The 57,671-nt window shown below is 71.5% G+C and carries 40 protein-coding genes, 1 rRNA gene and 1 pseudogene (1 of these 42 running past the window's edge); 17 read left to right on the forward strand and 25 right to left on the reverse strand.

Going from position 1 to position 57,671, the window contains the following annotated elements:
* Window positions 1-88, forward strand: a 5S ribosomal RNA gene (rrf, locus tag ACZ5NH_RS28880); the annotation flags it as partial.
* A gap of 91 nt (window positions 89-179) precedes the next feature.
* On the opposite strand, the gene ACZ5NH_RS28885 is transcribed toward rrf, so the two are convergent.
* Genes ACZ5NH_RS28885 through ACZ5NH_RS28905 form a run of 5 tightly spaced genes read right to left on the reverse strand, consistent with a single transcriptional unit; the run spans window position 180 to window position 5,847 of the window.
* The gene (locus ACZ5NH_RS28885; protein ID WP_468779289.1) at window positions 180-1,490 is read right to left on the reverse strand and encodes a DUF58 domain-containing protein; all 1,311 of its coding nucleotides are present in this window, start codon (window positions 1,488-1,490) and stop codon (window positions 180-182) included.
* Window positions 1,490-2,479 carry an AAA family ATPase gene (locus ACZ5NH_RS28890; RefSeq protein ID WP_468779484.1) on the reverse strand — a complete coding sequence of 330 codons (990 nt, stop codon included), beginning with the start codon at window positions 2,477-2,479 and terminating at the stop codon, window positions 1,490-1,492. The genes ACZ5NH_RS28885 and ACZ5NH_RS28890 overlap by 1 nt, the downstream gene beginning before the upstream one ends.
* Window positions 2,479-3,675 carry a DUF4350 domain-containing protein gene (locus tag ACZ5NH_RS28895; protein ID WP_468779291.1) on the reverse strand — a complete coding sequence of 399 codons (1,197 nt, stop codon included), beginning with the start codon at window positions 3,673-3,675 and terminating at the stop codon, window positions 2,479-2,481. The genes ACZ5NH_RS28890 and ACZ5NH_RS28895 overlap by 1 nt, the downstream gene beginning before the upstream one ends.
* A complete protein-coding gene (locus ACZ5NH_RS28900; protein ID WP_468779293.1) occupies window positions 3,672-4,457 on the reverse strand; it encodes a DUF4129 domain-containing protein in 786 nt (261 codons plus the stop codon). Before ACZ5NH_RS28900 ends, ACZ5NH_RS28895 begins: the two co-directional genes overlap by 4 nt.
* Before the next feature lie 4 nt (window positions 4,458-4,461).
* Window positions 4,462-5,847 (reverse strand): DUF7847 domain-containing protein, encoded by a 1,386-nt coding sequence (locus ACZ5NH_RS28905; RefSeq protein WP_468779295.1) that lies wholly within the window; start codon window positions 5,845-5,847, stop codon window positions 4,462-4,464.
* Window positions 5,848-5,987: 140 nt separating this feature from the next.
* Between ACZ5NH_RS28905 and mtnA the strand changes: the two genes are divergently transcribed.
* The 7 genes from mtnA to ACZ5NH_RS28940 all read left to right on the forward strand — a co-directional run bounded on the left by mtnA (window position 5,988) and on the right by ACZ5NH_RS28940 (window position 14,777).
* Complete coding sequence (gene mtnA, locus ACZ5NH_RS28910) at window positions 5,988-7,130, forward strand: S-methyl-5-thioribose-1-phosphate isomerase (protein ID WP_468779297.1); 1,143 nt, start codon at window positions 5,988-5,990, stop codon at window positions 7,128-7,130.
* A gap of 119 nt (window positions 7,131-7,249) precedes the next feature.
* Entirely contained in the window at window positions 7,250-7,939 is a 690-nt protein-coding gene (gene mtrA, locus ACZ5NH_RS28915) for a two-component system response regulator MtrA (RefSeq protein WP_191870552.1), read from the forward strand.
* Window position 7,940: 1 nt separating this feature from the next.
* Window positions 7,941-10,034, forward strand: a complete 2,094-nt coding sequence (mtrB, locus tag ACZ5NH_RS28920) for an MtrAB system histidine kinase MtrB (RefSeq protein ID WP_468779299.1) — start codon at window positions 7,941-7,943, stop codon at window positions 10,032-10,034.
* Window positions 10,024-11,865 (forward strand): LpqB family beta-propeller domain-containing protein, encoded by a 1,842-nt coding sequence (locus ACZ5NH_RS28925; RefSeq protein WP_468779301.1) that lies wholly within the window; start codon window positions 10,024-10,026, stop codon window positions 11,863-11,865. The genes mtrB and ACZ5NH_RS28925 overlap by 11 nt, the downstream gene beginning before the upstream one ends.
* Window positions 11,866-11,984: 119 nt before the next feature.
* Window positions 11,985-12,821 (forward strand): ComF family protein, encoded by an 837-nt coding sequence (locus ACZ5NH_RS28930; RefSeq protein ID WP_468779303.1) that lies wholly within the window; start codon window positions 11,985-11,987, stop codon window positions 12,819-12,821.
* A gap of 312 nt (window positions 12,822-13,133) precedes the next feature.
* Entirely contained in the window at window positions 13,134-13,826 is a 693-nt protein-coding gene (gene hpf, locus ACZ5NH_RS28935; RefSeq protein WP_388627242.1) for a ribosome hibernation-promoting factor, HPF/YfiA family, read from the forward strand.
* 204 nt (window positions 13,827-14,030) lie between these two features.
* The gene (locus ACZ5NH_RS28940) at window positions 14,031-14,777 is read left to right on the forward strand and encodes a response regulator (protein ID WP_388627244.1); all 747 of its coding nucleotides are present in this window, start codon (window positions 14,031-14,033) and stop codon (window positions 14,775-14,777) included.
* Between the two features lie 3 nt (window positions 14,778-14,780).
* On the opposite strand, the gene ACZ5NH_RS28945 is transcribed toward ACZ5NH_RS28940, so the two are convergent.
* Both ACZ5NH_RS28945 and ACZ5NH_RS28950 read right to left on the reverse strand, forming a co-directional pair.
* Complete coding sequence (locus ACZ5NH_RS28945; protein WP_468779306.1) at window positions 14,781-15,956, reverse strand: winged helix-turn-helix domain-containing protein; 1,176 nt, start codon at window positions 15,954-15,956, stop codon at window positions 14,781-14,783.
* A 52-nt stretch (window positions 15,957-16,008) separates the two neighbouring features.
* Window positions 16,009-16,578, reverse strand: a complete 570-nt coding sequence (locus ACZ5NH_RS28950) for a GNAT family N-acetyltransferase (RefSeq protein WP_388627247.1) — start codon at window positions 16,576-16,578, stop codon at window positions 16,009-16,011.
* 263 nt (window positions 16,579-16,841) lie between these two features.
* Here ACZ5NH_RS28950 and secA point away from each other — a divergent pair, with 263 nt between their 5' ends.
* Window positions 16,842-19,652 carry a preprotein translocase subunit SecA gene (secA, locus tag ACZ5NH_RS28955; RefSeq protein ID WP_468779308.1) on the forward strand — a complete coding sequence of 937 codons (2,811 nt, stop codon included), beginning with the start codon at window positions 16,842-16,844 and terminating at the stop codon, window positions 19,650-19,652.
* A 67-nt stretch (window positions 19,653-19,719) separates the two neighbouring features.
* Here secA and ACZ5NH_RS28960 read toward each other — a convergent pair whose 3' ends face one another.
* The gene (locus ACZ5NH_RS28960; protein ID WP_468779310.1) at window positions 19,720-20,244 is read right to left on the reverse strand and encodes an Rv3235 family protein; all 525 of its coding nucleotides are present in this window, start codon (window positions 20,242-20,244) and stop codon (window positions 19,720-19,722) included.
* Window positions 20,245-20,572: 328 nt separating this feature from the next.
* Between ACZ5NH_RS28960 and ACZ5NH_RS28965 the strand changes: the two genes are divergently transcribed.
* Window positions 20,573-21,085 (forward strand): DUF6912 family protein, encoded by a 513-nt coding sequence (locus ACZ5NH_RS28965; protein WP_450985039.1) that lies wholly within the window; start codon window positions 20,573-20,575, stop codon window positions 21,083-21,085.
* A gap of 67 nt (window positions 21,086-21,152) precedes the next feature.
* The gene (locus tag ACZ5NH_RS28970) at window positions 21,153-21,821 is read left to right on the forward strand and encodes an HAD family hydrolase (protein ID WP_388627254.1); all 669 of its coding nucleotides are present in this window, start codon (window positions 21,153-21,155) and stop codon (window positions 21,819-21,821) included.
* Window positions 21,822-22,024: 203 nt separating this feature from the next.
* Here the strand turns inward: ACZ5NH_RS28970 and ACZ5NH_RS28975 are convergent, their stop codons facing one another.
* Window positions 22,025-22,591, reverse strand: coding sequence for a DJ-1/PfpI family protein (locus ACZ5NH_RS28975; protein ID WP_388627256.1), 567 nt, complete (start codon window positions 22,589-22,591; stop codon window positions 22,025-22,027).
* Window positions 22,592-23,259: 668 nt separating this feature from the next.
* Between ACZ5NH_RS28975 and ACZ5NH_RS28980 the strand changes: the two genes are divergently transcribed.
* The 3 genes from ACZ5NH_RS28980 (at window position 23,260) to ACZ5NH_RS28990 (ending at window position 30,312) form a co-directional block, all read left to right on the forward strand.
* The gene (locus ACZ5NH_RS28980) at window positions 23,260-28,194 is read left to right on the forward strand and encodes an NAD-glutamate dehydrogenase (RefSeq protein ID WP_468779313.1); all 4,935 of its coding nucleotides are present in this window, start codon (window positions 23,260-23,262) and stop codon (window positions 28,192-28,194) included.
* A gap of 224 nt (window positions 28,195-28,418) precedes the next feature.
* Complete coding sequence (locus tag ACZ5NH_RS28985) at window positions 28,419-28,820, forward strand: GtrA family protein (protein ID WP_468779315.1); 402 nt, start codon at window positions 28,419-28,421, stop codon at window positions 28,818-28,820.
* Window positions 28,801-30,312, forward strand: a complete 1,512-nt coding sequence (locus tag ACZ5NH_RS28990) for a hypothetical protein (protein ID WP_468779317.1) — start codon at window positions 28,801-28,803, stop codon at window positions 30,310-30,312. Before ACZ5NH_RS28985 ends, ACZ5NH_RS28990 begins: the two co-directional genes overlap by 20 nt.
* A 121-nt stretch (window positions 30,313-30,433) precedes the next feature.
* Here ACZ5NH_RS28990 and ACZ5NH_RS28995 read toward each other — a convergent pair whose 3' ends face one another.
* The 4 genes from ACZ5NH_RS28995 to ACZ5NH_RS29010 form a co-directional block, all read right to left on the reverse strand.
* On the reverse strand, window positions 30,434-32,098 hold the full coding sequence (locus tag ACZ5NH_RS28995; protein ID WP_468779318.1) for a glycosyltransferase family 2 protein: 1,665 nt from the start codon (window positions 32,096-32,098) through the stop codon (window positions 30,434-30,436).
* Window positions 32,095-34,302, reverse strand: a complete 2,208-nt coding sequence (locus ACZ5NH_RS29000) for a CDP-glycerol glycerophosphotransferase family protein (protein WP_468779320.1) — start codon at window positions 34,300-34,302, stop codon at window positions 32,095-32,097. Before ACZ5NH_RS29000 ends, ACZ5NH_RS28995 begins: the two co-directional genes overlap by 4 nt.
* A 149-nt stretch (window positions 34,303-34,451) precedes the next feature.
* Window positions 34,452-35,288, reverse strand: coding sequence for an ABC transporter ATP-binding protein (locus tag ACZ5NH_RS29005; RefSeq protein WP_388627729.1), 837 nt, complete (start codon window positions 35,286-35,288; stop codon window positions 34,452-34,454).
* Between the two features lie 64 nt (window positions 35,289-35,352).
* Window positions 35,353-36,267, reverse strand: a complete 915-nt coding sequence (locus tag ACZ5NH_RS29010; RefSeq protein ID WP_468779322.1) for an ABC transporter permease — start codon at window positions 36,265-36,267, stop codon at window positions 35,353-35,355.
* Between the two features lie 202 nt (window positions 36,268-36,469).
* On the opposite strand from ACZ5NH_RS29010, the gene ACZ5NH_RS29015 reads away from it, so the two are divergent.
* Window positions 36,470-37,096, forward strand: a complete 627-nt coding sequence (locus ACZ5NH_RS29015) for a TetR/AcrR family transcriptional regulator (protein WP_468779324.1) — start codon at window positions 36,470-36,472, stop codon at window positions 37,094-37,096.
* A gap of 20 nt (window positions 37,097-37,116) precedes the next feature.
* On the opposite strand, the pseudogene ACZ5NH_RS29020 reads toward ACZ5NH_RS29015, so the two are convergent.
* The 4 genes and pseudogenes from ACZ5NH_RS29020 to ACZ5NH_RS29035 all read right to left on the reverse strand — a co-directional run bounded on the left by ACZ5NH_RS29020 (window position 37,117) and on the right by ACZ5NH_RS29035 (window position 42,135).
* A pseudogene (locus tag ACZ5NH_RS29020) lies at window positions 37,117-38,060 on the reverse strand (ADP-ribosylglycohydrolase family protein).
* A gap of 9 nt (window positions 38,061-38,069) precedes the next feature.
* Entirely contained in the window at window positions 38,070-39,050 is a 981-nt protein-coding gene (gene galE, locus ACZ5NH_RS29025) for a UDP-glucose 4-epimerase GalE (RefSeq protein ID WP_468779326.1), read from the reverse strand.
* A gap of 119 nt (window positions 39,051-39,169) precedes the next feature.
* Window positions 39,170-40,822, reverse strand: a complete 1,653-nt coding sequence (locus ACZ5NH_RS29030; protein WP_468779328.1) for a glycosyltransferase family 2 protein — start codon at window positions 40,820-40,822, stop codon at window positions 39,170-39,172.
* Window positions 40,823-40,866: 44 nt separating this feature from the next.
* Window positions 40,867-42,135, reverse strand: a complete 1,269-nt coding sequence (locus ACZ5NH_RS29035; RefSeq protein ID WP_468779330.1) for a glycosyltransferase 87 family protein — start codon at window positions 42,133-42,135, stop codon at window positions 40,867-40,869.
* A 181-nt stretch (window positions 42,136-42,316) separates the two neighbouring features.
* Here ACZ5NH_RS29035 and ACZ5NH_RS29040 point away from each other — a divergent pair, with 181 nt between their 5' ends.
* Window positions 42,317-43,906, forward strand: coding sequence for a glycosyltransferase family 39 protein (locus ACZ5NH_RS29040; protein ID WP_468779332.1), 1,590 nt, complete (start codon window positions 42,317-42,319; stop codon window positions 43,904-43,906).
* Here the strand turns inward: ACZ5NH_RS29040 and ACZ5NH_RS29045 are convergent.
* A complete protein-coding gene (locus ACZ5NH_RS29045) occupies window positions 43,860-44,366 on the reverse strand; it encodes a MarR family winged helix-turn-helix transcriptional regulator (RefSeq protein WP_468779334.1) in 507 nt (168 codons plus the stop codon). The two genes, ACZ5NH_RS29040 and ACZ5NH_RS29045, sit on opposite strands and share 47 nt — an antisense overlap.
* A 138-nt stretch (window positions 44,367-44,504) precedes the next feature.
* Here ACZ5NH_RS29045 and ACZ5NH_RS29050 point away from each other — a divergent pair, with 138 nt between their 5' ends.
* Window positions 44,505-44,918: an organic hydroperoxide resistance protein gene (locus ACZ5NH_RS29050; RefSeq protein ID WP_388627282.1), complete on the forward strand. Its 414-nt coding sequence runs from the start codon at window positions 44,505-44,507 to the stop codon at window positions 44,916-44,918.
* Between the two features lie 52 nt (window positions 44,919-44,970).
* Here ACZ5NH_RS29050 and ACZ5NH_RS29055 read toward each other — a convergent pair whose 3' ends face one another.
* The 7 genes from ACZ5NH_RS29055 to ACZ5NH_RS29085 form a co-directional block, all read right to left on the reverse strand.
* Entirely contained in the window at window positions 44,971-47,229 is a 2,259-nt protein-coding gene (locus ACZ5NH_RS29055; RefSeq protein WP_468779336.1) for a bifunctional glycosyltransferase/CDP-glycerol:glycerophosphate glycerophosphotransferase, read from the reverse strand.
* A 6-nt stretch (window positions 47,230-47,235) separates the two neighbouring features.
* Window positions 47,236-49,440, reverse strand: coding sequence for a bifunctional glycosyltransferase/CDP-glycerol:glycerophosphate glycerophosphotransferase (locus ACZ5NH_RS29060; protein ID WP_468779338.1), 2,205 nt, complete (start codon window positions 49,438-49,440; stop codon window positions 47,236-47,238).
* Between the two features lie 152 nt (window positions 49,441-49,592).
* Window positions 49,593-51,833, reverse strand: coding sequence for a bifunctional glycosyltransferase/CDP-glycerol:glycerophosphate glycerophosphotransferase (locus tag ACZ5NH_RS29065; protein ID WP_468779340.1), 2,241 nt, complete (start codon window positions 51,831-51,833; stop codon window positions 49,593-49,595).
* Between the two features lie 156 nt (window positions 51,834-51,989).
* On the reverse strand, window positions 51,990-52,898 hold the full coding sequence (locus tag ACZ5NH_RS29070) for a carbohydrate ABC transporter permease (protein ID WP_451551608.1): 909 nt from the start codon (window positions 52,896-52,898) through the stop codon (window positions 51,990-51,992).
* Window positions 52,895-54,241 (reverse strand): carbohydrate ABC transporter permease, encoded by a 1,347-nt coding sequence (locus ACZ5NH_RS29075; RefSeq protein ID WP_468779343.1) that lies wholly within the window; start codon window positions 54,239-54,241, stop codon window positions 52,895-52,897. Before ACZ5NH_RS29075 ends, ACZ5NH_RS29070 begins: the two co-directional genes overlap by 4 nt.
* Before the next feature lie 7 nt (window positions 54,242-54,248).
* Window positions 54,249-55,634, reverse strand: a complete 1,386-nt coding sequence (locus tag ACZ5NH_RS29080; RefSeq protein ID WP_468779344.1) for an ABC transporter substrate-binding protein — start codon at window positions 55,632-55,634, stop codon at window positions 54,249-54,251.
* A gap of 171 nt (window positions 55,635-55,805) precedes the next feature.
* Window positions 55,806-57,671 carry the 3' portion of an FHA domain-containing protein gene (locus ACZ5NH_RS29085; protein ID WP_468779346.1) on the reverse strand. It continues 1,659 nt past the right edge of the window, so only the last 1,866 of its 3,525 coding nucleotides appear in the window; the start codon falls outside the window, past its right edge — the gene reads right to left on this strand; its stop codon occupies window positions 55,806-55,808.

Genomic DNA, 57,671 nt, shown 5'->3' on the forward strand with positions numbered 1-57,671 from the left:
CGGTTACATTCCGAACCCGGAAGCTAAGCCTCACAGCGCCGATGGTACTGCAGGGGGGACCCTGTGGGAGAGTAGGACACCGCCGAACAATTCTTGGGAAAGGCCCACGCCGGATGGCGTGGGCCTTTCTGCGTTTAGGGGACCCGCAATACCCCGAAGGGCGGCAGAGCCAGGGCGGATCAGAGCCGGCCCGCCGCCTTCAGAGCCAGATACGCATCCGCCAGTGCCGGCGCCAGATCCTCCGGCGTCGCGTCCACAACCGTCACACCGTGCCGTCGAAGCTGCTCAGCCGTGCGCTGACGCTCGCTCTGCGCCTGAGCCGCCGCCGCTGCCTCGTACACCGCCTCCGCGCTGCCCCGGGACTCTGCCATGCGGGCGATGTGTGGGTCGGCCACCGAAGCGACCAGAAGGGTGTGCCGCTGAGTGAGCTGCGGAAGCACGGGGAGCAGACCCTGCTCCACGGGGGCCGCGTCGAGCGTCGTGAGCAGCACGATCAGGGATCGGCGGGGGGCCGTACGCAGAGCTGCGCCGGTGAGGCCCCGAGCATCGGTCTCGACGAGTTCCGGTTCCAGCGGTGCCATCGCGTTCACCAGGCCCGGCAGTACGTCTCCTGCCGAGCGGCCTTGGACCAGGGCCCGCACCCGGCGGTCGTACGCCAGGAGTGCCACGCGGTCGCCGGCCCTGGATGCCAGGGCCGCGAGGAGGAGTGCGGCGTCCATGGAGGCGTCGAGGCGCGGTGCGTCGCCCACGCGGCCGGCGGAGGTGCGACCGGTGTCCAGGACGAGCAGGATGTGACGGTCGCGTTCGGGGCGCCAGGTGCGGACGGCGACGGCGGACTGGCGGGCGGTGGCTCGCCAGTCGATCGAGCGGGTGTCGTCCCCGGGGACGTACTCGCGCAGACTGTCGAATTCCGTTCCCTCGCCGCGGGTCAGCACGCTGGTGCGGCCGTCGAGTTCACGCAATCGGGCGAGTTTGGACGGGAGATGCTTTCGGCTGGTGAAAGGGGGCAGAACTCGTACGGACCAGGGCAGCTTGTGGGCGCTTTGGCGGGAGAACAGTCCGAGGGGGCCGTAGGAGCGGATCGTCACGCGGTCGGCGTGGCGGTCGCCGCGGCGGGTGGGGCGCAGCCTTGTCGTCACGCGTCGGCGTTCGCCCGGGGGGACGGTCAGTCGGTGCCGGGAGGCTTCGATCTCGGTGCCCGGCTCCCAGCTGCTCGGTGGCCATGCGTCACGCAGCCGTGCCCGCAGAAGGCGGCGGGACGGGTTGGTGACCGTGAGCGTGACGTCGGCGGTCTCCCCGAGGCGGGTGAAGGTGTCTCCGGACCGGGAGAGGACGAGGCGTCGTACGGGGGCGGCGAGCGCGTAATCGCAGGCGCAGGCGAGGGCCAGGGGGCCGTTGACCGCGAGGATGCCCGTCCAGCCGGGTTCCAGGATGCCGACGGGGATCGAACCGAGGGCCGCGAGGAGGGCGGCGCGTCCGGTGAGTGCCATCAGCGGGGGACCGGGACGTGGGCGAGGATGGCGTTGATGACGGAGTCCGCCGTCACGCCCTCCATCTCGGCCTCGGGGCGCAGCTGGACCCGGTGCCGCAGGCTGGGCAGGGCGAGGGCCTTGACGTCGTCGGGGATGACATAGTCGCGGCCCGTGAGCCAGGCCCAGGCGCGCGAGGTGGCCAGGAGGGCGGTGGCGCCGCGGGGGGAGACACCGAGGGTGAGGGAGGGCGACTCACGGGTGGCGCGGCAGATGTCCACGACGTAGGCGGTGATCTCGGGGGACACGGTCGTCTTCGCGACGGCGGCGCGGGCCGCTTCCAGGTCGGCGGGGCCGGCGACGGGGCGCAGGCCGGCGGCGCGCAGGTCGCGCGGGTTGAAGCCCGAGGCGTGCCGGGTCAGGACATCGATCTCGTCCCGGCGGGACGGCAGAGGGATCGTCAGTTTGAGCAGGAAACGGTCGAGTTGGGCTTCGGGGAGGGGGTACGTGCCCTCGTACTCGACCGGGTTCTGCGTCGCGGCGACGAGGAACGGTTCGGGGAGCGGGCGCGGGGTGCCGTCGACCGTGACCTGGCGCTCCTCCATGGCTTCGAGGAGGGAGGACTGGGTCTTGGGCGGGGTGCGGTTGATCTCGTCCGCGAGCAGGAGGTTGGTGAAGACCGGGCCCTCCTGGAAGGAGAACTCGGCGGTGCGGGTGTCGTAGACGAGGGATCCGGTGACGTCGCTCGGCATCAGGTCGGGAGTGAACTGGACGCGTTTGGTGTCGAGTTCGAGTGCGGATGCCAGGGCGCGGACGAGCAACGTTTTGGCGACTCCGGGGACTCCTTCAAGGAGAACGTGTCCGCGGCAGAGGAGGGCGACGACGAGGCCGGTCACGGCGGGGTCCTGGCCGACCACGGCTTTGGCGATCTCGGAGCGCAGGGCCTCCAGGGAGGCTCGGGCGGCGCCCGAATCCCCGGTGTTCCCGGCGTTGTCAGTGGTCGGGTCCATCATGAACGGCGTACCTCTCTTTCGAGGGCGTCGAGTTGGTCGGTGAGTGCGATGAGAGCCGCGTCGTCGCCGGGCGGCGGTCCGAAGAGGAGCGAGTGCAGGGCCTGTTGTTCGCCGGTGAGGTGGGCGGACAGGGCGGGGAGCAGGGCCTCGGGCGTGTGCGCCTGGGTGACGGGGATGCCGACGAGGGGGGCGAGGCGGGTGCGGGTGGTGGAGCGAAGAGCGGTGGCCGCGCGGTCGCGGGCGTCGGCCTTGCGGTAGAGGCGGGCTCGTCCTTCGGCGGTCTCGGAGGCGCGGATCGCGACGGGGAGTCTTTCGGGCACGAGGGGGCCGAAGCGGCGTGCCCGCCAGAAGGCGGCGAGTACCGCTGCGATGAAGAGCTGCAGGGTGCCCCAGAGCCAGCCCGAGGGGAGCAGGTCGAGGAAGTTCTTCTGGTCGCCGGTGCCGGTGGCCGAGGTGTCGGAGAGCGAGGGGAGGTACCAGACCAGATGGGGGCGGGAGCCGAGGAGTTGGAGGGCGAGCGAGGCGTTGCCCTCCTTGCCGAGGCGGTCGTTGTAGAGGATGTCGGGCGCGCCGAGCACGACGGTGTCGCCGCTCCCGGATGTCTCGGGGATGCGCAGCAGGGTGGCGAGGCGCGCACTGGGGTAGCAGCGGTCGGCGCCGAGGCGGGTGGTGGTGTAGCGGATGCCGCCGGTGTCGGCGCTGCCCGCGCGCCGGGCCGCGGGCAGGGTGCAGTGGGGGGCGAGCGTGGTGGCGCTGCTGGTGGCGGGGTCTGCGGTGACTCCCGGGGCGAGCCGTTCGACGGAGGGGGTGCCCGCCGCGACCAGGACGGTGCGCCCGCCGGAGGTGGCGGTGACCGCGCGCAGTTGGGCTTGTTGACGGTCCGTCAGGAAGTCGGGTGCGGCGACCAGAAGAGTGGTGTCCGGCCCAGCGGCGTCCCGTGCGGCGCCGAGCGAGGTGACCACGCGCGTTGCGACGCCCCGGTCGGCGAGGAGTTGAGCGACGGCACGGCTGCCGTAGGGGTCGGCGGAGCGCGGGTCCAGTGCGCCGTGCCGGACGGTGGAGCGTACGGCCGCCATGGCGACGGCCGCCACCAGGATCAGCACGGCGGCGAGTGCGATGCCTCGCGCGCGCGTCCATACCTGGCGGGTGGTGGGCGCGGTGGAGGTCGTCGGCAGCGCGGCCTCGGCGGTCACTCGGCGGCCCCCTGGTGGGCGGTGTGGGCCGTGCTGGTGGTGCTGTGGGTGAGGGCGGGTCTGGCGCGTTCCAGGTCACGGTCGAGTTCGGCGATGCGGTGGTACGACTGCTCGGTCGCCCTGCGACCGCCGTATGTGACATCGTCGAACTCGCGGGCCGCGGCCCGCAGTCGGTCGGTGTGTGCGGGCAGGGACCGGCCGGCTTCGGCGGCCGCTTCGTCGGCGGTGCGGCCCGGGCGGACGTCGAGCAGAGTGCGTTCCTCCAGGGAGCGGACGATGGCACGCATGCGTTCCTGCACGGCCTGGTTCCAGTGGCCCTGGGCCGCGTGTGCCTCGGCGGCCGCGCGGTGTTCGGCGGCGCTGCGGGGGCGGTCGTCGAACAGGGCGGCGGCGGAGGAGGAGGTGGGTTGCCGGCGCGGGGTGCCCAGGCGCCACCACAGGGCGGCCAGGACGGCGACGACGAACAGGACCACGACGACCAGGCCGATCGTGCCGCCGGGTGTCGCCGAGGCGGCCGAGTCGAGCAGCCGGCCGAGCCAGTCCCAGAAGGCGTTCAGGGCACGTTGGAACAGCCCGGGTTCGTTCTCGTGGTACAGCCGCTTGGACAGTTCGCGGCGTGCCGCCTCCCGCGCGGGATCACGCGGGATGGTCAGGGGCGGCTCGTCTCCCGAGCCGCCTGCGGCGCGGACGGCCGTGTCCGCCGCGCGCAGCAGGCCTCGTACGACCGTGCCGCCGGCGCCGGACGGGGCCGGCGCCGCGAGCACTCCCCCCGTGAGACTCACCGCATCAGCTCCCCGGGACGGGGCCGGGCCCGGCGGTGTTCTGGACACCGGCGGCGCGGACCAGTTCGAGGTCGAGGGCTTCGCGGCGGATGCGCTGGTCGATGTAGAGGAGCACGGTGACGCCCGCGCTGATCGGCAGGGTGAGCGTGGTGCCGATCAGGGCGCCGATACCCCGGATGATCAGGGCGGTCCAACCGATGTGCCCGCCGCTGGTACCGAGCACGTCGCTCGTGCTGTCGCCGCTGGCGGCGGCCCCGATGAGGGCGAAGGGGATGGAGATGACCGACGCGACGATGACGGTGATGAGCAGGGTGAGCAGCACGATGCCGAAGGTGCGCCACCAGGAGCCGCGGACGAGCTTCGCGGAGCGCTTCAGGGACTTCACGATGCCCTGCCGCTCCAGCATCAGAGCGGGCGCGGCCAGGTAGAAGCGGATCCCCAGCCATATCGCGACGACGGTGGCCGCGAGGAAGCCGAGCACGAGCAGGGCGGCTCCGCCGTTCCTGTTGCCGGAGAGCAGGAGGAGGAGGCCGGGCAGTCCACCGACGACCACGACACCGGCGAAGATCAGGCCGAGCAGAATGAGCAGTCCGAGGAGTTTCAGGATCTGCGGGCGGGATTCGCGCCAGGCCTCGCCGGCGGTGATCGACCTGCCGAGGACGGCCCGGCTGGTGATGGTCGTGAGCAGGGCGGTCAAAAGGATGATGGCGACCGTCCGGATCACCGAGACGATGCCGGTGCCGATCATGGTCTCGTGCAGGGCGTGGAGCGCTTCGTCGGGGCTGGCGTTGTTCGGGTCGTTGATCGTCGTCTGGACGGTGGTGTCGTTCAGGACGAGGCCCTGCAGCAGGACCATGCTGGTGTTCAGGAGCAGGGACACCGCCAGCGAGATGCCGAGGACCGTGCGCCAGTGCGTGCGCATGGTGGAGACGGCGCCGTCGAGGATCTCGCCGACGCCGAGCGGGCGCAGCGGGATGACGCCGGGCTTGGCCGCGGGCGGGGGACCGCCCCAGCCGCCGCCCCAGGCTCCGTATCCGCCGGGGTTGCCGTAGCCGCCGGGAGGGCCGCCGTACCCGCCGCCGTATCCGCTGGGAGGGCCGCCGTACCCGCCGTATCCGCCGGGCGGCTGTCCGGTCCAGCCCGGGCCTGGCGGCGAGGGTGGCGGGGTCTGGTGGGCGCCGGGGGCACCGGTGGGCGCGGACCACTGGCCGGGTGGCGGCTGCTCCTTGGACCACTTTCCGCCTGGGCCCTGCGCGTCGGCATGCGGCTGCGCCGGGGGTGCGGTTTCGCCGGGGCCGTCGGCAGGCTCGGCGGGACCGGACGCGCCGGGTTCCCGCCCCTCGTTCGCCGGGGCGGTTCCGGGCGAGGCCCAGCCCGGAGTGTCTGTCATCGAAGCTCCTTCTCGGTGCCCGTCCGCGGTCGCCGCGTCAGGTTGGCAGCCATCGTGCCATGGGGTGGTCATCAAGGGACCGGCCGCGGTGGGCGCTGGATGCCTTCAATTGTCCGCCGGATCCGGGGCAGACTGACCGCATGGCTGATCAGCAGGCGCGAACCGACGGAGACAAGCGGCCGACCGAGATACCTGCGATCCGATGGGAGGAACCACCCGAAGGCCCGGTGGTCGTGCTTCTCGACCAGACCCGGCTGCCGGCCGAAGAGGTCGAGCTGGTGTGCACGGACGCGCCGGCGCTGGTGGAGGCGATCAGTTCGCTCGCCGTGCGCGGGGCGCCGCTGCTCGGGATCGCGGGGGCGTACGGTGTCGCGCTCGCCGCCGCGCGCGGATTCGACGTGGCCGAGGCGGCGCAGGCCCTCGAGGGCGCCCGGCCCACCGCGGTGAACCTGTCCGTCGGCGTGCGCCGCGCCCAGGCCGCGTATCAGGCCGGGCTGGCGAAGAGCGGCGATCCCACCGAGGCGGCGACGGCGGCGCTGGCCGCGGCGCGGGCGCTGCACCGGGAGGACGCCGAGGCCAGCGCCCGGATGGCGGCTCACGGACTGGCGCTGCTGGACGAACTGGTGCCCGGCGGCGGGCACCGGATCCTCACCCACTGCAACAGCGGCTCGCTGGTGTCGGGGGGTGAGGGCACGGCCTTCGCGGTGGCCCTCAAGGCGCACCGCGAGGGGCGGCTGCGCCGGCTGTGGGTGGACGAGACGCGTCCGCTGCTGCAGGGTGCGCGCCTCACGGCGTACGAGGCGGCCCGCACGGGCATGGCGTACACCCTGCTCACCGACAGCGCGGCGGGTTCGCTGCTCGCGGCCGGCGAGGTGGACGCGGTGCTGATCGGGGCGGACCGGATCGCGGCCGACGGCTCGGTGGCGAACAAGGTGGGGAGCTATCCGCTCGCCGTGCTGGCGCGGTACCACCATGTGCCGTTCATCGTGGTGGCTCCGGTGACGACGGTCGACCCGGGCACCCCCGACGGGGCGTCCATCGAGGTCGAGCAGCGGCCCGGCTTCGAGGTCACCGAGATAGCGGCGCCTCAGGTGCCGGTGACGGGAGCGGGAGGCGGGGTGCCGGTGGCGCCCTTGGGGACCCAGGCGTACAACCCGGCGTTCGACGTGACGCCGCCCGAGCTGGTGACGGCCATCGTCACCGAGGAGGGTGCCGTCTCACCCGTGACGGCCGAGTCTCTCGCGGAGCTGTGTGCCAGGTCGCGCCAGGTGACGACCAGCTGATGGGCTGATGCCGGCTCGACGGTCGGCGGACGGGGGCAGACAGTGACGGCTCCGTACGACTATCGTCACCGGCCAGTGACCTCCCTCACCAGGGCGCCTGTCGCTGTTATGAGAATGGGATGATGTCGTTTATGAAGGGACGAGTCCTTGTCGTCGACGACGACACCGCACTGGCCGAGATGCTCGGCATCGTGCTGCGTGGTGAAGGTTTTGAGCCGTCTTTCGTAGCCGACGGCGACAAGGCGCTGGCCGCTTTCCGGGAGACCAAGCCGGATCTGGTCCTGCTCGACCTGATGCTGCCCGGTCGGGACGGCATCGAGGTGTGCCGGCTGATCCGGGCCGAGTCCGGGGTGCCGATCGTGATGCTCACGGCGAAGAGCGACACCGTCGACGTGGTCGTGGGCCTGGAGTCGGGCGCCGACGACTACATCGTCAAGCCGTTCAAGCCGAAGGAGCTGGTCGCCCGGATCCGGGCGCGGCTGCGGAGGTCGGAGGAGCCGGCGCCGGAGCAGCTGACCATAGGTGACCTGGTCATCGATGTGGCCGGGCACTCGGTGAAGCGGGACGGGCAGTCGATCGCGCTGACCCCGCTGGAGTTCGACCTGCTGGTCGCGCTCGCCCGCAAGCCGTGGCAGGTGTTCACCCGTGAGGTGCTGCTGGAGCAGGTGTGGGGCTACCGGCACGCCGCCGATACCCGGCTTGTCAATGTGCACGTCCAGCGGCTGCGTTCCAAGGTCGAGAAGGACCCGGAGCGGCCCGAGATCGTGGTGACCGTCCGTGGTGTCGGTTACAAGGCGGGGCCGAGCTGACATGTCCGGGGACAGCGCCGCTTCGGCACCCGGCCGGTCCGGGGCCCGTCCGGGGCGGCCTGTCGGCCGGACGGCGGGTGCCCGGTTCAGGAATCTCTTCGAGGGCGGGCTGCTCGAGGGCGGGGTCCAGGGCAGTCCGGTCATCAGGCTGCTGCTGCGCTGGGTGCGCCGTCCGCTGCTGCCGGTGATGCGGCTGTGGCGGCGCAACATCCAGCTGCGGGTCGTCGCCACCACGCTCGTGATGTCCCTGGGCGTCGTGCTGCTGCTGGGCTTCGTCGTGATCGGGCAGGTGCGCAACGGCCTGCTGGACGCGAAGGTGAGGGCCTCGCAGAGCCAGGCCACGGGCGGCTTCGCGGTGGCCAAGCAGAAGGCGGACGAGGCGGCCAGCGGCGCCGGTACGGGTGCGGCCGCCGGCAGCGGCACCGCCGACGGCACCGCGACCGCGGACGGCCGGCAGTCTCAGAACGTCATCCAGTGGATGAGCGACCTCGTGGAGTCGCTGTCCAGCGGCGGCGCGGGCGCCTTCGACGTCGTCACGCTGCCCGTCGGCGACGACAGCGGCGGCGGCCGCAGCCCGCGCGGTTCCGGGAACGTCAACCCGACCTCCAGCATCCCCGACGACCTGCGTGAACGGGTCAACAGCGGTACGACGGCCGCCCAGAGCTACACCCGGATCGTCTATGCCAACGGCAAGGAGTCGCAGCCGGCGCTGGTCATCGGCAAGCAGGTCAACGACCCCAACGGGCGGCCGTACGAGCTGTATTACCTCTTCCCGCTCACGCAGGAGGAGAAGTCCCTGAGCCTGGTCAAGGGCACTCTGGCGACCGCGGGGTTGTTCGTGGTCGTGCTGCTCGGGGCCATCGCCTGGCTGGTGGTGCGCCAGGTCGTCACGCCGGTGCGGATGGCGGCCGGGATCGCGGAGCGGCTGTCGGCCGGGCGGCTGCAGGAGCGGATGAAGGTCACCGGCGAGGACGACATCGCCCGACTGGGCGAGGCCTTCAACAAGATGGCGCAGAACCTCCAGGTGAAGATCCAGCAGCTGGAGGACCTGTCGCGGATGCAGCGCCGGTTCGTGTCGGACGTCTCGCACGAGCTGCGCACCCCGCTGACCACTGTCCGCATGGCCGCCGACGTCATCCATGAGGCACGCGAGGACTTCGACCCGGTGACCGCGCGCTCGGCCGAGCTGCTCGCCGACCAGCTGGACCGCTTCGAGTCGCTCCTCGCGGACCTGCTGGAGATCAGCCGCTTCGACGCGGGCGCGGCGGCCCTGGAGGCCGAGCCGATAGACCTCCGGGAGGTCGTCCGGCGTGTGGTCAGCGGCGCCGAGCCGCTCGCCGAGCGCAAGGGCACGCACATACGCGTGGTCGGCGATCAGCAGCCCGTCGTGGCCGAGGCCGACCCCCGCCGTGTGGAGCGCGTGCTGCGCAACCTCGTCGTCAACGCCGTGGAGCACGGCGAGGGCAGGGACGTCGTCGTCAAGCTCGCTGCGGCGGGCGGCGCGGTCGCCGTCGCGGTGCGCGACTACGGCGTGGGACTCAAGCCGGGCGAGGCCACGCGCGTGTTCAGCCGCTTCTGGCGGGCGGACCCGGCACGCGCGCGTACCACCGGCGGTACGGGCCTCGGGCTGTCGATCGCGCTGGAGGACGCGCGGTTGCACGGCGGCTGGCTGCAGGCCTGGGGCGAGCCGGGCGGCGGCTCCCAGTTCCGGCTGACGCTGCCCAGGACCGCGGACGAGCCGCTGCGGGGCTCGCCGATACCGCTGGAGCCCAAGGACTCGCGCCGCAACCGCGGCCTCGACGAGGCCGGTCTGCCCGGCGGAAGCGAGGAGAAGCGGGCGACCGTTCCCGTGCAGCAGAGCGGCGCCCAGGCGCCCGCGCTGCCGCCGCGCGCCCCTGCTGGGCCCACCGCCGGTCCGGCCGCGCTGCCCGGCAACGGAAACGGCGCACGCGTGGTACCCCGGCCCACCGGTGGCGCACGGCGTGCGGACGACAGGCCCACCACGCGTCCGGCACCCGATGGGGGCGCGGCCCGGCCGGATGCGGCCGACAAGGAGGACTCGACCGAGCCAGGGGAGGCATTTCGTGGGCGCTGACCGCAAGGGGGGCGCCCGGCCGCGGCCGGGACGCGCGTTGGCCTACGCCGCCCTGGGGACGGTACTTCTGGCCGGGTGCGCCTCGATGCCGGACAGCGGGGACCTGCGGAACGTGGAGTCCACGCCGCGGCAGGACACCGGGGTCCGGGTGTTCGCCATGCCGCCGGCCGAGGGTGCCGGGCCCGCCGAGATCATGCAGGGCTTTCTGGAGGCGCTGACCAGCGACGACCCGGCGTACGACACGGCGCGCAAGTACCTGACGCCCGACGCGGCGCACACCTGGCGGCCGGAGCAGTCGACCACGGTCCTCGCCAACGGGCCGAGCATCGAGCCCGACTGCCGGCCGGGCGCGGGGCCGGACCGGGCGGGCAGCGCGACCTGTGTCCTTGCCGGCAGCATGGTCGCGACCGTGGACGCGCAGCAGGCGTACGAGCCGGTCGGCGGCTCCTACCGCAAGAAGGTGCATCTGACGCGGGACCCCAAGAACGGCCAGTGGCGCATCGATGCGCTGCCCGACGGGGTCGTCATGGGCAAGTCGGATTTCCAGCGCAACTACACGCCCGTCGACAAGTACTACTTCGCCTCCGACACGGCGGTGGGGTCCGCGGGGGAGCCGGTGGCGGTCGCCGATCCGGTGTTCGTGCGCAGCAAGGTGGACCCGATGACGCAGATGGTCCGCTCGCTGCTGACCGGCCCCACCCGCTGGCTCGGGCCGGTCGTCAGGTCCAGCTTCCCGACCGGTACGGCCCTCCAGAAGGACGTGTCGGGGCTGGCTCCGGACGACCAGAACAAGCTGACCGTGCCGCTGAACCTCAAGGAGTCCCAGGCCGCGGCGACCAAGTGCACCGAGATGGCGACGCAGCTGCTGTTCACACTGCGAAATCTGGCGCCGACGCTGGAGTCCGTCGAGCTGCAGGGCGTCGGCGGCCACCGGCTGTGTGACCTGAGCGAGGAGCGCGCCGAGGCCACCGCCTGGCACGGGTCGGCCAAGAGCCCCGAGAACCTGTACTACCTCGACGGCAAGCACCGGCTGGTGCGGATGCCGACCGGGAGCACCACCACCAGCGCCGTACCGGTGCCGGGTCCGCTGGGCGAGGGCGGCAAGGCGTTCGAGTCGGTCGCGGTGTCGCGGGACGAGCACAGCGCGGCCGGCGTCGGCGACCAGGGGAAGTCGTTGTACGTGACGTCGCTGGCGTCGGGCGGTTCGCTGGGTCAGGCCCTGGTGACCAGCCAGGGTGCGACCCTGGACGAGCGGCTGACCACACCGAGCTGGGACGCCCGCGGCGACCTGTGGATGGCCGACCGGGACCCGCGCCGTCCCCGGCTGTACGTGCTGCAGCAGGGCGCCGCCAAACCGGAGGAGGTCGCGGTCCCGGACCTGCCCGGCCGGATCACGGACGCACGGGTCGCCGCCGACGGCGTGCGGATCGCGCTCGTCGTGGAGAAGAAGGACGGCAAGCAGTCCCTGCTGATCGGCCGGGTCCAGCGCGACGACGGCACCGGGCAGGACACGTCGGTGGTCGAACTGCGGTCGGCCGCGCCCGACCTGGAGCAGGTCAGCGCCCTGTCGTGGGCCGGGGACAGCAGGCTGCTCGTGGCCGGCCGGGAGCAGGGCGGCGTGCTGCAGATGCGGTACGTCCAGGTCGACGGCTCCACGCTCGACGGTCCGGCACCGGGCGCGCTCACAGGCGTGAAGTCGATCGCCGCGTCCGAGGACGAGCGGGTGCCGCTGGTGGCCTCCTCACAGGACGACGGGATCGTACGGCTGCCCTCCGGGTCGCAGTGGCAGAAGGTCGACAAGGACGGGACGGCGCCGGTCTATCCGGGCTGAGCGTCACGCACCGCCCCTTCCCCGTGTGGGTGAGGGGCGGTGCGCGTTTCCCCGGGTTGTCCACAGGGCGTTTTCCACAGGGGTGGCCGGGCCGTTTCCGCCTTGGCACAGTGGTGGACATGCGGGGGTGGTGGCAGGACCTCACCGACCTGGTGCTGCCGACCGACTGCGCGGGCTGCGGAGCACCCCGTGCGGTGCTGTGCCCGCGGTGCCGGGCCGCGCTGTGCGGGCGCGCGCCACGGCGGGTGCGGCCGGTGCCGGAGCCGGCCGGGCTGCCGGTGGTGCATGCCGTGGCTCCGTATGCGGAGGAGGTGCGCACGCTGCTTCTGGCGCACAAGGAGCGGGGCGCGCTGGCCCTCGCGGGAGCACTGGGTGCGGCCCTGGCGCGAGCCGTGCGGGCGGGGCTCGACGCCGGTTTCGGGCCCGTGCTGCTCGTGCCCGTGCCCTCCGCGCGGTGGGCCGTGCGGGCGCGCGGGCACGATCCGGTGCGGCGGATGGCGCTCGCGGCGGCCGGGGAGCTGCGGCGCACCGGTACGCCGGCCAGGGTGGCGGCCGTGCTGCGGCAGCGGCGGCCGGTGGCGGACCAGGCCGGGCTGGACGCTCGGCGGCGCCTGGCGAACCTCACGGGTGCGCTGGAGGTGACGGCGGGCGGTGGCCGGCTGCTCGGCGCGGGACACGTCGTGCTCGTCGACGACCTGATCACGACGGGCGCCAGCCTCGCGGAGGCGGCGCGGGCTGTCCGGGAGGTGGCAGAGGAGGGAACTGGAGTGAGAACAGTCGTGTACAGAGCCGTAACTCGGGAAGGAAGGGATGAACGACGGATCGGAGCACGATGGGAGAGTGGGAAGTGGGTGCATGGTGCACCGGAAAAGGCGGCTGTGAACACTCTCCGGCATGCGCTCCATGCGGCCGTGATCGCCGCCCCGCTGGATTCTTTCGAAATGAACAGGAACTGATCGCTGACTTGCATCGTTGCAGGTAGCGGGAGGGGTAATTCACCTGAACGGAGGTACGCCGGAGTAGAGGGTGACGACATCCGTCCGGGCGAGATATGTTCGGTTGTGAGGAAAGGCGCAGGCCACACCTCTCATATCGGAATGCCGTGCCACGGGTTTTCGGCAATCACCCGTGGCGATGGGGTGCAGATCTCGCCCTTGGGGGAGGAGGAGGTGGAAGTCACCGAGTCCGAGGTCCGGTGCTCACCGGATCTGGTGCAAAAGGGAGATGCTCCGCCGACGGAGCGGAGCGATCCGGGAACGGAGTTCTGCGTGGACATCGTCGTCAAAGGCCGCAAGACCGAGGTGCCCGAGCGGTTCCGCAAGCACGTGGCCGAGAAGCTGAAGCTGGAGAAGATCCAGAGGCTCGATGCCAAGGTGATCAGCCTCGACGTCGAGGTGTCCAAGGAGCCCAACCCCCGACAGGCCGACCGCTGTGACCGAGTGGAGATCACGCTCCGCTCTCGCGGTCCGGTGATCCGGGCGGAGGCAGCGGCAAGCGACCCGTACGCGGCACTCGACCTGGCGGCGGAGAAGCTGGACGCCCGGCTGCGCAAGCAGCACGACAAGCGTTTCTCCCGCCGAGGCGCACGCCGGATCTCGGCGGCCGAGGTTCCCGACCACGTGCCGGGCGCGGCGACGCTGAACGGCAACGGCCTCCCCGCTCAGGAGGAAGAGACGGACGGAGTGCCGACGAAGAAGATCGGCTCGCTGGAGGTCAAGGGAGAAGGCCCCCTCGTCGTCCGCGAGAAGACGCACGTCGCCGCTCCGATGAGCCTCGACCAGGCCCTTTACGAGATGGAACTGGTCGGCCACGACTTCTACTTGTTCGTCGACGCGGAGACGAAGGAACCCAGCGTCGTCTACCGGCGGCACGCCTACGACTACGGCGTGATCCACCTCAGCACGGACCCGATGGTCGCTGAGGCGCAGCATCCCGCGGCAGGTGGCACGCTGGGCGGCTGACCCATCCGGCCCACGTCGAGCCGGTGCCCCTGGAAGCGCGTGTGCGCCCCCAGGGGCACCTGTGTGCGACCAGTTCGCGCCTCGCTCGTCACCCCGGTGCCGTCCGGGCATGGAATCATGGCCGGACCGGCCCAACCGGTGGGCCGTTGCCTTGGGTTGGCGATGGCACAGGACCACAGGCCACAGCCTTCAGGGGGAGGAACGATGGCGGACACCTTCGGACCGATGCGGGACGAGGATGGCGACGACGGTGTCATCGGCATGGGCACGGATGCGGGCTCCGTTCGCGCGGAGCCGATCAGGGTCCTGGTCGTGGACGACCACGCCCTCTTCCGGCGCGGCCTGGAGATCGTGCTCGCGGCCGAGGAGGACATCCAGGTCGTCGGCGAGGCCGGTGACGGGGCCGAGGCCGTGGACAAGGCCGCCGATCTGCTGCCCGACATCGTGCTGATGGACGTCCGCATGCCCAAGCGCGGCGGGATCGAGGCCTGCACCTCCATCAAGGAGGTCGCCCCCAGCGCCAAGATCATCATGCTGACGATCAGCGACGAGGAGGCCGACCTCTACGACGCGATCAAGGCGGGCGCGACCGGGTACCTTCTCAAGGAGATCTCCACGGACGAGGTGGCGACCGCCATTCGCGCGGTGGCCGACGGCCAGTCGCAGATCAGCCCGTCCATGGCGTCCAAGCTCCTCACCGAGTTCAAGTCGATGATCCAGCGCACCGACGAGCGCCGGCTGGTGCCCGCGCCGCGGCTGACCGACCGGGAACTGGAGGTGCTCAAGCTCGTCGCCACCGGGATGAACAACCGGGACATCGCCAAGGAGCTGTTCATCTCCGAGAACACCGTGAAGAACCACGTCCGCAACATCCTGGAGAAGCTCCAGCTGCACTCCAGGATGGAAGCCGTGGTCTACGCGATGCGGGAGAAGATCCTCGAGATCCGCTAGCGCCTACCCGAGCAGGCCGGCGAGTTCCCTCGTCAGGGGCTCGCGCAGACCGGGCGCGTCCACCCGCTCCACCCGGACGTCCGTGCAGTTCACCCAGGTCGCCGCCTCGACCAGGGCCTCGGCGACCGCAGCGACCGCCTTCGGGCCGTCCAGGGTGACCTGCCTGGCCACCAGCGTGCGGCCCTCGCGCGCCGGATCCACCCGCCCGATGAGCCGGCCGCCCGCGAGCACCGGCATCGCGAAGTAGCCGTGGACCCGCTTCGGCTTGGGCACGTACGCCTCAAGGCGGTGGGTGAAGCCGAAGATCCGCTCCGTGCGCGCCCGCTCCCAGATCAGCGAGTCGAACGGCGACAGCAGGGTGGTGCGGTGCCGGCCGCGCGGCGGAGTCGCCAGGGCCGCCGGATCGGCCCAGGCCGGCTTCCCCCAGCCCTCGACCTCGACCGGCACCAGACCCGAGTCGGCGATCACCGCGTCGACCTGCTCGCCCTTGAGGCGGTGGTAGTCGGCGATGTCCGCGCGCGTGCCGACACCGAGGGACTCGCCGGCCAGCCGGACCAGCCGGCGCAGGCACTCGGTGTCGTCCAGTTCGTCGTGCAGCAGCGCCTCCGGGACCGCGCGCTCGGCGAGGTCGTACACCCGCTTCCAGCCGCGCCGCTCGACGCACACCACCTCGCCGTACATCAGCGCGCGCTCCACCGCGACCTTGGTGCCCGACCAGTCCCACCAGTCGCTCGTCTTCTTCGCGCCGCCCAGCTCCGTGGAGGTCAGCGGGCCTTCCGTGCGCAGCTGCTTGATGACCAGGTCGTAGACACCCTCGGGCAGCTCGTGGTTCCAGTGCGGGCGGTTGCGGTAGGCGCGGCGGCGGAAGGCGAAGTGCGGCCACTCCTCGACGGGCAGGATGCACGCCGCGTGCGACCAGTACTCGAAGGCGTGGGTGCCCGTCCAGTAGGTGGCCTCGACCGTCTTGCGGCCGACCGCGCCGAGGCGGGCGTACGGCACGAGTTCGTGGGAGCGGGCGAGGACCGAGATCGTGTCGAGCTGGACCGCGCCGAGGTGGCGCAGCACGCCGCGGACTCCGGCCCGCCGGTCGGGCGCGCCGAGGAAGCCCTGGGCCCGCAGGGCGATACGGCGGGCGTCGTCCGCGGTGAGAGTGGTGGTCGGGCGCGGAAGGGTCGTCATGGCCCGGACGATAGAGGGTGCCACTGACAGTCCGCGGTGAGCTGCGGCTTCGCTAGCCGCGGGCGGGCAGGTACGGCGCCGTGGACGGCAGCCCCAGGTCCGAGGGGAGCAGGGAGCCGACCCAGCAGTCCCGGCGCACTCCCTTGTTGTTGAGCGCGGAGCGCAGGGTGCCCTCGATGGTGAACCCCGCACGCTCCGCCACCGCTCGGGAGGCGCGGTTGCCGACCTCGGCGCGCCATTCGACCCGGTCGACGCCGACCTCGGTGAAGATCCACCGGCAGGCGGTGAGCGTGGCCTCGGTGACGTAACCGTGGCCGCGGTGCTCCTTGGCCGCCCAGAAGCCGACCTCCGCCACGCCGAGCGAGCGCATGGTGAGACCGAGCATGCCGGCGAGTTCCCCACCGGTGAGGAACACACCGAAGGTGAACATCGAACCCTCCGCCCAGCCGTCGGGGACCAGCTGCTCGGTGAAGCCGCTCGCGTGCTCGGGCAGATACGGCGAGGGCACCGTGGTCCAGCGCTGGATCTCGGGGTCCTGCGCGGCGTCGTGGACCGCCTGGGTGTCGTGCGGGCCGACGGTGCGCAGGATCAGGCGGTCGGTGGTGAGTGTGACGGGTTCCATCGGCTGATTGTGCTCGGCGATACGCGGCCGAGCCATCGGTTTTCGCTATATGTGAGCGCGTGATCACAGTTCGCGCAATTCCTCGCGCGGATGCGGCACTATCCGTGGGGCCCGTCCGTTGTCCGGGATGAAGCAGCCACGAAGCAGCCGTCGCACCGCCAGGCCTCCCGGCCCAGCCGGGGTCTCGCATACGATGGCCGTTGCTCAGTACGTCAAATGGAAACCGACCGTCCCAGGCCCGACCGGCAAGGAGACAAACCCCCGTGTCCGTCCTCTCGAAGATCATGCGTGCAGGCGAAGGCAAGATCCTGCGCAAGCTGCACCGCATCGCGGACCAGGTCAACTCCATCGAAGAGGACTTCGTGAACCTCTCCGACGCCGAGCTGCGGGCCCTCACCGATGAGTACAAGCAGCGGTACGCCGATGGTGAGAGCCTGGACGACCTGCTCCCCGAGGCCTTCGCCACCGTGCGCGAGGCCGCCAAGCGCGCCCTCGGTCAGCGGCACTACGACGTGCAGCTGATGGGTGGCGCCGCCCTCCACCTCGGCTATGTGGCCGAGATGAAGACCGGTGAGGGCAAGACCCTCGTCGGCACCCTGCCCGCGTATCTGAACGCCCTGTCCGGCGAGGGCGTCCACATCGTCACGGTCAACGACTACCTGGCCGAGCGCGACTCCGAGATGATGGGCCGCGTCCACAAGTTCCTGGGCCTGAGTGTCGGCTGCATCCTCGCCAGCATGACCCCGGCGCAGCGCCGCGAGCAGTACAACTGCGACATCACCTACGGCACGAACAACGAGTTCGGCTTCGACTACCTGCGCGACAACATGGCGTGGTCCAAGGACGAGCTCGTCCAGCGCGGACACAACTTCGCCATCGTCGACGAGGTCGACTCCATCCTCGTCGACGAGGCCCGTACGCCGCTGATCATCTCGGGCCCGGCGGACCAGGCCACCAAGTGGTACGGCGACTTCGCCAAGCTGGTCACGCGCCTGAAGAGGGGCGAGGCGGGCAACCCGCTGAAGGGCATGGAGGAGACCGGCGACTACGACGTCGACGAGAAGAAGCGCACGGTCGCCATCCACGAGGCCGGCGTCAGCAAGGTCGAGGACTGGCTGGGCATCGACAACCTCTACGAGTCGGTGAACACCCCGCTCGTGGGTTACCTGAACAACGCCATCAAGGCCAAGGAACTCTTCAAACGCGACAAGGACTACGTCGTCCTCGACGGCGAAGTCATGATCGTCGACGAGCACACCGGCCGTATCCTCGCCGGCCGCCGCTACAACGAGGGCATGCACCAGGCGATCGAGGCGAAGGAAGGGGTGGACATCAAGGACGAGAACCAGACGCTCGCCACGATCACCCTGCAGAACTTCTTCCGCCTCTACTCGAAGCTGTCCGGCATGACCGGTACGGCGATGACCGAGGCCGCCGAGTTCCACCAGATCTACAAGCTCGGCGTCGTCCCGATCCCGACCAACCGCCCGATGGTCCGCAAGGACCAGTCGGACCTGATCTACCGCACCGAGGTCGCCAAGTTCGAGGCGGTCGTCGACGACATCGCCGAGAAGCACGAGAAGGGCCAGCCGATCCTCGTCGGCACGACGTCCGTCGAGAAGTCGGAGTACCTCTCGCAGCAGCTCAGCAAGCGCGGCATCCAGCACGAGGTGCTGAACGCCAAGTACCACGAGCGCGAGGCGTCGATCGTCGCGCAGGCCGGCCGCAAGGGCGCGGTGACCGTGGCCACCAACATGGCCGGTCGTGGTACGGACATCAAGCTCGGCGGCAACCCCGAGGACCTCGCCGAGGCGGAGCTGCGCCAGCGCGGCCTCGACCCCGAGGAGCACATCGAGGAGTGGGCCGCGGCCCTGCCCGCCGCGCTGGAGAAGGCCGAGCAGGCCGTCAAGGCCGAGAAGGAGGAGGTCGAGGAGCTCGGCGGCCTCTACGTCCTCGGCACCGAGCGGCACGAGTCCCGGCGTATCGACAACCAGCTGCGCGGTCGTTCCGGCCGTCAGGGCGACCCGGGCGAGTCCCGCTTCTACCTCTCCCTCGGCGACGACCTGATGCGCCTGTTCAAGGCCCAGATGGTCGAGCGCGTGATGTCCATGGCCAACGTGCCGGACGACGTGCCGATCGAGAACAAGATGGTCACGCGCGCGATCGCGTCCGCGCAGTCGCAGGTCGAGCAGCAGAACTTCGAGACCCGTAAGAACGTTCTGAAGTACGACGAGGTCCTCAACCGGCAGCGCGAGGTCATCTACGGCGAGCGCCGGCGCGTGCTGGAGGGCGAGGACCTGCACGAGCAGGTCCAGCACTTCATGGACGACACGATCGACGCGTACATCCACGCGGAGACCTCCGAGGGCTTCCCCGAGGACTGGGACCTGGACCGGCTGTGGGGCGCGTTCAAGCAGCTCTACCCCGTGAAGGTCACCATCGAGGAGCTGGAGGACGCCGCCGGCGACCGGGCCGGTCTGACCGCGGAGTTCATCTCCGAGTCCATCAAGGACGACATCCACGAGCAGTACGAGGCCCGGGAGGCGCAGCTCGGCTCCGAGATCATGCGTGAGCTGGAGCGCCGGGTCGTGCTGTCGGTCCTCGACCGCAAGTGGCGCGAGCACCTCTACGAGATGGACTACCTCCAGGAGGGCATCGGCCTGCGCGCGATGGCGCAGAAGGACCCGCTGGTCGAGTACCAGCGTGAGGGCTTCGACATGTTCACCGCGATGATGGACGGCATCAAGGAGGAGTCCGTCGGCTATCTGTTCAACCTGGAGGTCCAGGTCGAGCAGCAGGTCGAGGAGGTCCCGGTCGAGGCCGCGGAGCCGGTCGGCGAAGGTGTTCCGGAGACGGTTCCGGCGCAGGCCGGGGCGCGTCCGGAGATCCGCGCGAAGGGGCTGGACGTTCCGCAGCGGAGGGATCTGCACTTCTCGGCGCCGACCGTCGACGGTGAGGGCGGCATCGTGGAGCGCGACCTGGAGGACGACGAGCCGGTGCGGTCCGAGGCGGACGGGCTGACGCGGGCGGAGCGGCGGCGGCAGGCCAAGGGCGGGCGGCGCCGTAAGAAGTAGCGGTTGCCCGCGGCGCTTCAGCCGTGTGTGAAGGGCCGGGTTCCTTTGGGACCCGGCCCTTCTGCTGCTAGGGGCGGGGGCCGGTCTCCACTGCTGTGCAGCGCCAGCGGAGGTCGTGGCCGCGTTCCAGGCGGAAGGCGAGGGCGCGCAGCTGGTTGCCGGCGGCGATGCGGGCGAAGACCTCCAGGGCTCCCTCGCTGGGGACGTAGTAGCCGATGTCGTGGACGACGGGGCGGGCTCCGCGGGTGCGCAGGGGGCTGCGTTCGGCGAGGCGGGTCAGGTCGTCGTAGGCGCGGCCGGCGGTGTGGCGGAGCATCCAGTGGACGGGCCGCTGACCGCTCAGGACGGCCAGCAGACGGTCGGCGAAGAGGTCGGTGGGGCGTACCGGGGGCAGGACGGTCTCCGGCGCTGTGCGGGCCGTGTCGGCGTTTCGGGGCGCGGCCGGTGGCATGGCGTGCCTACCCCTGATCGACGGCTTCCGGGGTGGGGCGCCGCCCGGGCGGCGGGTGTCGTGCCGGGTCGGCGGGCGGTGGCGCGGGTGCGGCGCGCGGTTCGTCGTCTGAGGCGCGGTGCGGCTCATGACCTTGTTCATGGGATCCCCGTTCGGCGGGCCCGGTGATACCGGGCGGTAACCAGCTGGTGGGGATCTTGTACGGGGGCGGCTGGCGGGGTGGCAAGCAGGGCGGGGAGGGCTCGGAAGGTGCGGGAAGGTTCACCTATCCGAGGGGTGCGGGGCGCTCCGGACGCCGAGGTGCGGCGGGTGTACCGGGTGAATCCGAGGCCTGGAATGGACGGCTCCCGCGGCCTGGGCACAGACCCGAAAGGGGACCGGCGCACGTATCCTGTAGGCCCTCGGGAGACGCGGCAACCGGCCTTCCCGGGGCCTCAGCGGAGCCTTTGAGCAGGAAAGAGCGGCCAGCATGCGCGTCTACGTCCCCCTGACCCTCCCCGGTCTCGCCGAGGCGCACAAGACGGGCGAGCTGGGGAGCGGCCCGTTCCTGGCGTACGCCGTCACGCCCGCGCTGCGCGAGTGGTACCTCTCCGAGGACATCGAGGAGCTGGAGTACGCGGCGCTCAGCCGGGCCGCGCTGGCCTCCCTGCGGCTGCTGGCTGCGGACCGGGGTGCGGTACGGCGCCGGGTCGTGGTCGCGGTGGACGTGGCCGACGGCGCCGCGAGCGTCGACCCGGACCGTGGGCTGGACCCGTCCGCCCTCGGCGAGGTGACCGTGACGGTGTCCGTGCCGCTCGCCAAGGCGGCCGCGGTGCATGTCGACGCCGATGACGCGGAGCAGGACGTGGCCGCTGCGGCGGAGGCGCTGGAGGCGGCCGACGGTGGGGACGACGACGCGCAGTTCGTGGTGGACGGCGCGGACGATCATGAGCTGCTGTGGTACGCCTCGCAGGAGATTCCCAACCTCGTCGGACTCGCCTGACCCGATCCGACCTGGGCGGATTCACCGGCCCGCCTCGTTGTCAGTGGGGGCGGGTACGGTTTCTGGCATGGGGATGAAGGGGAGTTCGCACATCGTCTGGGACTGGAACGGCACGTTGTTCCACGACAATGACGCGATCATCGGGGCGACGAACGCGGCCTTCGCCGAGCTGGGCCTCGAACCGATCACGCTGGAGCAGTACCGGTCGCTGTACTGCGTGCCGGTGCCGAAGTTCTACGAGCGCTTGATCGGACGGCTGCCGACCGATGCCGAGTGGGAGCTGATGGACGGGGTCTTCCACCGGTACTACGCCGAGCACCGGGCGCGGTGTGGTCTGGCCGAGGGCGCGGAGCAGCTGCTCGCGGGGTGGCGGTCGGCGGGGCACAGCCAGTCGCTGCTGAGCATGTATGTGCACGAGGAACTGGTGCCGCTGGTGCGCGGGTTCGGGATCGAGGCGCACTTTCTGCGGGTCGAGGGGCGTACGGGGCCGTCCGGGGGGAGCAAGGCCGAACACATGGTGCGGCATCTGGAGGCGCTGGACGGGGTCGTGGAGCCTGCGCGGACCGTGGTGATCGGGGACGCGGCGGATGACGCGGTCGCGGCGCGGTGGGTGGGGGCGCGGGCCGTGCTGTACACCGGGGGGTCGCACAGCCGGGCGAGTCTCGAGGAAGTGGGGGTGCCGGTGGTGGACACGCTGGCCGAGGCGGTGGAGGAAGCGCAGCGAATAGCGGCGTAGCCGTGGGTGCGGTGGCGGTGCTCTGTGCTGTGGCGGGGTGCAGGGCGCAGGGTGCTGCCGCTGGGCGACGGGTGTTTCGCTTGCCGCGCCGGCGGGGTGCGGCTGCCCCCACCCGTGCCGCCCAGCGGCACGACTGCCCGAGCCACGCAGGTGCGTCGGCCCGGTGGCACACGACTGCCGCGGCTGCGAAGCCGCGCAGCCCCTCAGCTCGCCGGTGTCTTGGAGCGCAGGATCTTGAGGAACTCGCGCATCCAGGTCGGGTGGTCGGGCCAGGCTCGGGAGGAGACCAGGGTGCCGTCGACCACGGCTTCGGTGTCCTGGAAGCTCGCCCCGGCTGCCTGCATGTCGGGCTCCAGCGCGGGATACGCCGTGACCCGGCGGCCGCGCAGGCTGTCGATCGCCGCGGTGAGCAGCGGGCCGTGGCAGATCTGGGCGACCGGCCGGTCGGAGTCGAAGAACGCCTTGAGGATCTTGCGGAGCTCGGGGTCGTTGCGCAGATACTCGGGGGCCCGGCCGCCGGGGATGACGAGGGCCGCGTACTCGCCCGGGTCCACGTCGGCGAAGGCCAGGTCGGCGGGCCAGGTGTAGCCGGGCTTCTCGGTGTAGGTGTCGTAGCCGGGTTCGAAGTCGTGGACGACGAATCGGAGGGTCTTGCGGGAGGGGGCCGCGATATGGACCTCGTAGCCTTCCTCGCGCAGGCGCTGGTACGGGTAGAGGACTTCCAGGGACTCCGCCGCGTCGCCGGTGACGATCAGGATCTTCGCGGGCATGTCGGCTCCTCCGGGTGCTCCGGTGCTCCTGCACTACCTGTGTGCTCCTGTGCGGGATTCACTGTCCCTGGCAACGTGCCAACACCGGGCGTGCTTGCCAAGAGGGCCGTCGCGGTTCCGGCCCACGTCCGAGCGCCGGGAGCGCACCTCGTGGCAGGGTGCTCTGCTCTCAGAGTGCGGTCAGGCACCGTCCGGCGCGACCGGGCACCTCGCCGGATACGCCACCGCCCCTCAACCCACCCCTGTGCAGAACGTCAAACTTCACCCCTCGGTTTTGTACACATACGGCTCATGACGGGCCCCCGGTAATGAGCGATAGCCTTGTGGCGTGATCAGCGCGATATCTCGCGGGGGCGATCCTGCTCCTGCCCTGCGCCCGGGTTGCACGGAACACCTCCGTGACCGGGCGGCGGTCGCTGGTCTTCGCGGGCGGGACGGGGCCGAAGCAGCCCCCGGGACGCCGAGGGCAACCCTGGACACGGCGGCGCCGAGAGCAGCGTCACACCCCACGGGCGTGTCGAGAATGGCCGAATACCCCCCGCTCATCTCACCTCGCGGCATAGCGTCGAAGCGGACCGGACACCCCGGGCCGTGGCGTCGAGCCGGAGGGAAAGAGACCGTACTTCCTTCTACGTCACGCAACGGCGCGCGACAGGAGTCAGAGGACAATGCAGACCAAGCTGGACGAAGCCAAGGCCGAGCTGCTCGAGAGGGCCGCCCGGGTAGCTGAGAACAGCCCGGTCGGGGGGCACCTACCGACCGGGACCAAGGGCGAGGGCTCCCCGGGCACCCCGGACAGCGAGTCCATGCTCGCGTTCCTCCAGCGCTACTACCTGCACACCGCCCCGGAAGACCTCACCGACCGCGACCCGGTCGACGTTTTCGGCGCCGCGGTCTCGCACTACCGTCTCGCCGAGAACCGCCCCCAGGGCACGGCGAACGTGCGGGTCCACACCCCGACCGTGGAGGAGAACGGGTGGACCTGCAGCCACTCGGTCGTGGAGGTCGTCACCGACGACATGCCCTTCCTCGTCGACTCGGTCACCAATGAGCTGACCCGGCGCGGGCGCGGCATCCATGTCGTCGTCCACCCGCAGTTCGTGGTCCGGCGCGACCTCACCGGCAAGCTCATCGAGGTCCTGCCGACCCCACCGGGCGGTGACCTGCCGCACGACGCGCACTTCGAGTCCTGGATCCACGTCGAGATCGACCGGGAGACCGACCGCGCCGACCTGAAGCAGATCACCGCCGATCTGCTGCGCGTGCTGTCCGACGTGCGCGAGGCCGTCGAGGACTGGGAGAAGATGCGGGAGTCGGCGGCCCGGATCGCCGACGGCCTGGAGAGCGAGCCCGTCCCGGGCGATCTGCCCCGGCCCGAGGTCGCGGAGGCCCGCGAGCTGCTGCGCTGGCTCGCCGACGACCACTTCACCTTCCTCGGCTACCGCGAGTACCAGCTGCGCGAGGACGACACGCTCGCCGCCGTGCCCGGCACCGGTCTCGGCATACTGCGCTCGGACCCGCACCACGCCGAGGACGAGCAGCACCCGGTCAGCCCCTCCTTCGAGCGGCTGCCGGCCGACGCCCGAGCCAAGGCCCGCGAGCACAAGCTGCTCGTGCTGACCAAGGCCAACAGCCGGGCCACCGTGCACCGGCCGTCGTACCTGGACTACATCGGCGTCAAGAAGTTCGACGCGGACGGGAACGTCGTCGGCGAGCGGCGCTTCCTCGGTCTGTTCTCCTCCGCCGCCTACACCGAGTCCGTGCGCCGGGTGCCCGTCATCCGCCGCAAGGTGGACGAGGTGCTGGAGCGCGCCGGGTTCTCGCCCAACAGCCACGACGGCCGCGACCTGCTGCAGATCCTGGAGACCTTCCCGCGCGACGAGCTGTTCCAGACGCCCGTCGCCGAGCTGCAGTCCATCGTGACCAGCGTCCTGTATCTGCAGGAGCGGCGGCGTCTGCGGCTCTACCTGCGCCAGGACGAGTACGGCCGCTACTACTCGGCCCTCGTCTACCTTCCGCGCGACCGCTACACCACCGGTGTCCGGCTGCGGATCATCGACATCCTGAAGGAGGAGCTCGGCGGCGTCAGCGTCGACTTCACCGCCTGGAACACCGAGTCGATCCTCTCCCGGCTGCACTTCGTGGTCCGCGTCCCGCCGGGCACCGTGCTGCCCGAGCTGTCGGACGCCGACAAGGACCGCATCGAGGCCCGTCTGGTCGAGGCCGCCCGGTCCTGGGCCGACGCGTTCGCCGAGGCGCTGACCGCCGAGTGCGGCGAGGAGCACGCGGCCGAGGTGCTGCGCCGCTACAACCACGCCTTCCCCGAGGGCTACAAGGCCGACCACACCCCGCGCGCCGCGGTCGCCGACCTGGTCCACCTGGAGCAGCTCAGCGAGGACAAGGCGTTCAGCCTGAGCCTGTACGAGCCGGTGGGCGCCGGGCCGGAGGAGCGCCGGTTCAAGATCTACCAGAAGGGCGGCACCGTCTCCCTCTCGCACGTGCTGCCGGTGCTCAGCCGCCTCGGCGTCGAGGTCACCGACGAGCGGCCGTACGAGCTGCGCTGTGCGGACCGCACCACCGCCTGGATCTACGACTTCGGTCTGCGCATGCCCAAGGCGGCCAGCGGCGACCACCTCGCCGACGACGCCCGTGAGCGCTTCCAGGAGGCCTTCGCCGCCACCTGGACCGGCAAGGCGGAGAACGACGGCTTCAACGCCCTGGTGCTGAGTGCCGGGCTGACCTGGCGGCAGGCGATGGTGCTGCGCGCCTACGCCAAGTACCTGCGGCAGGCCGGTTCGACCTTCTCGCAGGACTACATGGAGGACACCCTCCGCAACAACGTCCACACCACCCGGCTTCTCATCTCGCTGTTCGAGGCGCGGATGTCGCCGGACCGGCAGAAGGCCGGCCTGGAGATCACGGATGCCCTGCTGGAGGAGCTGGACGCGGCCCTGGACCAGGTGGCGAGCCTGGACGAGGACCGGATCCTCAGGTCCTTCCTGACCGTCATCAAGGCGACTCTGCGGACCAACTTCTTCCAGGAGGCGCACGGCGGCAAGCCGCACGACTACGTCTCCATGAAGTTCGACCCGCAGGCCATCCCGGACCTGCCGGCGCCCCGCCCGGCGTACGAGATCTGGGTGTACTCGCCGCGGGTCGAGGGCGTGCACCTGCGCTTCGGCAAGGTCGCCCGCGGTGGCCTGCGCTGGTCCGACCGCCGTGAGGACTTCCGCACGGAGATCCTGGGCCTGGTCAAGGCGCAGATGGTGAAGAACACCGTCATCGTGCCGGTCGGCGCCAAGGGCGGCTTCGTCGCCAAGCAGCTGCCGGACCCGGCCAAGGACCGCGACGCGTGGCTGGCCGAGGGCATCGCCAGCTACAAGACGTTCATCTCGGCGCTGCTCGACATCACCGACAACATGGTCGCCGGCGAGGTCGTGCCGCCGCAGGACGTCGTCCGGCACGACGGCGACGACACCTACCTGGTCGTCGCGGCCGACAAGGGCACCGCGACCTTCTCGGACATCGCCAACGGGGTCGCCGAGAAGTACAACTTCTGGCTCGGCGACGCCTTCGCCTCCGGGGGAAGCGCGGGCTACGACCACAAGGGGATGGGCATCACCGCGCGCGGCGCCTGGGAGTCCGTGAAGCGGCACTTCCGTGAGCTGGGCGTGGACACGCAGTCCGAGGACTTCACGGTCGTCGGCATCGGTGACATGTCCGGTGACGTGTTCGGCAACGGCATGCTGCTGTCCGAGCACATCCGCCTGGTCGCCGCCTTCGACCACCGGCACATCTTCATCGACCCCACCCCGGACGCGGCCACCTCCTACGCCGAGCGCCGCCGCCTGTTCGAGCTGCCCCGCTCCAGCTGGGCCGACTACAACACCGAGCTGCTGTCGGCGGGCGGCGGGATCTTCCCGCGCAGCGCCAAGTCGATCCCGGTCAACGGCCACATCCGCGAGGCCCTCGGCATCGAGGGCAAGGTCGCCAAGATGACCCCGGCCGACCTGATGAAGGCGATCCTGCAGTCGCCGGTGGACCTGCTGTGGAACGGCGGCATCGGCACGTACGTGAAGGCGTCGGCGGAGTCGAACGCGGACGTCGGCGACAAGGCCAACGACGCCATCCGCGTCGACGGCAAGGACCTCAGGGTCAAGGTCGTCGGCGAGGGCGGCAACCTGGGCCTGACCCAGCTCGGCCGGATCGAGTTCGCTCTGCACGGCGGCAAGATCAACACTGACGCGATCGACAACAGCGCCGGCGTGGACACCTCCGACCACGAGGTGAACATCAAGATCCTGCTCAACAGCCTGGTCGCGGACGGCGACATGACCGTCAAGCAGCGCAACAAGCTGCTCGCCGAGATGACCGACGAGGTCGGTGCGCTGGTCCTGCGCAACAACTACGCGCAGAACACCGCCCTGGCCAACGCCCTGTTCCAGGCCAAGGACATGCTCCACGCCCAGCAGCGGTTCCTGCGCCACCTGGTGCGTGAGGGCCACCTGGACCGGGCGCTGGAGTTCCTGCCGACCGACCGTCAGATCCGCGAGCGCCTCGGCCAGGGCCAGGGCCTGACCAGCCCGGAGACCGCCGTCGTCCTGGCGTACACGAAGATCACGGTCGCCGAGGAGCTGCTGGCCACCTCCCTGCCCGACGACCCGTACCTGCGCAGCCTGCTGCACGCCTACTTCCCGACGGCGCTGCGCGAGCGGTTCGCGGACGCCGTCGACAACCACCCGCTGCGCCGTGAGATCACCACGACCGTGCTGGTCAACGACACGGTCAACACGGGCGGTACGACGTATCTGCACCGTCTGCGCGAGGAGACCGGCGCCTCCCTGGAGGAGATCGTCCGCGCCCAGACCGCGGCCCGCACGATCTTCTCCTCGGCCCCGGTGTGGGACGCGGTGGAGGACCTGGACAACAAGGTCGACGCGGCCGTCCAGACCCGGATCCGGCTGCACTCGCGCCGGCTCGTCGAGCGCGGCACGCGCTGGCTGCTCAACAACCGGCCGCAGCCGCTGCAGCTCGCCGAGACGGTCGAGTTCTTCGCCGAGCGGGTCGAGCGGGTCTGGCAGGAGCTGCCGAAGCTGCTGCGCGGCGCGGACCTGGAGTGGTACCAGCACGTGTACGACGAGCTGTCCGCGGCCGGCGTCCCGGACGAACTCGCCACGCGCGTGGCCGGGTTCTCCTCCGCCTTCCCGACGCTCGACATCGTGTCCGTGGCCGACCGCATGGGCAAGGAGGCGCTCGACGTCGCCGAGATCTACTACGACCTCGCCGACCGGCTGAACATCACCCAGCTGATGGACCGCATCATCGAGCTGCCCCGTGCCGACCGCTGGCAGTCCATGGCCCGCGCCTCCATCCGCGAGGATCTGTACGCGGCGCACGCGGCGCTCACCGCGGACGTCCTCGCGGTCGGCAACGGCACCTCCACTCCCGAGCAGCGCTTCAAGGCCTGGGAGCAGAAGAACGCGCCCATCCTGAGCCGGGCGCGCACCACCCTGGAGGAGATCCGCGGTTCGGAGACCTTCGACCTCGCCAACCTGTCGGTGGCGATGCGGACGATGCGGACGCTGCTGCGCACGCACTCGTAGCCGTACGACGGTGAGAGCGCCCCGGGCCGACGACAGACCGGACCGGGGCGTTCCGCTTCTTGCCGACCCTTAGCCAAAAACGATCAGCGAATTTACCGTTTCCCGCTAATCGACGGCCTTCGGATAGGGTCGGCGCTGTGACTGTTCAACTCACCGAGATCACCGGGAGCCGGCCGGCAGCGCCCCCCGTGCCGGCTCCGGCCCGGCGGCCCGTCAAGCGGGTCGTGCTGGAGGTCGTGAAATTCGGGATCGTCGGCGGCAGTGGGGTCCTCGTCAATTTCCTGATCTTCAACCTGCTGCTGCACGGCCTGGGTTGGCAGGCGATGACCGCGACCGTCCTGGCCAGCTGTGTCGCCATGGCGACCAACTACCTGGGCTTCCGCTATTTCGCCTATCGCGACCGGTCCTCGCGCACGAGCAGTCAGATCACCCTGTTCTTCGTCTTCAGCGGCCTCGGTGTCGTGATGGAAATCGTCCTGTTCTGGGTCGGTTACCACGGTTTCGGCCTGCACAGCGTGCTGGCATCGAATGCGGCGAAGGCCCTGTCGATCGTGCTCGCCTCCGCCTTCCGTTTCCTCGTCTACCGCACTTGGGTGTTCCAGCAGGATGCACACCGCACCGCCTGATACTGATCCGGTGACCCGTACACCGTCCCCGCCGAGCGCCGCGTGGGCCGGCCGCGCCCTGCCGCAGGCCGCCGCCGCGCTCGTCGTCGTCCTCCTGCTCCTGGTGATCGTCCGCCTGCCCTGGACGGGCGACCTCGGCATGCACGCGGCCACCGTCCAGCGGCTGAGCCACAACCTGTTCCATCCCGGCAACCCGCTGGTCGACGCGGACACGCCGAGCCCCTACTACTCGCCGTGGATGCTGGTCCTGGGCGTGGTCGCCAAGCTGACCGGCCTTTCGGTGTTCGTGGTCCTGCGGCTCGCGGCGCTCGTCGGGTTGACCCTGCTCGTCACCGGCGTCTGGCGGTACGTCCGCACGCTCAGCTCCCATGGCATGGCGCCCGCGCTGGCGCTGCTCGGCCTGCTCTTCCTCTGGGGCCCGGTGCTGTTCAACTGGTCCGGCTTCCTGGGCCTGAACTCCCTTGCGCTGACGGTGTCGTATCCCAGTTGCTTCGCGCTCGGGCTCACCTTCCACTTCTGGGCCTGGGTCACGCGGGCGACGCGGGAGGAGACCGCGTGGGGAAGGTGGCTGTGGCTCGGTGTGCTGTGGGCACTGATTCTGCTGTGCCACCAGTTCACCGGCGTGGTGGCCTCTCTGGGCGCCCTGGCGATGGTGATCGCGGCGCGACCGAGCCGCTCGGTGCTGCTGCGACTGTCCGCCGCGCTCGCCCTGGGACTGCTCCTGCTGTGGCTGTGGCCGTACTACGACTTCTTCTCCCTCTTCTCCGCCGGCGCGGACCTGGAGGCCATCCACGAGCCGCTGTACGAGGACCTGCCCGCACGGTTCGGCCTGGTGCTGCTCGGGGTCGCGGCGCTGGTGCTGCGCTTCCGCCGCGACCGCTGGGACCCGCTGGTCCTGTTCTTCGCCCTCGGCGTGCTGATGTTCGCCGCGGGCGGGCTGTCCGGCCACTACTCCTGGGGCCGCGCCCTGCCCGCCGCGCTGATCCCGGCGCAGCTCGCGGCCGCGCTGGAGGTCGTGTCGGCCGGGCGCCGGGCGGTGCGCGTCGGCTGGGCGTGCGTGTTGGGTGCCGCCCTGCTCGTCGGCGCGTGGACGCAGGTGGGGACGCTCGGGTATGTGACGGGGCGTGCTGCTCTGCCGTCCGTGGTCGCCTCGAAGTACCGGACGCCGTGGGTGGGGTACCACTGGATCACGCCGTGGGTGAAGTACGGGGACGTGGTGATGGCCCGGACGACTCCGGCGCGGCAGATCCCCGCGTATGGGCCGTACACCGTGGCGCCGGGGTATCCGGATGTGTTCCTGAAGGACGCCGCGCGGCGGGAGGCGGCGGTGGGCCGGTACTTCGCCGCGGGGACCTCCGCTGCTGAGCGGGCCGGGATTCTGCGGGAGTACGGCGTGAAGTGGGTCGTGGGTGGGAAGAGCCTGGCGGGGCCGGGGCTCCGGAGGGTGACCGCGGGTCCGGCCGGACAGGTCCTGTATCGAGTGGTGCCCTGAGCTGCGCCCACCCGTGCCGTCCCCGCGCCCCGAAGGGGCGCGGGGAACTGCGCGATCAGCCACAACCGACCCGCAGTCGCCCACGCGCCCTCGGTACAGCGGCGCTTCGGGACCGGCCGTCCTACCTCAGCACGCTGGACAGCAGCTTCGCCGCCTTGCGGATCTTCGGGCGGGCCACCTTCTGGACGACCGGGCGGATGACACGTGCCGTGACTCCCACCGGCCGCCAGCGGAGCTGCAGGCGGCCGGGGTTGCGGCCCTCCGGTTCGATGGTGAGCTCGTGCGGGGTCGCACCGGAGCGGTACTCGATGCGGGTCGTGAGGGTGGGGAAGAAGAGCGGCGCCAGCAGGAGGCCGGAGTTGGCCAGGCCCTGCTGGTGCAGGCGCACCAGAGGGTGACGTACCCCGGAGAAGCCCTGCAGGGGGAGCGGAGCCTCGGTCAGGTCCAGGTGCACCGTGCCCTCGAAGACACCGGGGCGGACCGGGTCGAGGCGGAAGGGCACTGTCATGCGGCGGTTGCCGGGGGAGAGGACCAGACCGGCTCGCTGCGGACCGACCGGCAGGCGCAGGCCCGGGTCGTACGTGCGAATGGCCAGGGTGAGCGAGGCGCCGGCGCCGGGGGTCAGCTCCGTGATCTCGTGCCGGAACTGCGCGCTCGGGAACGGCCGCGTGTCCAACTCCAGGTCGGACACCTCCAGTTCGCGCCGGGCGCGGTCGGAGGAGGGCACGCTGTCGCCCCAGTACGGGACACCGGACGCGTCGGCCGTGACCTGCCGCGGCGCCACCCCGTGCCCGAGACCGCGGGCCGCGAGCCGTACGTCGTCCAGGCGGCCTTCCCGCAGCAGCTCCAGCACCACCCGCTCGGGGCGGGGCAGGCGGGTGTACGCACCCGGGGACAGCGTCTCCAGGTACGGGTTCATGATGTCGGCGAAGGCGGCCAGCCACTCCTCGTCCCGGTAGGGCAGGTCGCCCGCGTACATCCGGAAGTCGTGCTTGAGGAACTTGAAGTCCTTGTCCTCGCGCAGCCCGGCGTGACCGCTCTCCACCAGGAAGTCGTCGATCAGGCGCTGGACGTGGACGCGGTCGCGGACGTTCGTGACCTTGTGCCGCTGGTTCGAGATCGAGGCGGTCGCCGCCGCCGCGAACGGGTCGATGTACCAGACGTACACCGGGTCCGGAATGATCGTGAACGCCTTCGCCAGGCAGTACGCCTGCGCCGAGAACAGCTGGTCCTCGTAGTGGATGCCCTCCGGGAAGCGCAACTCGTGCCGGTCCAGGAAGGAACGCGCGTACATCTTGCTCGTCGACAGGTGCTCGAACAGCAGCCGCGGGTCGGCCTCGATGCCCTCCACCGTGCGGCGCTCGGCGACCAGGTGCGGCATCCACGTCGTACGGCGGCCGTTGTCCACCCGCACCCGGCGCACCGCGCCCATGGTGAAGTCCACCTCGCGCTCGCGGTGCGCGGCGAGCAGCAACTCGACCGCACGCGGCGGAAGTTCGTCGTCGCTGTCGAGGAACATCAGATACGGCGCCCGGGCGATCTCGACGGCCCGGTTGCGCGGGGCGCTGCACCCGCCGCTGTTCTCCGGCAGGCGGAGGTAGCGGATGCGGTCGTCCTGGGCCTCCAGCCGGCGCGCCACGGTCGGCGTGTCGTCGGTGGAGTGGTCGTCGCTGATGATGATCTCGATGTTCGCGTGCGTCTGCGCGCGCAGCGAGGCGACTGCCCGGGGCAGGCGGGCGGCGTCGTTGTAGACGATGACCGTCACCGTCACGTCGGGGGTCGTCATGCCGAGGCCTCCTCGGGGGTCGGGGCGGGGGTGCGTTCCTCCAGCGGGATCACCGGTGGCAGTGACTCCTCCGGTTCGCCCAGGAACACCCGTCGTACGACCCGTTCGGCGGCGCGGCCGTCGTCGTACTCGCAGAACCGGCGCCGGAAGGCGGCCCGCGCCTTCGCCGCGCTCTCGTCGCGCCAGGCGCCGGAGACGAAGATCTCCGTCAGCTCCTCCTGGGTGCGGGCGACCTGGCCGGGGTGTTCCGCCATCAGGTCGAAGTAGACGCCGCGGGTTGTCCGGTAGGTCTCCCAGTCGTCGGCGTAGACGACGATCGGCCGGTCGAGGTTGGCGTAGTCGAACATGATCGACGAGTAGTCCGTGACCAGCGCGTCGGCGGCCAGGCACAGCTCCTCGACGGGGTCGTAGGAGGAGACGTCGATGATCCGGCCGGAGCGGCGCAGACCGGTCAGCGGGGAGGCGGCGCCGCCGTAGAAGTAGTGGGCGCGGACCAGGAGCACGGTGTCCTCGCCGAGGCGGTCGGCGAGGGCCGCGAGGTCCAGGCGCGGGGTGAAGCCGGCCTCGTAGTCGCGGTGCGTGGGCGCGTAGAGGACGGCCGTCTTGCCGCGCGGGATGCCGAGGCGTTCGCGGGCGGCGCGGACATCGGCGGCCGTGGCCGAGTAGAAGACGTCGTTGCGCGGGTAGCCGTAGTCCAGCGAGGTGTAGCGGGCCGGGTAGGCACGCTCCCACATGCGGGTGGAGTGGCTGTTGGCGCTGACGCTGTAGTCCCACTTGTCGATGCGGGCCAGCAGGGCGTCGAAGTCCAGGCCCTTGGCGGCGGCCGGGTGTTCCATCTGGTCCAGGCCCATGCGCTTGAGCGGGGTGCCGTGGTGGGTCTGGAGGTGGATCGCGTCGGGGCGCTTGACCACCGCGTTGGGGAAGTTGACGTTGTTGACGAGGTACTTGGCGGTGGCCAGGGTCTCCCAGTAGCGGCGGGTGCCGGGGATCACATGGTCGGTGCCGGGCGGCAGCAGGGCCTCGTTGCTCTTCGACACCACCCACACCGGGTGGATGTGCGGGGCGAGTTCGCGGAGCTTGGCGGCGATCGCGGCCGGGTTGCAGGCCACTCCGCGCTCCCAGTAGGCGGCGAACACGGCGAGGTCCGGGTCGACCGGGCGGGCCAGGGCGCGGTGGTACTGCTGGTCGCGGAGCTTGGCGCCGACCTGCTTCTTACGGGTCCGTACGGCCTTCTTGGCGGCGCGGCGGGTGCGGTTGGCGGCCTGGAACGCGCGGTACTTGGTGTACGCGCCCTCCTCCAGCAGGGCGTGCCGTACGCCCTCGACGCCCGCCGGGCGCTCGTGGTTCTCGGGGCGCCAGCGGACCGCGGCGAGGGAGGCGCGGCGGAAGAACTCGCGGGCCACCGCGTCGGGCAGGTTCTCGCCGGCGAAGGTGCGCACGAGGTCGCGCATCATCAGGTCGTAGAGCACCGTGCGGGCGGCGCGGCGGTCCTTGGCGAGGGCGAGCAGCGACTCGTAGCGGCCGATCAGCTGGAACCGGTCCTCGGGGGCGAGCGGCGGCAGGCTCTCGGGGCGCAGTTCACGGTTCTCGTACGCCACCTGGTTCAGGCAGGCGACCCGGTCGGCGTGCAGCAGGACGGCGTGGGCGGCCTGCGGTTCGTCGTCGGTGGTGAGGTGCTGCTCGTGTGCCCGCCAGAACTCGGCGCGCAGGGCGCGGTTGCCGAGCAGCGGGGTGAGGCGCAGCAGGTCGGCGGCCTCGTCCAGGGGCAGGCTCTCGCGGCCGACGGCGGCGAGGAGCCGGCCGTCGCGGGAGGGGGTGCCGGCGGTCTGCCAGGTGGTGGTGAGGTGGTCGAAGACGAGTACGTCCACCCCGGCGCCGTCGGTGGCGTCCAGCTCGGCGGTGCGCTCGGCGATCAGCCGGGAGGCGCCCGCCGGCAGGCTGTCCTTGGCGTGGACGAAGTGCAGCCAGCGGCCGGTCGCACGGGCGGCGCCGGCGGCCCGGGCGGCCGCGTCACCGGTGCCTTCCGGCAGCGGTACGACCACCGTCTCGGGGGCGTGGCCCTCGGCCGTCTCCCGCGCCCAGTCGCCGACCGCGGCGACGATGACCTCGGCGGCGGGGACGGGGTGGGCTTCCAGGGAGTCCAGCAACTCTGTCAGATGCCCCTGTGCGTTCGGTCCGTAGACGATGACGCTGAGTTGGGGCATCGCAGTGGACTCCTTTGGTTCGTGGGCTAGGGCCGCCCTTCATAACATACTGTCACTAAGCGGATGAAAGGGATATCCGCGCTCACGGTAAGAGGACGACAGTATGGAAGAGGGTATTCCGTAGCCTAGGGTTTCACTTCCGGCAACTTCTACGCTGCCTTCTTACCAGCGGCCTTCTTGTCGCTCTTGTCACCGGTGAAGGCCTCGTACTCCTTCATGACGTCCTCGGTGGGGCCGTCCATGCGCAGCTCGCCGCGCTCCAGCCAGATGGTCCGCTCACAGGTGTCGCGGATCGACTTGTTGTTGTGGCTGACCAGGAAGACCGTACCCGCTGTCGCGCGCAGCTCGCGGATCCGTTCCTCGGAGCGCATCTGGAACCTGCGGTCGCCGGTGGCCAGGGCCTCGTCGATCAGCAGGACGTCATGGTCCTTGGCGGCGGCGATGGAGAAGCGCAACCGGGCGGCCATGCCGGAGGAGTACGTGCGCATCGGAAGGGTGATGAAGTCGCCCTTCTCGTTGATGCCGGAGAAGTCGACGATGTCCTGGTAGCGCTCTTTGATCTGCTCGCGAGTCATGCCCATGGCCAGGCCGCCGAGGTAGACGTTGCGCTCCCCGGTCAGGTCGTTCATCAGGGCCGCGTTGACGCCGAGCAGGGAGGGCTGGCCATGGGTGTAGATGTGGCCGTTCTCCACCGGCAGCAGGCCGGCGACGGCCTTGAGCAGCGTGGACTTGCCGGAGCCGTTGGTGCCGATCAGGCCGATCGCCTCGCCCTTGTAGGCGACGAACGACACGTTCTTCACCGCGTGCACCCGGCGCACACCGGCCGCCTTCTCCGCCTGCTTGCGGCGCAGGATGCGGTTGAGGGCGGCGGTGGCGGAGCCGCGGCCGGAGCCGGTGCCGTTGACCCGGTAGACGATGTCGACGCCGTCGCAGACGACGGTGGGGATCCTCTCGGCCTGGGAGAGGCGCTCGAGCCTCTCCCGCATCATGCGCTCGTCGGGAGTCTCCTCGCCCTTCTCGTCGGGGTTCTCGGGGTTCTCGGGGTTCTGCTCAGCCACGGCCGTACTTCTCCTCTGCCTTCCAGAAGTAGATGAAGCCGCCGACGCCGATGACCAGCGCCCAGCCGATCGCCGTCGGCCACACGTGCGGGGGCAGCTGCTTGGCGTGGAAGCTCTTGATCAGGGCGAAGCGCATGAGGTCGATGTAGACCGCGGCCGGGTTGGTCTGCAGCAGAACCGTGACGATGTGCGGCAGGTGGTCCTTCTTGGTGAGCTTGGCGATGCTCCACATCACGCCGGACACGTACATCCAGGTGCGCAGCACGAACGGCATCAGCTGGGCGATGTCCGGGGTCTTCGCGCCCATCCGCGCCATGATCATCGCCATGCCCGCGTTGAACACGAACTGCAGGACCAGCGTGGGGATCACCAGCAGCCAGGAGGCGGAGATCGGCACGCCCAGGCTGAGCAGGATGACGACCAGTGCGGCCATCGAGAACAGCAGCTGCTGGAGCTGCTGGATGCAGAAGGAGATCGGCAGGGCGGCGCGCGGGAAGTGCAGCGCGCGCACCAGGCCGAGGTTGCCGGAGATCGCGCGGGTGCCGACCTGGATCGAGCTCTGCGTGAACGTCCAGACGAACACGCCGGTGACAAGGAACGGGATGTAGTCCGGGACCCCGTGCTTCGTGCCGAGCAGCACACCGAAGATGAAGTAGTAGACCGCCGCGTTCAGCAGCGGGGTCATGACCTGCCAGATCTGGCCGAGTTTCGCCTCGCTGTACTGAGCGGTGAGCTTGGCGGTGGCGAAAGCGGTGATGAAGTGGCGCCGGGCCCACAGCTGGCGGACGTACTCCGGCAGGCTGGGGCGGGCGCCACTGACCGACAGGCCGTGGCGGGCGGCCAGTGCCGCGAGGTCGTCGTCGGCCGGGGCCTGGGTGGGGGGCGGTGTGTCGAGGACCTGGCTCACATCCGCTGCTTTCACTCGGGGGAGGGGATGCCGCGGCCCGGCCGGCAGCCGGGGCGCGCACGGTCACGAGGTCCGACGTTTCCTTACGATTCTCTTCACGTTCTCTTACGTCGGGACGGGACCGTATCGTCGCATCGCGAGCGTAGAACGAATCGACGTCGGAACGCAACCGTTTCGTCGTAACGGCAATATGCTGTGGGACATGACGACGAACGCCGACGAGCCCTCGACGCGTGCGCGCCGCCGGACCCCTGCCGGGGCCGCCGTACTCAGGGAGGATGTGACCGAGGCCATCCGGGCGGCGGTCTTCGGGGAACTCGCGGCGGTCGGATACGCGCGGATGTCCATCGAGGGCATCGCGCGGCGGGCGGGTGTCGGCAAGACGGCGGTGTACCGGCGGTGGCGGTCCAAGCTGCACCTGGTCCTGGACGTCGTCTCGGCGATGGCGGTGCTCGGCCTGCCGGTCCCCGACACGGGCTCCCTGGAGGGCGACCTCCGCCTCCTCTACGAGGTGACGTCCCGCGCCCTGCGCCACCCGGTCGCCTCGCAGATCATCCCCGACCTGCAGGCGGAGGCGGCCCGCAATCCCGACATCGCCGACGCCTTCCAGAAGGCCCTGCGGGACGGCCAGGAGGGCGTGGCCAGCAAGATCGTCGCGGCGGCGGAGGAGCGCGGGGAGGTGCGCGCGGGCGTCGATCCGGACCTCGCGCTCGACCTGATCTCCGGCCCGTTGTACTGGCGCGCGGTGGTGATCCGCTCCCCGAAGCTGCCCAAGGGCTATCTGGAGCATCTGGCCCGGGCCACGGCGGGGGCGCTCAAGGCGTTGTGAGCTGCGGCACGTCTGCCCGGCTACCCGGGTACGACCAGCCGCTCGGCCAGTTCGGCCAGGTCCTGGGCGCGCAGTACGCGGTCGGCGAATCCCGGTAGCGGCACGTGCAGGAGTTCGGTCCAGCGTTCCGGTATGGCGCCGGCCCCGTACGTCGCCCCCGCCAGCGCCCCGGTGACCGCCGCCACCGTGTCCGTGTCCCCGCCGAGGTCGATCGCCGCGCGGACCGCTTCCTCGTACGACGTCGTGGTCCGCAGCGCCCATACGGCCGAGCCCAGGCAGGGCCACACCGCGCCGTTGAACTCGGTTGCCTGGTCGGGGTGCCAGTCGGTGGAGAGGACCACCGAGTATCGCGCCGGTGATCGGGGTGGAGGGCGGCCAGGGTTTCCGGTACGGCGCCGAGCGGGTCCGGGCCCTCCAGGGCCACGCGGACCAGGTCGTGCAGCACCGCCGTGCCCTCCCACGCCGCGCGGTCGCCGTGGGTGAGCGCGGAGAGACGGCGGGCGGCGTCCATGGTGGTCTCGCGGCCGTCGCGGGCGAAGTGCACCGCGGAAGGGGCCGCCCGCATCAACGCGCCGTTGCCCGCGGCCCGTTGGTTCACCTGGAAGTGCAGTGCGGCGGCCGTGTCCCAGGGGTCGCCACCGGTCAGGACCGCCTCCGTCTGGAGGCCGATGTCCTTCGGGTCGGCCGCCGCCCACCGCTGGAAGCGCCGGAAGACATCGGGCAGGTCCAGGCCGCCGTGGTCCAGCAGGGACTCGGCGACCAGGACCGCCGTCTGGGTGTCGTCCGTCGCCTCGCCGGGCTCCCAGCCCCCGCCTCCGCACATCTCGCCGCCGTGTCCGGGGCGGGGGAAACGGGCGGAGAAGGCGCCCTCGGGGCCGAACTCGAAGGGCGCTCCGAGGGCGTCCCCGACGGCGGAGCCGAGTACGGCGCCGATCGCGCGTTCGAGATCTGCGGGAACGTTCACCCGCGGAGCCTACGACCGCGCCGCCTCCGGGTGGTGGTGGACCCAGCCCTCCCAGGCCGAGGTGATCATGTCCTGGACGTCGTACTTGGCCTGCCAGCCCAGTTCCGTGCCGATGCGGTTGGCCGAGGCGACGACGCGTGCCGGGTCGCCGGGGCGGCGCGGGGTGACGGTCGGCGGGCGGTCGTAGCCGGTGACCGCGTTGATGCGGTCGATCATCTCGCGGACCGACACCCCCTCGCCGCGACCGATGTTGAGGGTCAGATCACTGCCCGGGGAGGAGGCCAGGGCACGGGCGACGGTGACGTGGGCCTCGGCCAGGTCGACCACGTGGATGTAGTCGCGCACACAGGTGCCGTCCGACGTCGGGTAGTCGTCGCCGAAGATGCGCGGCGGCGCGCCCTCGGTGAGCTTCTCGAAGACCATCGGGATGAGGTTGAACACACCGGTGTCGGCGAGTTCGGGGCCGGCCGCGCCCGCCACGTTGAAGTAGCGCAGGGACGCCGTGGACATGCCGGTCGCCCTGCCCGTCGCGCGGACCAGCCACTCGCCGGCCAGCTTCGTCTCGCCGTAGGGGGACAGCGGCAGACAGGGGGTCTCCTCCGTCACCAGGTCGACGTCCGGCATGCCGTAGACGGCGGCCGAGGAGGAGAAGACGAAGGACGGGACCTCCGCCTTCGTCACCGCCTCCAGGAGGGTGCGCAGACCCTCCACGTTCTCCCGGTAGTAGTGCAGCGGTCGCTCCACCGACTCGCCCACCTGCTTCTTCGCCGCCAGGTGCACGACCCCGGTGATCTCGTGCTCGGCGAGCGTGCGGGCGACCCGCTCGGCGTCCAGGACCGAGCCCCGCACCAGGGGGACCCCGGCCGGCACGCGCTCGGCGACGCCGGTGGACAGATCGTCGTAGACGACCGTGCGCTCGCCCGCCTCGGTCATCGCCCGTACGACATGTGCCCCGATGTATCCGGCACCGCCGGTGATCAGCCAGGTCATTGCGGCCGTCTCCTCGTCAGTTGGCCCGTTCAGCTGCTCGGTGGAGCAGCGGGCATCTCTCTCAGTGAAGCAGTGGGCGTCCCGCCGGATCAGCGGGTGTCCCGGTGAAGCGCTGGGTGTCAGTGAAGCAGGCGGCGGAGTCGGCTGCGCACCACCTGCCACACCCCGCGCACGCCGGTCGCCATGCGCACGGCCAGCGCGCCGGAGTGCGTGGCGTACGGCTGCACCAGGAGCACGACGTGCCGGGCGCTCGGGACGGCGCGTCGGCCGAGCCGTCCGGCGCCCGCCAGGGCGTGCGCCGTCACTTCGCGCTCTGCGCCGTCGGCGAAGCGCACGGTCAGCCGCAGATCCCAGGTACCCGCACCGAGCCCGGCCAGGTCGACGGGCAACTCGGCCGACCACCAGCTGTCCGGGCCTGTCTCCGCCCCGGAAGGCACGAGCGGAACCGTCATGCGCCCGTGTGTGCGGTCGTCGTCGCGGGAGTGCCACTCCACGTCCATCTCGCGTGGGCCCGCCTCGGCCACCCTGCCGTACAGCTCGTGCAGTCGCAGCCGGAGCAGCGAGGTACGCGCGCGTGCCTGCAGTTCCGCGTCGACCGCGAGCGGGAGGATGCCGGTGGGGCGGGTCAGGAGCGGGGTCAGGGTGACCTGGGGGAGGTCGGCGGACCAGATCGGGACGCCGTCGGCCGTGCGGGCGTAGGGCGGCAGCAGGCGCGCCGGCCGGGCGGCCAGCTCGCGCAGCCGGGGCAGGTCGCGGGGCTCGGGCGACTCCAGGACGACCCGCGCGAGCAGCCGGCCCGGAGCGCCCGGGTTCAGCTCCCAGTCGGCGGCGTCATAGCCCGCGAGGTACTCCCGGGTGTGCTCCCACCACGCGCGCCGGTAGTCCGCGTCACGCAACCCCAGCTCACGCGCGTACATGCGCACCTCGTGGTCGAGGAACTTGGCCCGCGCCGCCCGCGCCAGCTCCTTCTGCCCGGCGCTCAGCAAGATCTCGTACGCCAGCGCGCACGCCGTCACGCGCGCCTTCCAGTTGTCGATGTGCTCCCGGTCCAGCGAGAGCGACAGCTGCTCGGCGGCACGGCGCACGTGCCACACGTACACGAGGTCCGGTATGAGCGCGAGGCGCGGGCCGGCGGCCAGCACGCGCGCGGTGAAGACGATGTCCTCGTAGAGGAAGCGGCCCTCGGGGAAGCGGATGTCGTGCTCGCGCAGGAAGTCGGTGCGGTACAGCTTGTTGACGCACAGCGTGTCGTGGACCAGGCGCGGCTGCTGCGAGGGGCGCGCGAGCACGGTGTGCGCCGTGTAGAGCGGCGCCTGCCAGGGTTGTTCGCGCCCCGACGGCAGCTCCCGGCGCACGCACAGCCCGCTCGTGACCTCGGCGTGCGCCCCGGTGGCCGCCGCCAGCAGCGCGTCCACCGCGCCGGGCGGCAGGACGTCGTCGCTGTCCAGGAACATCACGTACGGTGTGGTCACTGCGTCGATCCCGGCGTTGCGCGGGCTGCCGCAGCCACCGCTGTTCACATCCCGGCGCACCACCCGCAGCCTGGGCTCGTCGGCGGCCAGCCGGTCGAGCAGCTCGGCGCTGCCGTCCGTGGAGCAGTCGTCCACGGCGACGACCTCGGCGACCGCCGGCCCCTGGGCGAGCGCCGAGCGTACGGCATCACCCACATGGGTACTGTCGTTGTAGCCGATGACGACGACACCGACCTGCGCTGGGCGCGGCGACTCGGCGGTACCAGCTGTATCGGATGTGTCGGTCGGGTCTGATCGCATCGGGTCCACAGGGCGGGAGCGTAGAATTCTTCGGTAATAAGACGTTAAGAAAGACTTAGCGCGCGGTCCGGAAGACGGTCGGAACCGGCTCGGGGTTCCGTTGTTTGCACGGTCTTTTCATCCGGACCCGTCGATCGCCACAGCCGCATGAACGAGAGTACGGCCGCGGCCGCCAGGATGCCGTTGCGGGCCAGCATCAGCAGACAGCCCGCCCAGGTGCCGTTGACCACCTCGGCGTAGTGCATCGGGAACACCAGGGTGCTCAGCGCGGCCGCCGCGAGGACCAGCGCCGCCACCGGCCGCTGGCTGGTGTGCCGCGAGGTCAGGCACACCGCGGCGAGACCGAGCAGCCAGACCATGTACTGGGGGCTGATCACCCGGCTGGTGACCGTGAACAGCAGCACCGCGCTCAGCGCCGCGTCGTACGGCGTGGCCTCGCTCCAGCGCTGCGCCTGCAACCGCCACAGCACCAGCAGCGTGAGGGAGACCGACGTCAGCGTCAGGGAGAGGGTGGCGACGGCGTACACGTGCGGGCCGACCAGCTCGGTCGCGCCGTACTGGTAGCGCGCCCGGCCCGGCCAGCCGGCGTGCCGCGCCAGGTTCAGCACCGTACCGCCGAGCGACTCGATCTGCACGCCCCGCCCGCCCTGCCCCTGCAGAAAGGACAAGGGGTGGTCGAACAGCACGGCGAGTGCTCCGAGGGAGGCGGTTCCGGCGGCCGCCGCCCATCCCCACGCCCGGCGTGACGCCGGCCCCCGGGGCGTGCCCAGCAGCACCAGCGCCGGCCACACCTTCACCAGCGCTCCCAGCGCCCCGAGCACCCCGCACGCGCGCGTGGAGCGCTTCAGCATCAGCAGGGAGAGCACCGCGAGGGCGGTGACCTGGACGTCGTACCGGGCGAGCGGGAGGTGCAGCAGCAGCGGCAGGCCGCCCGTCCACAGCGCCGCGCCGAGCAGGCTGTGCCCGGGACGTCCGCCCGCGCGGGTCAGCGCCGCCGTGACCAGCGCGTCCACGGCCAGCGTGAGCACGACGAAAGCCTCGAAGTACGGCAGCCACGGCAGCAGGCGCGGCGCCAGCAGCAGCACGCCGGCGCCCGGCGGGTACTGCCACAGCACGTCGTGCGTCGGGAACGCGCCGTGCGCGAGGACGCCGTACCACTCGACGTACAGCCGCGACACCTCACGGGACACCGTGCCCCCGCCGAGCAGCGGGGTGTCGTCGTGTGCGAGCAGCCACAGCATCAGGGCGCGGCTCGCCAGCCAGAGGGCAGTGACGCCGAGCGCCGAACGGGAGTTGACACGGAGACGGTTCATCGCATGGGAGCCTAATCGCCGCGAATGGCGTATCCCCACCGATACGCCGTCATGACCGGAAAACGCTGGCTAATCGCAAAAGATCGGGCGGACCGCGGTGAACGTCGGGCTTCTTGTGAAACCGCAGTCGCACAGGACGGCTGCGACGGCGGTCGTCGCGCCGGTGGGCGGGGCGGCGCGCGTGCCCCGCGGCCACCGCGCCCGGCTCCGCCGCCGCACCGCCGTGGGGGTGCCCGCGCTGGTCATGCTCGCGGTCGGGCTCTGGGGGCTGGACCGGGGCGGGATGTGGCGCGACGAGGCGGTCAGCTTCCAGGTCGGCCGGCGTACGGTGCCGCAGATCTGGCTGCTGCTGCACGATGTGGACGCCGTGCACGGGCTGTACTACCTCCTTGCGCACGCCGTGCTCACCGTTCACCCCGGCGAGGTCGTGCTGCGGCTGCCGTCGGTGTGCGCGGCGGCGGTGACGGCCGCGCTGGTGGCCGCACTCGGCACCCGGCTGGCCCGGCCGCGCGTCGGACTGTGGGCCGGGCTGCTGTACGCCGTCGTACCGATGACCGGCCACTACGCGCAGGAGGGCCGCAGCTACGCCCTGGTCGCCGCCGGGGCCACCGGGGCGACGCTGCTGTTCGTCCGCGCCGTGCAGCACGGTTCCACGGGTTCCTGGGCCGCGTACGGCGCCGTCCTCGCACTCACCTGCTGGCTGCACGAGTTCGCGGTGCTGCTGCTGTGCGCCCACGCGGTGTCACTGGCGCTGGGCCGGGTCGGGGGGCGGGTGTTGCGGGCGTGGGGGTGTGCGGCGGGCGGGGTGGCGGTGTCGCTGGTGCCGATGGTTCTTGTGTCGCGGGGGCAGGCGGCGCAGGTGGCGTGGCTGCGGAGGCCTACGGCGGTGACGGCGGAAGGGCTGTTGCGGGCGTTTCTCGGGCCTTCGGGCGCGGTGTACGCGGTGTGTCTGGGCCTTGCGTTGCTCGGGTCGGCGGGGCTTGTGGGGCGGCGGGGCGAGATCACTCTTGCGGGGGTGGCCTTGCCGTTGACGGTGGTGCCGCCCGTGGTGCTGATGCTGGCCTCCCAGGCCTCGCCGCTGTTCGTCGACCGGTATGTGCTGTACGCGCTGAGCGGGGCGCCGTTGCTGGTGGCGGCGGGGGCCGAACGGGTGGCGGGGGTGGTGGGTCGCCCTCTGAAGTGCCCTCTGCTGCGGCGCCGCAGGGTGGCGCGGTTTCCCCGGCACATCCCCATTGTCACCCTCACCGGTGTCCTGGCGATCGCGCTCGCCTTTCTCCATCAGCTCCCCCTCCTCCGCGCGGACCGCAGCCCGGGCACCCGGCCCGACGATCTCGCGGCCGTTTCACGGGTCGTGGCACGGGAGTTGGCGCCCGGGGACGCCGTGCTGTACCTGCCGGCGAGTGCGCGGAACGTGGCGCTGACCTATCCGGGCGCTTTCCGGGAGGCTCGGGATGTGGCCCTGGTGGAGGGGGCCGCCGGGTCGGGGACGCTCTACGGGCGGGAGGCCGGGCCTCGTCGGATGAAGTGGCTGATGGATCGGCTGGAGCGGGTGTGGGTCGTGGCGGACCCGGCTCTGCTCGCCGGGCGCTGGAGTCCGCGCAGGCCCACCGAGCGGGCCAAGCTAGCCGTACTGGGGCGGGACTTCACCGCGCGGGAGGAGGTCCGGCGGGGCGGGATGGCCGTACGGCTGTACGTCCGTGACGCCGGGAAGCCCCATGACCCGGTCAAGCCCCCGTCGGCGCGGGCCGGGTCTCCTCGGCCGCCGCTGTGAGGGCCGCTGCGTCCAGTGCGGTCGTGAGCCGGTCGAGGCGTTCGCGCAGCTCGACGATCTCCGCCAGCTCGAAGCCGGTCGCCCGGGCGATGCGGCGCGGCACCTCCAGGGCCCGCTCGCGCAGCGCCGCGCCCTCCTCGGTGAGCCGGACCCGCACCGAGCGCTCGTCCTCGGCGCTGCGCTCCCGGCGCACCAGACCGGCCCCCTCCAGCCGCTTGACCAGCGGGGAGAGCGTGCCGGAGTCGAGCCGCAGATGCTCGCCGAGCTTCTTGACGGGCAGGTCGCCCTGCTCCCAGAGCACCAGCATGACCAGGTACTGCGGATAGGTGAGCTCGAGGTCCTTGAGGATCACCCGGTAGACGCCGTTGAAGGCGCGGGACGCGGCGTGCAGGGAGAAGCAGATCTGGCGGTCCAGTCGGAGCCAGTCGGCTTCGGCGGGGAAGGCCGGCGAGGTGGTCATGGGTCCAGGATAGCTCTTGCGGCCCATTTAGTTGTGCACAACTTAATTGTGTGCTCTACTCGTACTCGCAACCAAGCGACAACCACGCGACAACCTCGCGACGGACACCGCATCGAACGATCGAGAGGACGGGTCCCCATGGACGCGCTCTACACCGCAGTCGCCACCGCCACCCACGGCCGTGACGGTCGTGCCGTCTCCAACGACGGCAAGATCGACCTCAAGCTGGCCCCTCCGGTGGAGCTGGGCGGCAACGGCCAGGGCACCAACCCCGAGCAGCTCTTCGCCGCCGGTTACGCCGCCTGCTTCGGCAGCGCCCTCGGCCTCGTCGGCCGGCAGGCCAAGGTCGACGTCAGCGACGCCGCGGTGACCGCCGAGGTCGGCATCGGCAAGCAGGGCGAGGGCTTCGGGCTGAAGGTGACGCTGCGCGTCGAGCTGCCCGACACCGTGGACGAGGCGACCGGCCGCAAGCTGGTCGAGACCGCCCACCAGGTCTGCCCCTACTCCAACGCCACCCGCGGCAACATCGACGTCGACCTCGTCATCGAGTGACCCACGCGTCCCGGGGTGCCGGTGGCCGACTCGGCACCGGCACCCCCGCGCCCTACGCCGACGTCAGCGTGCCCTGGCCGGCCGCCTGACCCGGGATCCGGACCTCACCCGGGCCGCTCATCGGCTCGCCGAGCAGCAGCGTCCGTACGACCCGCTCGGCGGCCCGGCCGTCGTCGAACTCGCAGAACCGGGCCCGGAAGAGCGCGCGCAGCCGCGCCGACTCCTCGTCCCGCCAGGACCCCGAGGCGAACAGCCAGGCCAGCTCGCGGTAGGAGCGGGCGACATGGCCGGGCGGCTCGGCGGTGATGTCGAAGTAAGCGCCCCGGCTCGCCGTGTACGCGGGCCAGTCGTCGGCGTGCACCACGATCGGCCGGTCCAGACAGGCGTAGTCGAACATCACCCCCGAGTAGTCCGTGACGAGCGCGTCCGAAGCGAGCAGGACGTCCTCGACGCACGGCTCGTCGGTCGCGTCGACCACGATCCCGCGCCGGGCCAGCTCGGCCAGCCCCATCCCGCGCGCGGGACCGGTCGCCAGCGACGGGTGCAGCCGGACCACCAGCGTGAGCCCCCCGCCCCGGCCCCCGCCACGCAGCTCACCCCTGCCTTCGCCCAGGCTTTCGCCCAGGTCCGCCGCGAACCGGGCGAGGTCGATCCGGTCCACATGCCCGCTGCGGCGGTAGTCCCGGCGGGTCGGCGCGTACAGCACGACCGTGTCCGTCTCCGGGATGCCGTACCGCTGCCGGAAGTCACTGGCACCGCCGTTCACGAGCACGTCGTTGCGCGGGCTGCCCGTGCGCAGCGAGGTGAAGTGGCAGGGGTAGGCCCGTTCCCAGACCAGCTCGGAGTGGCGGTTGGCGACCAGGCTGTAGTCCCAGCGGTCGGCCCGGCGCAGCAGCTGCGGCACGTCGAGGCCGAGCCGGGCGCCCGGCTTGTCCAGCAGGTCGGCGCCCATGTACTTCAGCGGGGTCCCCTGGTGGGTGTGGATGTGCACGCTGCCGGGCCGCTTGGCGATCGTGCCGGGCCAGTTGACGTCGTTCACGAAGAACTTCGCCCGCGCCGTGACCTCCAGACAGCGCCGGGAGCCCAGGACCACGTGCTCCACCTCGGGCGGCAGCCGGGCGGCGGTCTCCTCGTCCTTCACCACCCACACCCCGCGCAACTGCGGGGCGATCTCCCGGGCCTTGGCGTACACGGCGGCCGGGTCGCCCAGCATGCCCCGGTGCGAGGACGCCGAGTAGACGACCAGGTTCGGGTCCAGCGGCCGGTGCGTGTGCACGGCCGCCCAGCCGGCGCGGGCCCGCGCGGCGGCCACGTCCCGGACCAGACCGGCACGGCGCGCCGCCTCCTCCCCGGCGCGCGCCGCCTGCCGTCTGATCCGGTACGCCGTCCAGGAGCCCTGCAGCAGGCCGGCCTCGCCGCCGGTCAGGGCGCCCTCCGCCGGCTTGTGACGGCGGAACATCTCCCGCGTGCGCCGGAAGAACTCGGCCTTGTCGGCGGGCGGCAGCCGGTCCGGCTTGGCGAGGATGTCGAGGCAGTGCTCGCCCATCTTGCGGTGCAGATACGGCCGCCAGTGCGCGAGCCGAGGGTGCTGCTCGACGAACGCGAAGACCCGCTCGTACTGGTCGTGGATGTCGAAGTGCTCGCGGCTGGTCGTGGACAGGATGTTGCCCTGCCGGCGCTGCCGGTAGTTCAGGCAGATCCGGTCCAGCGCGGCGATCCGCCGGGCGCTGAGCATGACCGGGAAGGTCCAGGGCGTGTCCTCGTAGTAGCCCGGGGGGAACGCGAAGCCCTCCGACACCACGAACTCCCGCCGGTAGACCTTGTTCCACACCACCATCAGCAGGTCCAGGATCCGCGGGAACTCGTCGGCGGTGAAGGTGTCCGGGCCGGCCTCGGCGAGCACCTCGGCCAGGGCGTTGCGCCGGGTGCCGCCCCACCAGTAGGTGCGCGCGTAGTCGAAGACCAGCACGTCCGGGTCCGTGGCCTCCGCCAGCCGGTCGGCGATGGCCCGCAGCGCGCCCGGGGTGAGGGTGTCGTCGCTGTCCAGGAAGAACAGGTAGTCGCCGGTGGCGTGCGGCATCCCGGCGTTGCGGGCCCGGCCGAGGCCCACGTTCTTCGGCAGGTGCAGCACCTGCACGCGCGGGTCGCGCTCGGCGTACTCGTCGAGGATCGCGCCGCAGCCGTCCGGGGAGCGGTCGTCCACGGCGATCAGCTCGAAGTCGCTGAAGGACTGCAGCAGCACCGAGTCCAGGCACTCGCGCAGAAAGCCCTGCACCTTGAAACAGGGCGCGATCAGACTGAAGCGGGGCACGGCGGGTCAGCTCCTCACGAGGGTCGCGGCGGCCGGGGCGGGGACGCGCTGGGCGAGCGGGATCACGGGCGGGACCGCCTCCGGCGGCTCGCCGAGCAGCACCCGCCGTACGACGCGCTCGGCGGCCCGGCCGTCGTCGAACTCGCAGAACCGCTCCCGGAACGCGGCCCGCAGCGCCGCGGCCTCCGCGCCCGCGTACGAGCCGTCACGGAAGACGGCGGCCAGCTCCTTCGGGGTGCGCGCGACCGGTCCCGGCGGCTCGGCCGGCAGGTCGAAGTAGACGCCCCGCGTCTCCCGGTACACCTCCCAGTCGTCGGCGTACACGACGATCGGCCGGTCCAGGTTGGCGTAGTCGAACATGATCGAGGAGTAGTCGGTGACCAGCGCGTCCGCCGCCAGGCACACGTCCTCCGAGGAGCGGTGCGCGGTGACGTCGATGACGCGGCCGTCGCCGCGGCCGAGCCGCCCCTGGTCGTAGAAGTAGTGGGCGCGCAGCAGCACGACGACGTCCTCGCCGGCCGCCTCGCAGAAGGCCTCCAGGTCCAGGCCGGGCTCGAAGCCGGTGTGGTGGTCGCGGTGGGTGGGTGCGTAGAGGACGGCCGTGCTGCCCTCCGGGACGCCCAGCCGCCGTCTGATCCGCGCCACGTCCTCGGCGGTCGCCGTGCAGTAGACGTCGTTGCGCGGATAGCCGTACTCCAGCGCCTCCCAGGAGCCGGGGAAGGCGCGCTCCCACATCTGGGTGGAGTGGCGGTTGGCGGAGAGGTTGAAGTCCCAGCGGTCCACCCGGCCCAGCAGCCTGGTGAAGCTGCCCGACTGCGCCGCCACCACCGGGTACGTCGACTGGTCCACGCCCATCGTCTTCAGCGGGGTGCCGTGCTGGGTCTGGAGGTGCACACTGCCGGGGCGCTTGACGATCCCCTCGGCGAAGTTGGCGTTGTTGATCAGGTACTTGGCCCGGGCCAGCACCTCCCAGTAGCGGCGGGAGCCGATCACCGCGTACTCCACGTCCTCCGGCATCGCGTGCGTCTGGTCGGCCTCGACCAGGAACACCGAGCGGATGTCCGGGGCGAGTTCGCGGGCCTTGGCGTGGATCGCGGCCGGGTTGCAGGCGTAGCCCCGGCCCCAGTAGGCGCAGTACACGGCCAGGTTCTCGTCGAGCGGGCGGCGCAGATCGCGGATGTAGCGCAGCCGGGTGCGCACCGCGCGCGGGCGCGGCAGGCGCTCGGCGGCGTTCGAGGCCAGCTGGTTGGCGCCGCGCAACGCCCGGAACGCGCTGTACGCCCCGGTCGCCAGCAGCCGGTGCTGCACGCCCAGGCTGCCGTCCGGCGCCCGGAAACCGGCCGGCCGGTGGCGCCGGTAGAGCCGGGCGGCGCGGCGGAAGAACGCCCGGTGCCCGGACGGCAGCCGCTCGGGCCGGGACGCGGTCTTCAGCACACAGGTGAACAGCTGCTCGAAGAGCGCGCGCGCCCGCTCGGCGGGCAGCTCCTGTTCGGCGGCCCGGGTCAGCACCAGCTCCACCTGGTCGAGCAGGTCGTGCTGGTGCGGCCCCGGGAGATTGAGCCGGCTGCCCTGCCGGCGCAGCCGGTGCCGTACGACGACCCGGCGCAGCACCGCGATCCGCCCGGCCGCGAGCGTGGTGAGCCCGCCCCAGCCGAGGTCGGTGAAGTGGCTGTCCGGAAAGGTGAGTTCGTGCTCGGTGAGGAAGCCGCGGCGGTAGACCGCGCTCCAGGCCGGGAGCTGCACGCCGGTCAGCTCCGGCAGGTCGGCGGGGGCGAAGGCGTTTTTCGGGGCCCCGGCGAACAGGGGCCTGGCCGGGTTGGTCGGCTCGCCCTCCCACCAGGGGGCGCGCTCGTGCTCGGCATAGAGCACGTCCACGTCGGCGGTCTCGGTCAGCCGGGCGTCCAGCGCCGCGAGCGCGCCCGGCAGCAGCAGGTCGTCGCCGTCGAGGAACAGCACATACGCGCCGGTCGCGGCCCGGATCCCGGCATTGCGCGCCCCGCTCAGACCGGCGGACGGCGGCGAGTGGACCGGGATCACCCGGGAGTCCCGCTCGGTGTGTCCGGCGGCGACGGCGGCGGCCGGGGAGTCGGGGGCGTCGCAGACCGGGATCAGCTGCAGATCACCGAACGACTGGCCGAGGACCGAGTCCAGCGCCTGGGACAGCCGGGCGGCGACGCCGTGGGACGGGACGATGATGCTGAAGCGGGGCATGCTGTTCTCTCTGTTGTCTTGCGGACGCGTGTCCTGCGGACGAGACCTGCCATGCGACCGGGCCGCCCCGCCGGACGCCAGGTGGACGGCCGGCTCGGGACGGGCCGCGTCGAGCCGAGGGACACGGGGACTCCCGGAGGGACCAACGCCGTTCATCGCCTCTCGGTGACGGAAAGGGGACCGGCAGGTTGCGGCACGGTGGCCAGCGGCGAGCGCGCACAGGCCGACGGCACCGGCTTGCGCTCCTTGAGCGGCACCACCGGAGGCAGGCCCGTCCCGCCCAGCACCACATGCCGTACGACCCGCTCGGCGGCGCGTCCGTCGTCGTACGGGCAGAAGCGCTGCCGGAACGTCGCCCGCAGCTGGGCCGAGCGCGAGCCGCGCCAGTGTCCGGTCGCGAAGATGTCGATCAGCTCGTCCTCGCTGCGCGCGACCGCGCCCGGCGGGAAGGCACGCAGGTCGAAGTAGGTACCGCGGGCCGCCTGGTATGCCTCCCAGTCGCCGGTGTGGACCACGATCGGCCGGTCCAGGTTGGCGTAGTCGAACATGATCGACGAGTAGTCGGTGACCAGCACGTCCGAGGCCAGACACAGCGACTCCACGCTCGCGCGGTCACCGACGTCGATGATCCGGCCGCCCGTGCCCAGGGGGCCGCCGCCGTGCACGGGGTGGGGCCGGGCCAGGATCACGAAGCGCGGGCCGAGGCGGCGCACGATCCGCTCCAGGTCCAGCAGCGGGCGCTGGGTGCGCAGATGGTCGCGGAAGGTCGGCGCGTACAGGATCGCCACCGCGTTCTCCGGGATGCCCAGCGACTCGCGCAGCCGGGTCACGTCCGCGGAGGTCGCCCGCTGGAAGACGTCGTTGCGCGGGGCGCCGTACTCCAGCGTGGTGTAGCGGCCCGGGAAGACCCGCTCCCAGGTCAGGGTCGAGTGCCGGTTGCCGGACAGGACGAGGTCCCACTGGTCGACGCCCCGCAGCAGTTCGGCGAAGTCGGTGTCGCGGGCCGCCGCGGGGCGCTCCTGGAGGTCCAGGCCCATGTGCTTGAGCGGGGTGCCCCGCCGGGTCTGGACCAGGATCTGCCCGGGCCGCTTGCGCAGGTCCGGGTCCAGTACGTCGTCGGTGACCAGGTACCTGGCGCGGGCCAGCGCCGTCCAGTAGGCGGCGCTGCCGGGCCGCAGCCGGCGCGGGCCGGGCGGGACCGCGTGCTGGTGCTCGGGGCGGGCGATCCAGGCGGTGCGGATGTGCGGGGCGTGGGTGCGGAAGGCCTCCTCCAGGGCGCCGGGGTCGCCGCCGTGACCCCGGCCGGCCCCGGAGGTGAACACCGCCCGGTCGGTGCGGACGGGCAGCCACAGCTGGATCCGGTAGTGCAGCCGCAGCACTCCGGTCCGCACGGCGCGGACCAGCTTCACCACCGCCTTGGACATGCGCCGGCGCGCCGCAGAGACCAGCCGGAACGCGCGGAAGGTGCGGTGCAGACCGAAGCGGACCAGGACGTTGCGCCGCCGCATCCGGGTGCCGGGGACCCGGTAGCGGCGGTAGTGGGCGCGGGCCCGGCGCAGGAACTCGCCGTGGCTGCCGCGCGGCACCCGGTCCGGCATGGCGAACACCGTGGCGTAGTGGTCGATCATGCGGCGGAACAGGTCCGGCCGCCACCGCGCCAGTTCGGGATGGGCCTCGACATACGCGAACACCCGGTCGTACTGCTCGAAGAGATCGAAGTGCTCACGGCTGGTGGTGCCGAGGATGTTGCCCTGCCGGCGCTGCCGGTAGTGCACGCACACCCGGTCCAGGGTGGCGATCGACTCCGCCGCCATCAGCACCGGGAAGGTCCAGGGGGTGTCCTCGTAGTAGCCCGGCGGGAAGGTGAAACCGTGGCCGGCCACGAACTCCCGCCGGCACGCCTTGTTCCAGGCCACCATCAGCACCCGGAGCAGCCCCGGCCGGTCCTCCAGGCGGAACGGCGCCGGGCCCTGCTCGGTGAGCGGGGCGGACAGCTGGTTGCGCACCGCCCGGCCGTCCCAGTAGGTGCGCGCGTAGTCGTACACCAGGACGTCGGGTTCGCCGGACTCCTTGATCCGGTCGGCCATCGAGCGCAGCGCGTCCGGGGTGAGGGTGTCGTCGCTGTCCAGGAAGACCAGGTAGTCACCGGTCGCCTCGGCCAGCCCGGCGTTCCGGGCCCGCCCGAGCCCCTGGTTCTCGGCCAGGTGCACGGGCCGCACGCGCGCGTCGCGGGCCGCGTACTCGTCGATGATCGCCCCGCAGGCGTCCGGTGAGCAGTCGTCCACGGCGATCAGTTCCAGATCGGGATACGACTGCGAGAGCACCGAGTCCAGGCACTCGGAGAGATACGCCTGGACCTTGTACGCGGGGACAATGACACTGAACCTGGGCAAGGGGCATCCATGGGTCGTCGGTCGGCGCGGGGGTTCTGACCGGAAACGGCCGATGGTGTGAATTGGTTACGGTTCATGCGGCATGTGGGGGACGGCGGGTGAACGCAAGAAGGCGGGCCCGGAAAGGCCCGCCCTCGTCGCAGCCGGTGGCCGTGGCTACTTGACCGCGCCCGCCATCACCCCGGACACGAACTGCCGCTGGAACGCGAAGAACACGGCCAGCGGGATCACCATGGAGATGAACGCGCCGGGTGCCAGCACGTCGATGTTGTTGCCGAACTGCCGTACCTGCGTCTGCAGCGCGACCGTGATCGGCTGGGTGCCCGACTTGGTGAACACCAGCGCGACCAGCATGTCGTTCCACACCCACAGGAACTGGAAGATGGCGAGGCTGGCGATCGCCGGCCCGCCGAGCGGCATCACCACCCGGGCGAACAGCCGTAGTTCACCGGCGCCGTCCAGGCGGGCCGCCTCCAGCAGCTCGCGCGGGATCTCCGCGAAGAAGTTCCGCAGCAGGAACACCGCGAACGGCAGTCCGAAGCCGGTGTGGAACAGGATCACCCCGAGGATCGTCCCGAACAGGCCGATCCTGCCGAACAGTTCGGCGATCGGGATCAGCGCCACCTGCACCGGCACCACCAGCAGGCTCACCACTCCCAGGAACCACCAGTCCCGGCCCGGGAACTCCATCCACGCGAACGCGTAGCCCGCGAGGGAGCCGACCACGACGACCAGCAGTGTCGCCGGGACCGTGATCAGCACGGTGTTCCACAGGGAGTGGGTGATGTCGCCGTTCTCCAGCAGCTTGCGGTAGCTGTCGAAGGTCAGCTGGGACGGCTTGGTGAACACCTTCCACCAGCCGCTCGCGCTCATGTCCTCGGGCGCGCGCAGCGAGGAGATGAGCAGACCGAACGTCGGCACCAGCCAGAACAGGCCCACGACGATCAGGAACACCCGGACCAGGCCGCCGCTCAGCCTCTCGGCGATCTTCGAGCCGAGGGACTGCCGCGCCTTCACCGTCCGGACGGGCCCGACCTTCCCGATGCTTCCGGCGCTCGCCGTCATCGCCGCACCTCCCGCCTCAGCCGACGGATGTTGAACGCCATCACCGGGATCACCAGCACCAGCAGTAGCACCGCGATCGCGCTCGCGACGCCCGGCTGGTTCTCCGCGAAGCCCTTGCGGTACAGCTCCAGGGCGAGCACGTCGGCGTCGTCCTGGGAGGAGCCCGGCGCGATGATGTAGACGAGGTCGAACACCTTCAGCACGTTGATCATCAGCGTGACGGTGACGACCGCGAGGACCGGCGCGAGCAGCGGCACGGTGACCCTGCGGAACACCTGCCACTCGTTGGCGCCGTCCACCCGCGCCGCTTCCAGCAGCTCCCGGGGCACGCCCGCGAGACCGGCCGCGATCAGCACCATCGCGAAGCCCGCCCACATCCACACGTACGCCCCGATGATCGCCGGGGTGACCAGCGCCGGGCCGAGCCACTCGACGCCGTTGTACGGCTCCTTGAAGTTGCTCGCCGGGAGCCGCAGCCGGGCCCCGTCGGCCGAGGCGGGCAGGGTGAAGGTGCCGTCGCCGGCGGCCTTGGCGGAGGCGACCACCTTGCCGTCCTTCACCGCCTCGATCCGCATCCCGGCATAGCCCAGCTCGGACGGGTCGGGCGCGCCGAGCCGGCCGACACCCTTGCCGCGCGTGAAGTCCTGCCAGGTGGTGCCGGTGATCCTCCCCGGCTCGGACCTGGCGGCCACGGCCTTCTTCGCGCTGTCCGGCATCTGGTCCGGGGCGACGCCGACGAGGGGGAGGGCGACCGCCTGCCCGGCGTGGACGGTGGCCTTGGTGATGAAGCCGCCGTTCTGCGCGACCAGCGGCGACTCGCGGCCCGGGTGGGCCTTCGGGAACGCCGACGACTGCGCGAAGGTGTCGTGGACGCCCACCCACACCGCGTTCGCGACGCCCTTGTGCGGATCCTGGTCGTACACCAGCCGGAAGATGATCCCGGCCGCCAGCATCGAGATCGCCATCGGCATGAAGACGACCAGCTTGAACGCCGTACCCCAGCGCAGCCGTTCGGTCAGCACCGCGAAGACCAGACCGAGCGCGGTGGAGACCGTGGGTGCGAACACCACCCAGATGACGTTGTTCTTCAGTGCGGTCCGGATGCCGTCGTCGGTGAAGAGGGTCCTGTAGTTGTCGACGCCGGTGAAACCGTCGCCGGAGGCGTTGTAGAAGCTGCGGATGACCGAGTACCCGATCGGGTAGACCACGAGCGCGCCGAGCAGCACCAGGGCGGGCAGCAGAAACAGGGCTGCCACCGTCCTGCGGGTGCCGGTCACGCTCCTACGACTGCGGGGCGCGGCGGGACCCGGTGGGGCCCCCGCCGCCGTTGCCGCCGACGCCATGGCCGGATCAGCTCCCGCTTCCGTACGCGGCCGCCGCGTCCTTCTCCAGCTTCGCCTGGGTGCCCGCCACGTCCGTCGGGTTCTTCAGGAAGTCCTGCAGGTCCTTCCACTCACCCTTGCCCGGAGTGCCGCCGAAGGCCTGCGGGGCCTGGTCGGACATGTCGAAGCGGAAGTCGTCGCCGGACGCGATCAGCGCCTTGGCGATCTTCTGCTGCACCGCGTTCGGGTACGCCGAGATCGGCACGTTCTTGTTCGGCGAGAGGAAACCGCCGAGCTTCGCCTCGATCGTCGCCGCGTCCGGGGAGGCGAGGAAGGTGACCAGGGCCTGGGCCGCCTTGGAGTCCTTCAGGACCACCGCCGCGTCACCGCCGGAGACCACCGGCGCGGTGGAGCCGACCGCCGGGAACGGGAACACCTTCGCGTCCGTGCCCACCTTCGCCTTGGTCTCACCGATGTTGACCTGCACGAAGTCGCCCTCGTAGACCATCGCGGACTTGGGCTGGTCGCCGCCGGTGAAGGTCTGGGTGACCGAGGCCGGGAACTCCGTCTGCAGCGCGCCGTCCTGGCCGCCCGCGAGATAGTCCTTCTTGCCCCAGATCTGCGCCAGCGTCGTCAGCGCCTGCTTCACCGACGGATCGGTCCACTTGATCTTGTGCTGGGCGAGCTGGTCGTACTTCTCCGGGCCGGCCTGGGACAGATACACGTTCTCGAACCAGTCCGTCAGCGGCCAGCCGTCCGCGCCGGCCACCGAGAACGGCGTGACACCGGAGTCGTACACCGCCTGCGCGGCGCCCAGCAAGTCCTTCCAGGTCTTCGGCTCCTTGGCGTTCGCGCTCTCGAAGACCTTGGCGTTGTACCAGATCAGCGACTTGTTGGCGGCCTTGTAGTACATGCCGTACTGCTTGCCGCCGACCTTGCCGATGTCCTGCCAGCCCTGGGAGTAGTTCTTCTGCAGCTCCTTCAGGGCGTCCGGCCCGAGCGGCTTGGCCCATCCACGCTGCACGGCCTGCTTGATGGCGCCGGGCTGCGGCAGCATGGCCACGTCCGGCGGCTGGCCACCAGCGATCTTCGAACCGACGAAGTTGATGATCGGGTCCTGGGCGGGCACGAAGGTCACCTTCGCGCCGGTGCGCTTCTCGAACTCGGCCAGGACCTGCTTGAAGTTCTTCTGCTCCTGACCGGTCCAGACGGCGGCGATCTCCAGGTTCGTGCCGTTCAGCTTCGGCAGGGTGACGGTGGAGCCGCTGGCCCCGCCGGTCTTCCCGCCGCTGCCCGTGTCGCCGTTGTCCTTGCTGCTGGAGCAGGCGCCGAGGGCGAGGGCTCCCGTGAGCAGAGCGGCGAGTGCGGTGACGGTCCTCTTTGTCCGGATGGTGCTGCAGCTGTGGGTGCGCATCACTTCCCCGTTCGTCGTTCCTCGTTGAACGTCGTCGAGCGTGTCCCGTGCGGTCCGGTCTACGCGGGCCGCTCAGGGGCGGCAAGAGCGCCTGCCGTGTCGAGCGGCGCATCGTGACCGGCTCGTGACCGGGGGTGTATGCGTCCTTCCTGGTTACAACAGTGTCTCCGGCTACAGCAGGGACGGCACCTCCGCCGCCGACACCTCCCGGGCCGCCCGCTGCACCGCGCTCGCCAGGAGGGCCAGGTCGGTCGGGCCGTTGCCCAGCTCCCGTACTGGCCGGCGGGCCGGGGGGTCGCCCATGCGCTGCCAGTCCAGCGGGACCACCGTGGGCCGCTGGGTCGCGGTACGCGGGATACGGCCCGTCACCCGGCCGCCCTGGAAACCGACGACCCGCCCGTCCGCGTACGCCAGCCGCCCACGCCCTGGCGCCGGTTCGTCCGGCCCCGGCTGCGGAGCGTCCAGCGCGACCCGCAGGGCGGCCCGCCGCGCGGGCTCGGTCTCCGCCGTACGGCCGCCGGTCCCGGCAGCCGCCACCAGATGCACCCCGAGCCGCTCGCCCTCCCGGGCCACCGTCTCCAGCGCGCGCATCACCGAACCGGCGGCGGGCCGGCCCGGCGAGCCGAGCGGGGGCGAGACCAGCGCGTCCAGGTCGTCCACGACGAGCACGAGCCGCGGCAACGGCGGCGCCGCCCCGTCCCGCTGCCGCGCGGCCCCGCCCGGCCGCAGCCGCAGGGTGGAGCTGGGCGGCGCCTCTATGTCACCGCCGGGGGGGGCCGGCGCGCGCTGGGCGACGATGCGGCCGGACACCGCACGTCCCGCATGCCACTGCGCGAAGTCCGTCCGTCCCAGCAGCTCCGCCCGCCGCTTCAGCTCGGCCGCCAGCGACTGGGCGAACTCCCGCATGCGCACGGGGTCGTTGGCGACGAGGTGGGTGGTGACATGCGGTATGTCGGTGCATCCGCGCAGTCCCTCACCGTGCGCGGGGCTGGTCCCGACCCCGTCCCGGCCGTCGATCAGCACGAGGCCCAGCCGGTCCGGCCGCTCGGCGGCTGCCAGCGAGGCCACCACGGCCCGCAGCAACTCCGTACGACCGCTGCCGGCCGGCCCCTCGACCAGCAGATGCGGTCCGTCGGCCACCAGGTCGGCGGTGAGCGGCCCGCGCGGCCCGGCACCGAGTATGGCCCGCGCCCGGCCGCCCAGCGCCTGGGTGTCGTCGGCCGCGTCGGCCCAGCGCGCCATCAGCGACGCCGGGGTGGCCCTGGCCAGCCCCAACTCGTCCAGCAGCCGCGCCGACTGCGGCAGGGGCGCCGCCACGCGCGTGTCCCGCTCGCCGGCCGGGCCGTCCGGCCGCAGCGGCGCCAGCGCCCGGGCGAACCGCTCCGCCCAGGCGACGGACACGGCGTCCACGGCGGCGAGCGTTCCCGGTCCGACGGGTCCGCCCGGCGCCACCCGCAGCAGGCGCAGGGCGGTCGCGACATCCCCGCTGAGCAGCGCCACGGCACCGCAGTGCCGGAACGTCGGCGTCACCGCGCACGCGGCCTCGTACGTGCGCGTCACGGGGGAGGCGGGCGAGGCGGGCTCGGTCTCGGCGAGACAGACCACGTGGATCCCGGCCCGCGGCCCGGCCACGGCCAGCCGCGCGACCGCGTCCCGCAGCGCGCTGCCGCCGGGGTCTCCGTCCACGACGACGACGGTGTAGGGCCCGGCGAAACCACTGTTTGCGCCGACCTCGGCGTCCTCCTTGGCCCATGAGGGGCGGCGGACGAGGGCCGAGGGGGTGGCCGACGGCCGGGTGCCGGTGTGAGGAGGGGAGGTGGGGCCGGGCGCGTGATCGCCGGTCCGGCCGGGGGCGAGTCCCGGCAACGGGGCGCCGGCAGTGCCGGGGGTGGCCCACTCGGCGGGGGCGCGGTCGGCCGGGACCTGCGCGGGAGGGCCGAAGGCCTCGGCGGGGGTGCCGGGGTCGCCGGGGACGAGGCCCTGGGCTTGTGTGCCCGGGGTGAGGGTGGCGCCGCGGTCGCTCGTGGCCCCGACCGC

Source organism: Streptomyces sp. NPDC031426 (assembly GCF_055581585.1).

What these genes read in the sequence shown, in the direction of transcription:
- ACZ5NH_RS28885 (WP_468779289.1), bottom strand. Translation starts at nt 1,490, where the DNA reads ATGGCACTCACCGGACGCGCCGCCCTCCTCGCGGCCCTCGGTTCGATC.
- ACZ5NH_RS28890 (WP_468779484.1), bottom strand. Translation starts at nt 2,479, where the DNA reads ATGGACCCGACCACTGACAACGCCGGGAACACCGGGGATTCGGGCGCC.
- ACZ5NH_RS28905 (WP_468779295.1), bottom strand. Translation starts at nt 5,847, where the DNA reads ATGACAGACACTCCGGGCTGGGCCTCGCCCGGAACCGCCCCGGCGAAC.
- mtnA (WP_468779297.1), top strand. Translation starts at nt 5,988, where the DNA reads ATGGCTGATCAGCAGGCGCGAACCGACGGAGACAAGCGGCCGACCGAG.
- mtrA (WP_191870552.1), top strand. Translation starts at nt 7,250, where the DNA reads ATGATGTCGTTTATGAAGGGACGAGTCCTTGTCGTCGACGACGACACC.
- mtrB (WP_468779299.1), top strand. Translation starts at nt 7,941, where the DNA reads ATGTCCGGGGACAGCGCCGCTTCGGCACCCGGCCGGTCCGGGGCCCGT.
- ACZ5NH_RS28930 (WP_468779303.1), top strand. Translation starts at nt 11,985, where the DNA reads ATGCGGGGGTGGTGGCAGGACCTCACCGACCTGGTGCTGCCGACCGAC.
- ACZ5NH_RS28940 (WP_388627244.1), top strand. Translation starts at nt 14,031, where the DNA reads ATGGCGGACACCTTCGGACCGATGCGGGACGAGGATGGCGACGACGGT.
- ACZ5NH_RS28945 (WP_468779306.1), bottom strand. Translation starts at nt 15,956, where the DNA reads ATGACGACCCTTCCGCGCCCGACCACCACTCTCACCGCGGACGACGCC.
- ACZ5NH_RS28950 (WP_388627247.1), bottom strand. Translation starts at nt 16,578, where the DNA reads ATGGAACCCGTCACACTCACCACCGACCGCCTGATCCTGCGCACCGTC.
- ACZ5NH_RS28960 (WP_468779310.1), bottom strand. Translation starts at nt 20,244, where the DNA reads ATGAACAAGGTCATGAGCCGCACCGCGCCTCAGACGACGAACCGCGCG.
- ACZ5NH_RS28965 (WP_450985039.1), top strand. Translation starts at nt 20,573, where the DNA reads ATGCGCGTCTACGTCCCCCTGACCCTCCCCGGTCTCGCCGAGGCGCAC.
- ACZ5NH_RS28970 (WP_388627254.1), top strand. Translation starts at nt 21,153, where the DNA reads ATGGGGATGAAGGGGAGTTCGCACATCGTCTGGGACTGGAACGGCACG.
- ACZ5NH_RS28975 (WP_388627256.1), bottom strand. Translation starts at nt 22,591, where the DNA reads ATGCCCGCGAAGATCCTGATCGTCACCGGCGACGCGGCGGAGTCCCTG.
- ACZ5NH_RS28980 (WP_468779313.1), top strand. Translation starts at nt 23,260, where the DNA reads ATGCAGACCAAGCTGGACGAAGCCAAGGCCGAGCTGCTCGAGAGGGCC.
- ACZ5NH_RS28990 (WP_468779317.1), top strand. Translation starts at nt 28,801, where the DNA reads ATGCACACCGCACCGCCTGATACTGATCCGGTGACCCGTACACCGTCC.
- ACZ5NH_RS28995 (WP_468779318.1), bottom strand. Translation starts at nt 32,098, where the DNA reads ATGACGACCCCCGACGTGACGGTGACGGTCATCGTCTACAACGACGCC.
- ACZ5NH_RS29000 (WP_468779320.1), bottom strand. Translation starts at nt 34,302, where the DNA reads ATGCCCCAACTCAGCGTCATCGTCTACGGACCGAACGCACAGGGGCAT.
- ACZ5NH_RS29005 (WP_388627729.1), bottom strand. Translation starts at nt 35,288, where the DNA reads ATGCGGGAGAGGCTCGAGCGCCTCTCCCAGGCCGAGAGGATCCCCACC.
- ACZ5NH_RS29015 (WP_468779324.1), top strand. Translation starts at nt 36,470, where the DNA reads ATGACGACGAACGCCGACGAGCCCTCGACGCGTGCGCGCCGCCGGACC.
- galE (WP_468779326.1), bottom strand. Translation starts at nt 39,050, where the DNA reads ATGACCTGGCTGATCACCGGCGGTGCCGGATACATCGGGGCACATGTC.
- ACZ5NH_RS29030 (WP_468779328.1), bottom strand. Translation starts at nt 40,822, where the DNA reads ATGCGATCAGACCCGACCGACACATCCGATACAGCTGGTACCGCCGAG.
- ACZ5NH_RS29035 (WP_468779330.1), bottom strand. Translation starts at nt 42,135, where the DNA reads ATGAACCGTCTCCGTGTCAACTCCCGTTCGGCGCTCGGCGTCACTGCC.
- ACZ5NH_RS29045 (WP_468779334.1), bottom strand. Translation starts at nt 44,366, where the DNA reads ATGACCACCTCGCCGGCCTTCCCCGCCGAAGCCGACTGGCTCCGACTG.
- ACZ5NH_RS29050 (WP_388627282.1), top strand. Translation starts at nt 44,505, where the DNA reads ATGGACGCGCTCTACACCGCAGTCGCCACCGCCACCCACGGCCGTGAC.
- ACZ5NH_RS29060 (WP_468779338.1), bottom strand. Translation starts at nt 49,440, where the DNA reads ATGCCCCGCTTCAGCATCATCGTCCCGTCCCACGGCGTCGCCGCCCGG.
- ACZ5NH_RS29070 (WP_451551608.1), bottom strand. Translation starts at nt 52,898, where the DNA reads ATGACGGCGAGCGCCGGAAGCATCGGGAAGGTCGGGCCCGTCCGGACG.
- ACZ5NH_RS29075 (WP_468779343.1), bottom strand. Translation starts at nt 54,241, where the DNA reads ATGGCGTCGGCGGCAACGGCGGCGGGGGCCCCACCGGGTCCCGCCGCG.
- ACZ5NH_RS29080 (WP_468779344.1), bottom strand. Translation starts at nt 55,634, where the DNA reads ATGCGCACCCACAGCTGCAGCACCATCCGGACAAAGAGGACCGTCACC.